This is a genomic window from Amycolatopsis sp. NPDC052450 (assembly GCF_044547565.1).
Classification (GTDB): domain Bacteria; phylum Actinomycetota; class Actinomycetes; order Mycobacteriales; family Pseudonocardiaceae; genus Amycolatopsis.
Genome location: NZ_JBIUAQ010000033.1, coordinates 57,672 through 98,051, shown reverse-complemented (window position 1 = coordinate 98,051; position 40,380 = coordinate 57,672). Strand labels below are relative to the sequence as shown.

At 68.8% G+C, this 40,380-nt stretch carries 36 protein-coding genes and 1 tRNA gene (1 of these 37 cut by a window edge); 17 read left to right on the top strand and 20 right to left on the bottom strand.

Annotation, left to right across the window (positions count from 1 at the left end):
- The first annotated feature begins 257 nt into the window (after positions 1–257).
- Positions 258–1,334 carry a serpin family protein gene (locus ACIHAO_RS36020; RefSeq protein ID WP_396565582.1) on the top strand — a complete coding sequence of 359 codons (1,077 nt, stop codon included), beginning with the start codon at positions 258–260 and terminating at the stop codon, positions 1,332–1,334.
- Positions 1,335–1,343: 9 nt separating this feature from the next.
- A complete protein-coding gene (locus ACIHAO_RS36015) occupies positions 1,344–3,146 on the top strand; it encodes a glycosyl transferase (RefSeq protein WP_396565580.1) in 1,803 nt (600 codons plus the stop codon).
- A 9-nt stretch (positions 3,147–3,155) separates the two neighbouring features.
- Here ACIHAO_RS36015 and ACIHAO_RS36010 read toward each other — a convergent pair whose 3' ends face one another.
- The gene (locus ACIHAO_RS36010) at positions 3,156–4,295 is read right to left on the bottom strand and encodes an aldehyde dehydrogenase family protein (protein ID WP_396565578.1); all 1,140 of its coding nucleotides are present in this window, start codon (positions 4,293–4,295) and stop codon (positions 3,156–3,158) included.
- 204 nt (positions 4,296–4,499) lie between these two features.
- Here ACIHAO_RS36010 and ACIHAO_RS36005 point away from each other — a divergent pair, with 204 nt between their 5' ends.
- Positions 4,500–5,066, top strand: a complete 567-nt coding sequence (locus ACIHAO_RS36005; RefSeq protein ID WP_396565576.1) for a carboxymuconolactone decarboxylase family protein — start codon at positions 4,500–4,502, stop codon at positions 5,064–5,066.
- Between the two features lie 74 nt (positions 5,067–5,140).
- Here ACIHAO_RS36005 and ACIHAO_RS36000 read toward each other — a convergent pair whose 3' ends face one another.
- On the bottom strand, positions 5,141–6,079 hold the full coding sequence (locus ACIHAO_RS36000) for a sigma-70 family RNA polymerase sigma factor (RefSeq protein ID WP_396565574.1): 939 nt from the start codon (positions 6,077–6,079) through the stop codon (positions 5,141–5,143).
- Positions 6,080–6,124: 45 nt separating this feature from the next.
- Here ACIHAO_RS36000 and dnaG point away from each other — a divergent pair, with 45 nt between their 5' ends.
- Genes dnaG through ACIHAO_RS35985 form a run of 3 tightly spaced genes read left to right on the top strand, consistent with a single transcriptional unit; the run spans position 6,125 to position 9,342 of the window.
- Positions 6,125–8,029: a DNA primase gene (dnaG, locus tag ACIHAO_RS35995; RefSeq protein ID WP_396565572.1), complete on the top strand. Its 1,905-nt coding sequence runs from the start codon at positions 6,125–6,127 to the stop codon at positions 8,027–8,029.
- A 2-nt stretch (positions 8,030–8,031) separates the two neighbouring features.
- Entirely contained in the window at positions 8,032–8,544 is a 513-nt protein-coding gene (locus ACIHAO_RS35990) for a hypothetical protein (protein ID WP_396565570.1), read from the top strand.
- Positions 8,545–8,577: 33 nt separating this feature from the next.
- Positions 8,578–9,342 carry a trans-aconitate 2-methyltransferase gene (locus ACIHAO_RS35985; RefSeq protein ID WP_396565568.1) on the top strand — a complete coding sequence of 255 codons (765 nt, stop codon included), beginning with the start codon at positions 8,578–8,580 and terminating at the stop codon, positions 9,340–9,342.
- A 74-nt stretch (positions 9,343–9,416) separates the two neighbouring features.
- Here the strand turns inward: ACIHAO_RS35985 and ACIHAO_RS35980 are convergent, their stop codons facing one another.
- Positions 9,417–9,596, bottom strand: a complete 180-nt coding sequence (locus ACIHAO_RS35980) for a hypothetical protein (protein WP_007031230.1) — start codon at positions 9,594–9,596, stop codon at positions 9,417–9,419.
- 162 nt (positions 9,597–9,758) lie between these two features.
- On the opposite strand from ACIHAO_RS35980, the gene ACIHAO_RS35975 reads away from it, so the two are divergent.
- From ACIHAO_RS35975 to ACIHAO_RS35960, 4 genes are all read left to right on the top strand, one after another.
- Positions 9,759–9,831: transfer RNA gene (locus ACIHAO_RS35975), tRNA-Asn, on the top strand.
- 366 nt (positions 9,832–10,197) lie between these two features.
- Positions 10,198–10,581, top strand: coding sequence for a VOC family protein (locus ACIHAO_RS35970; RefSeq protein ID WP_396565566.1), 384 nt, complete (start codon positions 10,198–10,200; stop codon positions 10,579–10,581).
- Positions 10,582–10,666: 85 nt separating this feature from the next.
- Positions 10,667–11,263, top strand: coding sequence for a hypothetical protein (locus ACIHAO_RS35965; RefSeq protein ID WP_396565564.1), 597 nt, complete (start codon positions 10,667–10,669; stop codon positions 11,261–11,263).
- A gap of 94 nt (positions 11,264–11,357) precedes the next feature.
- Positions 11,358–11,804, top strand: a complete 447-nt coding sequence (locus ACIHAO_RS35960; RefSeq protein ID WP_396565562.1) for an anthrone oxygenase family protein — start codon at positions 11,358–11,360, stop codon at positions 11,802–11,804.
- Here ACIHAO_RS35960 and ACIHAO_RS35955 read toward each other — a convergent pair.
- Positions 11,788–12,762, bottom strand: coding sequence for a VOC family protein (locus ACIHAO_RS35955; RefSeq protein WP_396565560.1), 975 nt, complete (start codon positions 12,760–12,762; stop codon positions 11,788–11,790). The genes ACIHAO_RS35960 and ACIHAO_RS35955 overlap by 17 nt on opposite strands.
- Before the next feature lie 66 nt (positions 12,763–12,828).
- Between ACIHAO_RS35955 and ACIHAO_RS35950 the strand changes: the two genes are divergently transcribed.
- The 3 genes from ACIHAO_RS35950 (at position 12,829) to ACIHAO_RS35940 (ending at position 15,681) form a co-directional block, all read left to right on the top strand.
- Complete coding sequence (locus ACIHAO_RS35950) at positions 12,829–13,431, top strand: TetR/AcrR family transcriptional regulator (RefSeq protein ID WP_396565558.1); 603 nt, start codon at positions 12,829–12,831, stop codon at positions 13,429–13,431.
- A gap of 78 nt (positions 13,432–13,509) precedes the next feature.
- Positions 13,510–14,574 (top strand): DUF4037 domain-containing protein, encoded by a 1,065-nt coding sequence (locus tag ACIHAO_RS35945; RefSeq protein ID WP_396565556.1) that lies wholly within the window; start codon positions 13,510–13,512, stop codon positions 14,572–14,574.
- A gap of 42 nt (positions 14,575–14,616) precedes the next feature.
- Positions 14,617–15,681 carry a DUF6348 family protein gene (locus tag ACIHAO_RS35940; protein ID WP_396565554.1) on the top strand — a complete coding sequence of 355 codons (1,065 nt, stop codon included), beginning with the start codon at positions 14,617–14,619 and terminating at the stop codon, positions 15,679–15,681.
- Positions 15,682–15,964: 283 nt separating this feature from the next.
- On the opposite strand, the gene ACIHAO_RS35935 is transcribed toward ACIHAO_RS35940, so the two are convergent.
- From ACIHAO_RS35935 to ACIHAO_RS35920, 4 genes are all read right to left on the bottom strand, one after another.
- Positions 15,965–16,438: a hypothetical protein gene (locus ACIHAO_RS35935; RefSeq protein ID WP_396565552.1), complete on the bottom strand. Its 474-nt coding sequence runs from the start codon at positions 16,436–16,438 to the stop codon at positions 15,965–15,967.
- An 86-nt stretch (positions 16,439–16,524) separates the two neighbouring features.
- Positions 16,525–17,268, bottom strand: a complete 744-nt coding sequence (locus ACIHAO_RS35930; RefSeq protein WP_396565550.1) for a DJ-1/PfpI family protein — start codon at positions 17,266–17,268, stop codon at positions 16,525–16,527.
- Positions 17,269–17,287: 19 nt separating this feature from the next.
- The gene (locus tag ACIHAO_RS35925) at positions 17,288–18,265 is read right to left on the bottom strand and encodes a GlxA family transcriptional regulator (RefSeq protein ID WP_396565548.1); all 978 of its coding nucleotides are present in this window, start codon (positions 18,263–18,265) and stop codon (positions 17,288–17,290) included.
- A 21-nt stretch (positions 18,266–18,286) separates the two neighbouring features.
- Positions 18,287–18,904 carry a helix-turn-helix domain-containing protein gene (locus ACIHAO_RS35920; protein ID WP_396565590.1) on the bottom strand — a complete coding sequence of 206 codons (618 nt, stop codon included), beginning with the start codon at positions 18,902–18,904 and terminating at the stop codon, positions 18,287–18,289.
- A gap of 151 nt (positions 18,905–19,055) precedes the next feature.
- Here ACIHAO_RS35920 and ACIHAO_RS35915 point away from each other — a divergent pair, with 151 nt between their 5' ends.
- Positions 19,056–19,937 (top strand): FG-GAP-like repeat-containing protein, encoded by an 882-nt coding sequence (locus tag ACIHAO_RS35915; protein ID WP_396565546.1) that lies wholly within the window; start codon positions 19,056–19,058, stop codon positions 19,935–19,937.
- Positions 19,938–20,123: 186 nt separating this feature from the next.
- Here ACIHAO_RS35915 and ACIHAO_RS35910 read toward each other — a convergent pair whose 3' ends face one another.
- From ACIHAO_RS35910 to ACIHAO_RS35875, 8 genes are all read right to left on the bottom strand, one after another.
- Entirely contained in the window at positions 20,124–20,543 is a 420-nt protein-coding gene (locus tag ACIHAO_RS35910; RefSeq protein ID WP_396565544.1) for a hypothetical protein, read from the bottom strand.
- A gap of 534 nt (positions 20,544–21,077) precedes the next feature.
- Positions 21,078–25,847, bottom strand: a complete 4,770-nt coding sequence (locus tag ACIHAO_RS35905; protein ID WP_396565542.1) for a CHAT domain-containing protein — start codon at positions 25,845–25,847, stop codon at positions 21,078–21,080.
- On the bottom strand, positions 25,844–26,920 hold the full coding sequence (locus tag ACIHAO_RS35900; RefSeq protein WP_396565540.1) for a hypothetical protein: 1,077 nt from the start codon (positions 26,918–26,920) through the stop codon (positions 25,844–25,846). Before ACIHAO_RS35900 ends, ACIHAO_RS35905 begins: the two co-directional genes overlap by 4 nt.
- A gap of 1 nt (position 26,921) precedes the next feature.
- Entirely contained in the window at positions 26,922–27,980 is a 1,059-nt protein-coding gene (locus tag ACIHAO_RS35895; RefSeq protein WP_396565538.1) for a trypsin-like peptidase domain-containing protein, read from the bottom strand.
- Positions 27,981–28,068: 88 nt separating this feature from the next.
- Positions 28,069–28,944, bottom strand: a complete 876-nt coding sequence (locus ACIHAO_RS35890) for an SAM-dependent methyltransferase (RefSeq protein WP_396565588.1) — start codon at positions 28,942–28,944, stop codon at positions 28,069–28,071.
- 85 nt (positions 28,945–29,029) lie between these two features.
- On the bottom strand, positions 29,030–29,902 hold the full coding sequence (locus ACIHAO_RS35885; RefSeq protein WP_396565536.1) for a helix-turn-helix domain-containing protein: 873 nt from the start codon (positions 29,900–29,902) through the stop codon (positions 29,030–29,032).
- Entirely contained in the window at positions 29,853–30,152 is a 300-nt protein-coding gene (locus ACIHAO_RS35880; protein ID WP_396565534.1) for a DUF397 domain-containing protein, read from the bottom strand. The genes ACIHAO_RS35885 and ACIHAO_RS35880 overlap by 50 nt, the downstream gene beginning before the upstream one ends.
- 272 nt (positions 30,153–30,424) lie before the next feature.
- Positions 30,425–33,115 carry an AAA family ATPase gene (locus tag ACIHAO_RS35875; RefSeq protein WP_396565532.1) on the bottom strand — a complete coding sequence of 897 codons (2,691 nt, stop codon included), beginning with the start codon at positions 33,113–33,115 and terminating at the stop codon, positions 30,425–30,427.
- Positions 33,116–33,414: 299 nt separating this feature from the next.
- On the opposite strand from ACIHAO_RS35875, the gene ACIHAO_RS35870 reads away from it, so the two are divergent.
- Positions 33,415–34,263 carry an NmrA family NAD(P)-binding protein gene (locus tag ACIHAO_RS35870; protein ID WP_396565530.1) on the top strand — a complete coding sequence of 283 codons (849 nt, stop codon included), beginning with the start codon at positions 33,415–33,417 and terminating at the stop codon, positions 34,261–34,263.
- Positions 34,264–34,460: 197 nt separating this feature from the next.
- Here the strand turns inward: ACIHAO_RS35870 and ACIHAO_RS35865 are convergent, their stop codons facing one another.
- Positions 34,461–35,435: a helix-turn-helix transcriptional regulator gene (locus ACIHAO_RS35865; RefSeq protein WP_396565528.1), complete on the bottom strand. Its 975-nt coding sequence runs from the start codon at positions 35,433–35,435 to the stop codon at positions 34,461–34,463.
- A 76-nt stretch (positions 35,436–35,511) separates the two neighbouring features.
- On the opposite strand from ACIHAO_RS35865, the gene ACIHAO_RS35860 reads away from it, so the two are divergent.
- Complete coding sequence (locus ACIHAO_RS35860; protein ID WP_125789601.1) at positions 35,512–35,850, top strand: nuclear transport factor 2 family protein; 339 nt, start codon at positions 35,512–35,514, stop codon at positions 35,848–35,850.
- Between the two features lie 407 nt (positions 35,851–36,257).
- On the opposite strand, the gene ACIHAO_RS35855 is transcribed toward ACIHAO_RS35860, so the two are convergent.
- Both ACIHAO_RS35855 and ACIHAO_RS35850 read right to left on the bottom strand, forming a co-directional pair.
- Positions 36,258–36,992: a hypothetical protein gene (locus ACIHAO_RS35855; protein ID WP_396565526.1), complete on the bottom strand. Its 735-nt coding sequence runs from the start codon at positions 36,990–36,992 to the stop codon at positions 36,258–36,260.
- Between the two features lie 294 nt (positions 36,993–37,286).
- On the bottom strand, positions 37,287–38,708 hold the full coding sequence (locus ACIHAO_RS35850) for an amino acid permease (RefSeq protein WP_396565524.1): 1,422 nt from the start codon (positions 38,706–38,708) through the stop codon (positions 37,287–37,289).
- 201 nt (positions 38,709–38,909) lie between these two features.
- Between ACIHAO_RS35850 and ACIHAO_RS35845 the strand changes: the two genes are divergently transcribed.
- Positions 38,910–39,485: a sigma-70 family RNA polymerase sigma factor gene (locus ACIHAO_RS35845; RefSeq protein ID WP_396565522.1), complete on the top strand. Its 576-nt coding sequence runs from the start codon at positions 38,910–38,912 to the stop codon at positions 39,483–39,485.
- Position 39,486: 1 nt separating this feature from the next.
- Here the strand turns inward: ACIHAO_RS35845 and ACIHAO_RS35840 are convergent, their stop codons facing one another.
- Positions 39,487–40,380, bottom strand: the end of a protein-coding gene (locus ACIHAO_RS35840) for an ATP-binding protein (RefSeq protein ID WP_396565520.1). Its footprint extends 1,509 nt past the window's final position; the window shows 894 of its 2,403 coding nt (coding positions 1,510–2,403); its start codon lies off the right edge, out of view; it ends in the stop codon at positions 39,487–39,489.

The window sequence follows — 40,380 nt, the reverse complement described above, 5'->3', positions numbered from 1 at the left end:
GATGAGACGACCGGCAACCCACCCTGCCCACCAACCAACCAGAAGATCAAAAACCCCCACCAAGATCACCTAACAAACACACCGGTGGATCCAGGATGAAGGTCTCAAAGGTGCCCTTCACGACACTCACGACCACCGGTACCGAACGGCGGTTTCGCTGAGCCGACCGCGACACGTCACCCTTGCCCTCACCTTTCCGGCAAGGCGGAACTTTCGGACAGGAGACGGACGGGCCCGTGCACGGTACGGTCTGCGGCATGGGCGCTGTCGAAAGCCACCTCCGGTTTGGTCTGGACCTCTATCGGGTGCTGGCGAGCCGCACGGAGAACGCGTGTTTCTCGCCGTACTCGATCGCGAGCGCGCTCGGCCTGGTGACGCAGGCCGCCAAGGGCAAGACCAGAGAAGAACTGATCGCGCTGCTCGGCGACCCGGACGAGCTCGCCGACCTGCTGGGCAAGGCCTCGTCGCTGCTCGACGACGGCCCCGAACTCGCGGTCGCGAACACGCTCTGGGCCTGGGACGGGCTGCCGATCGAAGAATCCTTCCGCGCGGAACTCGCCACCTGGCCGGGCGGGAAGGTCGAGAGCGCCCCGTTCGGCGACGATCCGGAGGCCGCGCGGCGGCTGATCAACGCCGATGTCGCCGAGGCCACCCGCGAGCTGATCCCCGAACTGCTGAAGCAGGGGACCGTCGCGCCGGACACCGTCGCCGCGATCGTCAACGCCCTGTATCTCAAAACCGCGTGGACCAATCCGTTCTCCGGTGACAACACCGCGCCCGCGGACTTCCACGCGCCGTCCGGCACCCGTACGGTTCCGACGATGTGGCTCGAAAAACAGCTCGACCACACCCACGAGGACGGCTGGCAGGTCGTCCGCCTCGGCGCCGAGGGCGGGGTGGAGGCGGTCGTCCTGCTGCCGGACGGCGATCTCGACGACGCCGAACTCGACGCGGGCAAGCTGGCGGTACTGCTGGAGAACACGCGGTCCAAGACGATCGCCCTGTCACTGCCGAAACTCGACCTCGACGTCGACAGCCCGCTGACGGCGAAACTCAAGGATCTCGGTGTGCGCACGATGTTCACCGCAGACGCCGACCTCACCGCGCTCGCCGACGACGACCGGCTCGAAGTGTCCGAGGTCGTCCACCAGTCCGTGCTCCGCATCGACGAACAAGGCCTCGAAGGCGCCGCCGCGACGGCGGTGCTGATGCGGCTGACGTCGCTCATCGTCGACGAACCCCTCGAAGTCGCCGTCGATCGCCCCTTCCTTCTGCTCGTCAGGCATGCCTCGACGGGTGTGATCTACTTTCTCGCCCGCGTTGTCGAGCCGTGAGGACGGTCAGTGAGTCTTTTCCAGGCTGAGGCGGCGGACGTGGAGGCCGAGAAGAGTCCCACGAGACCTCGCCGGTTCGCCGCCGCCGACGCCGCCATCATGGGCGGCTTCCTGCTGTTCGCCTTCCTGCTCTACAACGGGCTCTGGCTCGACCTCAAGGAGGGCTATCTCTGGAACAGCGCGTCGGACCAGAACCTGTGGGAGTGGTTCTTCTCCGTCACCGCGGACAACGTGCTGCACCTGAGGAATCCGCTCAGTTCGCACTTCCAGAACCATCCGCTCGGCGTGAACCTGATGGCCAACACGGCCATGCTCGGCATCGGCATCCCGCTGGCGCCGGTCACGCTCACCTTCGGCCCGACGGTCACCTGGGCCATCGCGCTCACCGGCGGTCTCGCCGGCACGGCGGCGGCCTGGTACTGGGTCTTCTCGCGGCATCTGGTGACCCACCGGGTCGGCGCGGCCATCGGTGGCGCGTTCGTCGGCTTCGCCCCGCCGATGATCTCGCACGGCAACGCGCATCCGAACTTCGTCGCGTGGTTCGTCCTGCCGTTCATCGCGTTGCTGGTCTTCAAGATCGCGCGCGGCGAGCGTCCGGTGCGCAACGGGATCTTCCTCGGCCTGCTGGCGGCGTACCAGATCTTCCTCGGTGAAGAACCGCTGCTGATCTTCGCGATGGCGTTCGCGATCTTCGCCATCGCCTACTTCGCGACGAACTACCGCGAGTTCCCGCCGATGGCGAAACCGCTGGGGATCGGCGTCGGCATCGGTGTCCTCGTGGCGCTCGTGCTGTGTGCTTTCCCGCTGTGGTGGCAGTTCTTCGGCCCGCAGAGCTACCAGGCGATCGAACACGGCCCCGTCGGGAACGACACCGCCGCGTTCACCCGGTTCGCGACCCAGTCGGTCGCCGGGCAGCCGCAGGCCGCCGCGGACGTGTCGATGAACCGCACCGAGGAGAACGCCTTCTTCGGCTGGCCGTTGATCGTGCTGATGGTGGTGATCACCGCCTGGCTGTGGCGTGAGGTGTTCGCGCGGGCGCTGGCGATCTCGATGTTCGTGATGGCCTGGCTTTCCCTTGGCGTGCAACTGATCGTGGTGCACGAGGAGACCGGGATCCCGGGGCCGTGGAAACTCTTCTCCGAACTGCCCCTGTTCGAATCGCTGCTGGAATCGCGGCTCGCGATGGGCTGCATCCCGCTCATCGGCGCGTTGCTGGCGCTGGCGACCGAGCGCGTCTACGCGGTCGCGTCGCAACTGCCGGAAGTGCCGGGGGAGCGGCGATTCCCGTTGCGGCTGGTGTGGATCGGCGTCGTGATCGCGGTTCTGCTGCCGATCGCGCCGACGCAACTGATCGTGAAGGACCGGCCGCCGACGCCGCGGTTCCTCGCCGACGGGACCTGGCGAAGCTACGTCGCGCCCGGCGGGACCGTGGTACCCGTGCCGCTGCCGAGTTCCGGCGAATCCGAACCACTGCACTGGCAGATCGACGCGGGACTCGGCTACGCGATGCCGGAGGGCTACTTCGTCGGGCCGAGCGGCCCGGACGACAAACGCGGGCGCTACGGCGCCATCCAGCGGCCGACGTCGATCATCTTCGACCAGATCAAGCAGACCGGCATCCCGGCGACGATCACCGAATCGCAGCGGGAGCAGGCGCTGGAGGATCTGCGGTACTGGAACGCCGACGTCCTCGTGCTGATCCCGCGCGAGCACCAGGACGCCTTCCGGACCACCGTCGACCTGCTGCTGCGGAAGCCCGCCGAGTTCGTCGACGGCGTCTGGGTGTGGGACGTGCGGACGATCACTCCCTGAGCGCGGGATTCAGGAGGCCATGTGCTCGTTGACCCACACCGTCCCGTATTCGAGCCGCGTCGCGACTTCCACGGCGTGCTCCTCGTCCGTGCCCCACACCGATGCGCGCAAGCCGGGTGCCGTGGCGTTGGCGAGGCCGAGCGCTTCGTCCATTGTGGAGCATCGGACGACCGGCAGCACCGGGCCGAACTGTTCCTCGGCCACCACGCGCATCCCGTCGTGCGCCTCGGCGACGATCGCCGGGGCGAAGAAGTAGCCGGGTCCGCCGAGCGGTCCGCCGGTGACGATCCGCGCGCCGTCCGACCTGGCCCCCTCGGTGAGGCCGGTGACGTGGTCGTGCCGCGGCCGGTTGTTCACCGGGCCGATCTGCGTGCCGGGCGTCCGCCCGTCGCCGACCACGACCTTCGCCGCCAAGGCCGCGAGCGCCTCGACCACGCCGTCGTACGCGGACTCGACGGCGTAGACCCGTTTGACCGCCGTGCACAGCTGCCCGCAATTGGTGAACGCGCTCCAGAACAGGCGTTCCGCGATGAGCGCCGGATCGGTGCCGGGCAGCACGATCGCGGGATCGTTGCCGCCCGGTTCCGGCGCCGGCCGTCGCAGTCCGGGCGCGGCGGCCAGCCGCTCGCCGAGCGGATCCCGTCCGGTGAGCACCGTCAGCACCCCCGGCGGCAGCACCTCCGCCAGCATCCGGCCCAGGTGCAGGGTGGTGAGCGGGGTGTGCGGCGACGGTGTGAGCACCACCGTGTCGCCCGCGGCGAACGACGACGCGAGTTCCGCGGCGGCCAGTCGCACCGGGAAGCTCCAGGGCATGATCGCGGCGACCGGGCCGTGGCCGACGAGAAGCGATCCGGCCCGCACACCGGCGAAGTACCGGAACCGCGCGGCGGCCTCGGCGAACTCGCCTTTGGCTTCCCGCAGCGGTTTCCCCTGCTCCTCGGTCAGCACGGGGGCCAGCACCGGCGCGACCTCCTCGACGACGACCGCGCACGACATCAGCGCGGCGTGCCGATCCGAGACTCGCCAGGCGGGCCAGGCCTCGACGGCGGCGCGTACCGCTTTGCCGACATCGGCCGGGCCGTCGTCCGGGACGGTCGTGATCGGCCGCCCGGTCGCGGGATTCTCGACGGCGAGCCTCGGACGGTCCATGTGTTTCCTCCGGTGGGAGAGTGCGGAGGGCTCGCCGGTTGTGTCGAAGGAATCGCAGAGCGTAAGCGTACCTTCATTGATCGAATGAGGGTTCCGGCGAAAAGGCTAAAAACTCGGCGTGGTCCACGTCACCGGGGAGCGCCTGTCACGTTCGCGCCGGCGGCCTCGTCCAGAGGGTGATCGCAACCGCACGAGGAGGACACCATGCCGCGCATTCCCGCCGTCAAGACCGCCGAAGCCGGCTTCCTGCTGAAGCTGATCTACAAGTTCGCCGGCAAGCGCTTCGGTGCCGTCCCCGAGCCGATGGCCGTCTACGCGCACCACCCGGCACTGCTCCGGGCCAACGGCATGCACGAAATGCTGGCGGAAAAGGCCAGCAAGACGCTGCCCGCCAACGTGCGCGAGCTGGCCGTGTACCGCGTCGCGACCCAGCTCGGCTGCACGTGGTGCATCGACTTCGGGACCATGCTGCAACTGCACGAGGGGCTCGACATCGAACGGCTGAAGAACATCGACGACTACGCGAAGTCGCCCGCCTTCACCGACCAGGAACGGCTCGCGCTCGCGTACGCCGACGCGATGACCGCGAGCCCGGTCACCGTCACCGACGAGCAGGTCGCCGAACTGGAACGCGAGTTCGGCCGCAAGGGCGTCATCGAGCTGACCTACCAGATCGGGCTCGAGAACATGCGTGCCCGGATGAACAGCGCACTCGACATCACCGCGCAGGGCTTCACCTCGGGTGACGCCTGCAAGATCCCGCTTCCCTGACCTTCCCACGCAATTCGTCACCTGCTTGCGATGGTTCGGCGCCCCGAACCATCGCAAGCAGGTGACGAATTGCGTCAGGGGCCGACGCGGGTCCGCGCGGTGGTGAGCTTGTCCGGGTTCGCCATGTCGTAGATCGCCACGATCTTCCCGTCGCGGATGACGAACGCGTCGACGTGCTCGTCGAGCGCCCGGTAGCCGTCGGAGGCCGCCTGCGGCGGGATGTACAGCCCGAGGTCGCCGTTGACGAGCGCGACTCTGGCCTGCTCGATTCCGGCCGGGTCGTACATCCGCATGAGCCCCTGGAACAGCCGGGTGACCTTGTCGAACCCGGCGACCGTGTGCACCGCCGTGCGCGCCTTGCCGCCACCGTCGCCGACGAGGACGACGTCGGGGTGCAGAACCTCCGCCACCGCCTGGATGTCGCCGGTGAGCATCGCGGTCATGAACTTCTCGATGATCTGCTGCTGCTCGGCGAGCGCCGTCCGGGGCGGCGGATCGGCGTCGGCGACCGCGCGGCGCCCGCGGGAACCGTGCTGACGCGCGGCCTCCGGCGTGCAGCCCAGGATCTCGGCGATCTCGCCGAACGGCACCGAAAACGCGTCGTGCAGGACGAACGCGACGCGCTGCTCCGGCGTGAGCCGGTCGAGGACCACCATCGCCGCCATCCGCATCCCGTCGTCGCGGACCGCGACGGTCAGCGGATCCTCCGACGACGGCGTGCCCAGCGGGCCGAGGACCGGTTCGGGCAGCCATTCGCCGACGTACCGTTCGCGGCGCACCACCGCGGACCGCAGCCGGTCGAGGCAGATCCGGCTGACGACGGTGGTCAGCCAGCCCTTGTGGTCTTCGATGGCCGAACGGCGGCGCTCGTCCAGGCCGCTCAGGCGCAGCCAGGACTCCTGGACCGCGTCCTCGGCGTCGGACAGCGCGCCGGTGAGCCGGTACGCGACCGACACCAGATGGGGGCGCAGCGTGGCGAAGTTCCCGGCGAGTTCGTCCAGGGCGGTGCTCATTCCCCGAGTGTGCCGCACAGTGCTCCGCGAGCGGGAACTAGAGTGATGAGCGTGGCAGGACGGATTCGGGACAGCGACATCGCGGAGGTGCGCGAGCGCAACCGGATCGACGAGGTCATCGCGGATTACGTGGCCCTCCGCAACGCCGGCGGCGGCAGCCTGAAAGGGCTTTGCCCGTTCCACAACGAGAAGACCCCGTCGTTCAACGTGCGCCCCACCCATGGCACCTTCCACTGCTTCGGCTGCGGCGAAGGCGGTGACGTGATCAAGTTCATCCAGAAGATGGACCTGATCTCGTTCGTCGAAGCCGTCGAGCGGCTCGCGGATCGCGCGGGGTTCCGGCTGACCTACGAGGGCGGCGGCGGAAGCGTCCAGCGGGATCGCGGCACCCGCGCCCGGCTGATCGAAGCGCACCGCGCGGCCCAGGAGTTCTACGCCGAGCAGCTGCTCACCCCGGACGCGCGCGCGGCGAGGGACTTCCTGTCCGAACGGGGTTTCGACGCCGCCGCCGCGCAGACGTTCGGCTGCGGATACGCGCCCGCCGGCTGGGACAAGCTCACCAAACATCTGCTCAACCGCGGGTTCGAGGTCAAGGAACTGCTCACCGCCGGGCTGGCCAAGGAAGGCCAGCGCGGGCCGATGGACCGGTTCAACCGGCGGCTGCTCTGGCCCATCCGCGACGTCGGCAACGAGGTGGTCGGGTTCGGCGCGCGGCGCCTGTACGACGACGACCGTGTCTCGGCGAAGTACCTGAACACCGCGGAATCGCCGATCTACAAGAAGTCGCAGGTCATGTTCGGCCTCGATCTGGCCAAACGCGAGATCGCGAAGCGGCACCAGGTCGTCGTCGTCGAGGGCTACACCGATGTGATGGCGATGCACGCCGCCGGGGTGCCGACGGCCGTGGCGTCGTCGGGCACGGCGTTCGGCGAGGATCACATGAAGGTTCTCCGGCGGCTGATGATGGACGACGACGCCTTCCGCGGCGAAGTGATCTTCACCTTCGACGGTGACGAAGCCGGCCAGAAGGCGGCGTTGAAGGCATTCGAGGGTGACCAGACCTTCGCCGGGCAGACCTACATCGCGGTCGCCCCCGACGGCATGGACCCCTGCGAACTGCGGCTCGCCAAGGGCGACACCGCCGTGCGCGACCTGGTCGCGCGGCGGATCCCGCTGTTCGAATTCGCGATCAAGAGCATGCTCAAGGGCTTCGACCTCGACTCCGTCGACGGACAGGTCGCGGCTCTGCAGAAGACCGTCCCGATGGTCGCGGGCATCAAGGACCGTGCCAGCCGCGACGGCTACGCGTCGAAACTCGCCTGGTGGGTCGGCTGGCAGGACGCGGCGCAGGTGGTGAACCGGGTCCGCGGCAGCGCGGGCGCCATGGCGAAACGCTCCACGACGATCGAGGTCCGGCGGCCCGCCGCCGGGACCACGGCCACCGTCGAGGAGGACCTGCCACGGCCCGCGCCCGGCGATCCGCGGTTCATCGCGCAGCGCGAGGCGCTCAAGGCGGCGCTGCAGCAGCCGATGCTCGCCGGGGCGGAGTACGACGCGCTCCCCGAGGACGCGTTCACCCATCCGGTTTACGTGGCCATCCACAAGGCGTTGCTGTCCGCCGGGGGAGCGGGTTCCGGGCTGACCGGGCCCGCCCTGCTCGACGCGGCCGTCCCGCACTGTCCGCAAGGGACGGTGCGGCGAGTGCTCAGCGAACTTTCGGTGGAACCGTTGCGCGCCAAGGGCGAGGTCGACTCGCGCTACATTTCCGCCCAGCTCGCGGCGGTGCAGGAAAGCCTGGTCGCCCGCCAGATCAACGAGATCAAGTCGAAGCTCCAGCGGCTTTCGCCGGTCGAGGCGCCCGACGACTACCGCGCGCTGTTCGGCGACCTCGTCGCGCTCGAGCAGTACCGGAAGGCGCTGAAGGAACAGGCCATCGGCGGATTGGACTGAGCATGGGCTGGCTGCGTCACCTGCTGGGTGACCGTGTCCCGGCGGATTTCGACGGCACGCTGGATGACGGCGAGCACGTCGTCGGGAGCGCGGCCGTCGAGGGCGGCGGATACCTGCTGGTGACGGCGCTGGGGCTGTGGGTCCCGGGGCCGCGCCGGGTCGGCTGGCATCTGGTCGGCAAGGCCGCGTGGTCGGACGGGGTGCTGACCCTGACCGAGTCCGAGGAGACCGGGACCGCGGGGAAGGCCGTGCTGCTGGCCGACAAGACACCGGTCCGGTTCAGGCTCGAACGGCCGGGCAAGGTCCCGCTCCTGGTACGGCAGCGGGTCGACGGATCGGTCCGCGGTCGGCACCGGAAGGACTTCGGCACCGGTGGAGCGTGGTTCGTCGAGCGCAAGGTCCCCGGCCAGGACGGCACGGTGTTGCAGGTGCGGCCCGATCCGGGCACGGACGCCGACGTGGTCAAGGCGATCGCCGAGGAAGCGGCCGAGAAACTGGCGAAGCCCCACGGCTAGCAGTACGCTCGTACTGTATCGCTGGGAGGCGCCATGTGGGATCCGGTCAAGTACCTCGACTACGCCGACCTCCGGGCCCGGCCGTTCCATGACCTCATCGGGCGGATCAGGGCGGTGAAACCCCGCCGGGTCGCCGACCTCGGCTGCGGACCCGGCAACCTGACCGCGGGCCTCGCGGAACGCTGGCCGGACGCGATCATCGAAGCGAGCGACAGCTCACCCGAAATGGTCGAAGCCGCACGCTCACGCGGCGTCGACGCGCGAGTGCTCGACGTCAACGACTGGGTGCCCGAACCGGACACCGACGTGGTGATCTCGAACGCCGTGCTCCAGTGGGTCCCGGAGCACCGTGATCTGCTCCGCCGCTGGGTGGGCCTCCTGCCGTCCGGGGCGACGCTCGCGTTCCAGGTCCCCGGCAACTTCGACGCCCCGTCACACGCCTTGGTTCGTGCCCTCGCGCGCACCGAGGAGTGGGCTCCACGCCTCGCCGACGTCGTCCTGCGGGAGAACGAGGCCGTCGACAGCCCGCTCGGCTACGGGAACCTGCTCGCCGACGCCGGCTGCGCCGTCGACGCCTGGGAGACGACGTATCTGCAGCGGCTGGCGGGGGAGGACGCCGTACTCGAATGGATCACCGGCACCTCGCTGCTACCGGTCAAAGAGGCCCTCGCCGGAGCCGAATGGGACCACTTCCGCGCGCAGATCGCCCGCGAACTGGACAAGGCCTACCCGCCGCGCCCCGACGGGACCACCTGGTTCGAGTTCCGGCGCGTCTTCGTGGTCGCCACGGTGGACTGACTTCCCTGTATGCGAAAGGGCCCTTGACCGCGTCTCATGCGGTGAAGGGCCCCTTCGGCACGTCTCGGGTGCGGTCAGCGCTGAGGCCGCCCGAACCGCTCACCGACCTTGGCGCGAGCGACCCCGGCGGCGCCCTGCACCATGGGGTGGTCAGCGATCTTGCGGTACGTCCGCACGATCTGCTCGTACCGTCCCCGGCCGGCCTTCGCGCCCAATACGTAGCCCGCGGCCGCACCCAGCAGGAACATCTTCATCCGAGTCCACGCCTCCTTCGATCTTGCTCCGGCTGCCATTGTCCCTCAAAACGCGAGCTTGACGAGGTGGCCGGAGAAAGTGGGGGTGGGTGCACGGCCGCCGGAGGGCATGGGCTAAAGTTCTCTCATCGGTCGGAGCGATCCGGCCGGTACGGAGCACGATCCCCTGTAGCTCAACTGGCAGAGCATTCGGCTGTTAACCGGAGGGTTCTTGGTTCGAGTCCAAGCGGGGGAGCACAAGCCCAGGCCAGGTGGCCTGGGCTTCTTCGTGTTCGGGGTACCAGGGGCGATTTGGTGTCTGGTTTGTGCCTGGCCTGCTTGAGCCCATCGGCGAAGCTCTGGCCAAACCGGTGGCGCCGGAAAGAACAGTTGTGCGCTGGAGGTGGACCTGCTTTCCAAGGACATGGGAGCGGGGTGGGCCCCTGCTGAGACGGATGGGTCGTATCCGAGCGCTGCCGACATTCGACGGCTCATCGAACACGCTTTGACGGCCGGCCGGGAACCGGACGTGCGTGGCGGAACCTTTTTGCTCACGGAAGAGCACGAGTGATCCAGGCGCAGGTGCCCGCCGGACAAGCCGGAGCATTGCTAGCGTGAGGGCATGCTCAGGCTCGGGTTGCCCGTGATCGGTGTGTCGGATCTGCCGCGGGCGGTGGAGTTCTGGACCGCGGCGCTGAACCTCGTTGCCGACGATGAGTGGGCGAGCGACGGCTGGCGGACTCTGGTCGGCGCCGATGGATCCGGTCGAGTGCTGGGGCTGATGTCGAGTACTTCGCCGATCGAGCCGTATCCGCGGATCCATCTCGACCTGTTCGTCGATACCGCCGCGGAGCAAGAAGCCGAAGTCGCACGGCTGAAGGAACTCGGGGCCGGCGACGTCGATTGGGACCGCTATCCGCCCGACCCGGACTTCGTCGTTCTCGCCGACCCGGATGGCAACCGCTTCTGCGTTGTCGACCTCAGCAGCGCACCCTCCGGCGGCTGACCGCCGAGGGTGACGACGGAAGACCTGGAGACCACGGCCGCCTATCTCGCTCCCTGAAACCGATCCGGTGAGTGATACTCGCGCCATGGGGTATGACGCCTACGGGGCCGTAGTCGAGTGGGAGCCCTTGCTCGCCCTCACTCGCGAGCCGCATTGGGATCATGTGTGGCTGTGGGATGACGCGGAAGAGCCGATGGCGCCGTTTCTGTCCGTGGACGACATGCCTGGCACCAAAGGGCACTGGAACAGCCTTTGGTACTACGGCGACTGTCTGCGCCCACGGCTCACCCCGGAGACCCGCGCACTCGCCGACACCGTGCTCGGCACGTTGACCACCGGCTACGTCTCCACCGAGGAGTGGGAGCCGGAGCGCCGTGATGACCTGGCGGCGGACGCCGGACCCCACGCTCAGCCGGCCCCGGAGGACTGGCGCCACCTGCTGAACTACACGCTGCGCCCGGCCGGTGTGCGCGAGTTGCTCGACGCGGCTCACCGGCTGCCCTGGGACCTCCTGACCCGTCTCGGTGAGGAATGCGACGCGATACCGCAGGAGCAACGCGATCCACCACACGGCGCGGTGCTGTGGTTCCACGACTTCCGCTACTTCACGTTCTCGCACATCGCACTGCTCGAGCAGGCCGCCGCCGGTGGCCACGGAGTCGTCACGATAGGCGGCTGGTGAACGAGACTTTTTCTAGCGCCGCTAGGCAAACTAGCAGTGCTAGTGCTAGCGTTGCCGCATCAGCTAGCAGCGCTAGATTTCAGAAGAGGTAGTCATGCTCAACGCACTTGAGATCGTCACGACCGTGCTCGTCGGGGTGATGGTGGGGGTGGAGTTCTCCGTCTCGTTCGTCATCAACCCGATCCTCAACGCCCTTCCCGAGGACAGCATGGTCAGCGGCCGTGCACACGGGGGCCGCATGCTCGGCGCGGTCATGCCGGTCTGGTACATCGGTTCGCTCGTCCTCGTCGCGATCCGGGCCATCGCGGGATGGCAGCTCCCCGGCGCCGGACTCGTGGTCACCGCCGGTGTGCTGCTGATCGTCAGCGTGGTCATGTCGATCCTGCTGCTCGTCCCGATCAACAATCGGAGCAAGAAGTGGACCGCCGAGAACCGGCCGGCGGACTGGAGGGAGCAAATGATCCGTTGGGACCGCTTTCACTACGTGCGCGTCGCCGTCATCATCGCGGCCTTCGCCCTGCTGGTCACCGCCCGCGCCTGAGATCGGCGCTCGCCTGCCGGAAGACGATGGTGGCGCCGAGGGCGGTGCCGGCCGGTACGAAGACATCGCCGAGCGGCGTCTGTCGCAACGGGACCTCGTTGTCCCGCAACAGTTTCTTCGTTGCGGTCAGGTCGGTGACGGCGACCGTGCACGCGATGAGAGCGGGCAACGCGGGGGGCCGCTCACCGGGGAACAGTGTGGCGAGTCCGGAGGCGGGCACAAGGCTGAGCGTCGCGCCGTCGAGGTCGAAGACCCGGGTGCATCCTTCCGGGCGAGGTGTCCGGCCGAGATAACGCTCGTAGCGCGCCTGGGTGGCGTCCAGTTCGTCGTCGGCGACGCAGAGCGTGGCATCGAGGAGGCCGACAGCGCCGTTGGGATGGCCGGCCGGCCGGGTGGCCTGGATCCGTGGGTCCAGATCCGCGACGACGCCGACTCTGCCTTCCTCCTCCACTCCTGGCCGCACTCCGTCGATCTCCAGGTATCGAACGGTCTCGACGTGGTCCCCGGCAGGTCGCCGCACGGTGTTCACCCCGCCGTGCCGCACCGCCGCGGTGGTCAACCGTGCGGCGGTGGCGTCGATGTCGGCCGAGGAGAACATCAGGATGTGCAGGCCCTCGAAACGGTCCAGGCATTCCGCCAGGTTCGCGCTGGTGGCGTGGATCCGCTCCAGCAGCGTCGGTAGCACGTCGGACGGGGCCTGCAGCGGGACGAGCCGCGCGTTCGACGGCACGCGGCCATCGGCCTGAACCACGGTGGCCAGTTCAAGGAAGTCGTGCGAGAAGTCCGCGTGGGTGTTGGCCGCGCCGAACGGCTCCGGCTCGGCGCCCTCGCGGGGTGACATCGCGGGATACCCGGGCGCCGGCACGGCAAAGCCCAGACGCCGGTAGAGGTCGAGTGCGGCGGACATATCCCGGACGACGTGGCCGACGTGGTGCAGGCGAGTGATCTCGGAGGCCATGCGGCCACTCTAAAAGTAGTTCGACCACTCGGTCAATCTATCTCGTGTTGCCGTATCGTCCGGCCGATGGAGGAGCGCATCGACGGCCGTAGCGTCCGCTACCGGCACCGGCGGCCCGAACTGCTCGAAGCGGTGACCGATTACGTCCTGACACACGGTCTGGCCGGTCTGGCGATGCGGCCGCTGGCCGCGGCGGTGAACGTCAGCCATGGGACGCTGCTGCACCACTTCGGCTCGAAGGAGAATCTGGTCACCGAGGTGATCGACCTGCTGCGCCGGCGACTGGCCGACGCGGCAGGCCTGGCCGACCCGCCGACCGAGCCGGCCGACCTTCCGGCCTGGTGGCGGACTTCGACGACCACGGAACGCCTGCCCGTCTACCGGTTGCTGTTCGAGGTCTTCGCTCAGGCCGCGCGAGAACCGGAACGCTACGAACGCTTTCTGCGGCAGGTCGTGCACGACTCGCTGAGCCTGATGCAACGCCTGGTCACCGCGGACGGCTGCCCTGAGGAACAGGCGCCGCTGGTGGCGTCGATGATCGTGGCCCAGGCCCGCGGCCTGCAACTCGATCTGCTCACCACCGACGATCGCGAACGCGTCGACAGCACCTTCGCCTTGTTCATCGACGTGATCGACGGCCTGAGGCGAACCTGGTCCACGGAGCGGTGACTTCACCAGCCGGGCAATGCGGGAACACCCGGTTTTATCCACTGGCCGTCGTCCGTCATTCCTGCCACGGTGGCGGACGTGACGCGATCTTTCCTGCCAGGGCTTGAACTGTCCCAGCTGTTTTACGCCGAGGTCGTCGCTCCGATCCTGGAGGACGCGCTGGACGGGGTGCCGTATTCGGCGGCGCTGATCGGCTGGGGCTCTGAGGTGCAAGGCTTCGACACGGTGCGTTCCACCGACCACGCCTGGGGCCCGCGGATGCAGGTTTTCCTTGGCAGCGAAGACTTTCACGCCCTCGCCGACGATCTGGACGCCCTGCTCGATCGCGAGTTGCCGGTCGAGTTCCGCGGCTATCCGGTCCGCTTCGCCTTCCCCGCGGGCACGCCGGCCCGGCATTGGGTGCACGTCACGGAACTGCGGACCTACTTCACCGAGCAGCTCGGCGCCGAGCCGGACGGCGGCCTGCCGATTTCGGCCTGGTTGACGGTTCCGACGCAAGTACTGCGTGAACTGACCGGTGGCATGGTCTTCCACGACGGGGTCGGCCTGCTGGAGCCGTACCGGGATCATCTCGCCTGGTTTCCCGACGACGTCTGGCGCTACGTCTTGGCTTGTCAGTGGATGCGCCTGTCCCAGGAGGAGCCTTTTGTCGGCCGCTGCGGTGAGGTCGGCGACGACCTGGGTTCGGCCGTGGTCGCCGCGCGCCAGGTCCGTGACGTGATGAAGCTGTGCCTGATGATGCATCGGGTGTATCCGCCGTACAGCAAATGGCTGGGCACCGCGTTCGCGGCGCTGCCCTGCGCCGAGGCGCTGACTCCCCACCTGTCGGGTGCGCTGGCCGCGCAAAGCTGGCAGGAACGGGAAGAACACCTTTCTCCCGCCTACGAGATCGCTGCGAGGATCCACAACGATCTCGGTCTCACGGAGCCGCTGGAGGTGTCGGTCCGGTACTTCCACGACCGGCCGTTCCGGGTCCTCGACGCTTACCGGTTCACCGACGCGCTTGTCGCGACGATCCGCGACCCGGCCGTCAGGGCTCTGCCCCCGGTCGGTGCGATCGACCAGTACGTCGACAACACCGACGTGACCGATCGCGGGAACGCCGATCTGCGCCGCCGCTATATCGCGGGCCCCGCACTCTGACCGCGACAACGTCCGCTTTGGCGGCACGCATAGACTTCCGTGGTGATCGCATCGTGGGGGCTGGATGCCGCGCTCGAGGTCGGGATCGCCGCGTTCCGCGCGGGCGAGGAACCGCCGAGTGACGACCAGGTTTGGGAAAGGTTGACGGGCGCGGGAGTCGAACCGTGGCTGGCCGAACGGCTGCTGGTCTTCCTGCCGATGGCGTACACGCGGCGCTTGCTGCCGGATGTCTCGTACCCGGACACGGTGGTGGGGCCCGGCGGGCGAGTGGTGCTGTCCGAGGAGCCTGTCTTCGTGGCGGCGTCGGAACGCGCGAGGCAGGCGGACCGCGGCGAGTTCGAGCGGATCGCGGTGCGCAGCAGCGCGTTCGCGGTGATCAACGAGGCGTTGAACGACGGCGCGCAGATGTCGGACCTCCAGCTGAACGAGCCCACCCTCGCCGCCGATCTGAAACCGGTGGCCGACGGTGACGGTGGTGTGCCTTCGCCGCAGCTGGTTTTCGAGGGTTTCTTGCGCGAGCACGGCATCTCACTCGACGAGGACACGGAAGTCGACACGAAGCTCATCGTGCATCCGGCCCCGGCGGGCATGGTGATGGCCCAAGTGGACTTCGCCGTGTCGCATCCCGCGCTGGCCAAACCGTGGCTGGTGGAGAGCTTCGCCGGGTTCGGCGCCACGTGGCGCGAGGCGATCGGCCGCGCGGTGCACATGTTCAGCCAAGGGGCCTTGCACCCGATCGTCGACGGTCTGTTCTCTCCGGGCGCCGCGCCGGATCAGGTCACGCGTGAACGATACGAACATCCGGATGGCGTGTTCGAGCTGGTGCTGGGTGCTCAGATCACCCTGTTCACTGACGCGACGTTGTCCGCCGAGCCGCTCCTGGACCGGTTGCTGGAGGCGTTGCGCGCGGAGAAGCTCGAGCGGAAAGTGCACGGGCTCCGGCTGTTCGTCGCGCATCACGACGGCGGGCTGCTGAACAACGAGGTCCTCTTGGACAGCGAGCCGTGGCCCGCCGGCGAGGTGGTGGTGGCGGAAGTCCCGGCACCGCTGCTTGAGGGACGGGTGGCGGTGCGGGTGTTCGGCTTGCTCGTGCCTGTCGACGCTTGAGTCTCGCGGGCGAAGGCGTCCTTCGTTGCATCGCACGCGGTGAAGGGAGCCTTCACCTCACCGCTCGCCCCGCGTCGCTCTAGCGGAAGTTCGCGCCGTAAATCCGTATCGATATCCGGCCGTTTCGCGCCTGGTCCGGGGGTCATGAGGTGACGATGAGGCTCTTGCCCGTCCACAAGGGACGCCGGGCAGGCACTAGTGTCCATTTTGGGTACATTGCGCGGGGGTCGTGAGTGGTAAGTGTCGTTCTAACGACACTTACCACTCACGAGGACTCGGGACTCTAGTTCGGCGGCTGCTGAGCCGGCGGGTTGGGCTGCGGGTACCCAGGCTGGGCGTTGTCGGGCTGCGGGTTCGGGAAACCCGGCTGTGCGGCCATCGGGTAGTTGACCGGCCCCGGGTACGGCGCGACGCCGGGTTGCCGTGCCGGACGGCCGGTCTTGAGGACCGCGATCGCGACCAGGAACCAGGAGAGCAGCGCGATGGCGTCGAGCGGGACGCTGACGCCCATGAAGATCAAGCGGACCTCGTCGCCGGTGAGCTGCTCGGACGCGACCCAGGACGACACGTTCAACACCACGAACTGCCAGATGATGCTCGCCGCCGTGGCGACGAGCATGACGACGAAAGCGGCCACCATCAGGCCGGAGACTCCCCTGGAGCGTCCTTTGATCGAGAAGATCAGGCCGAGGAGTCCCACCACGAGCAGCAACACCCGCGGAATGGCCTCGATGATCGTGTACATGAGGTCTGACATGCCTTGCCTTCCACCGCTCTCCGCCAGTGACCGAGACGTCCGGTCCACGCCGTGGCGATCCTATGCGGTGACGGCGTTCCCGCGTGCTACTCCTGCGAATCGGCGAGCAGTTTCAGCGCGAGCGCTTTGAGTTCCGGACTCGCCTTCGCGGCGTTGCCGGAGTCAAAGGGCGGTTGCGGGTCGTATTCGACGGCGAGCTGGATGCCGCGGGCGGTTTCCTCGCCTGCCAGCAGGGAAGCGAGATGGAACGCGAGGTCGATGCCGGCGGAAACGCCCGCGGCGGTGACGATCTTGCCGACCTGCACGTACCGCTCGGGCACGTAGCGCACGCCGAAGGTCTTTTCCAGATAGTCCGCCGAGGCCCAGTACGTGGTGGCGCGCTCGCGGAGCAACCCGGCCGCGCCGAGGATCAGCGACCCGGTGCACACCGACGTGGTCCATGTCGTGTGCCGGTGGACGCGGCGGATCCAGTCGAGCAGTACCTGGTTCTCCATGGCGGCGATCGTGCCGCGGTTGCCGGCTCCCGGAACCAGCAGCACGTCCAGCCGGTTCACCTCGGCCACCGAACGTTCCGCCAGCACCGCGACATCGCGGGTGTCCGTGCGCACCGGGCCGCGGTGCTCGGCGATCATCGTCACCGTCGCGCCGGGAAGCCGGGACAGTACTTCGGCCGGGCCGGTCGGATCCAGCAGGCTGAAGCCGTCGTAGAGCAGGATTCCGATCCGCGGGCCGTTGGACTCCGCTTGGGCCGTACCGGTGGCGAGTCCGAACGCCGCGGCCGCCGCGACGCCGGTCAGCACTGTTCTGCGCGTTGTTTTCGCACTGTTCATGCCGCGGATTCTGGGACGCTCAAGCTTCGATCGGGCGCGGCATGTCCGTCATCCTGCGAAGTGTGTCCCCGGTGAGCCCGTAGTGGTGGCGGAACGCGGTACGCAGGGTTTCCGCCGAGGCGAACCCGCACCGCCGCGCGACCGCGGACAGCGGCAACGCGGTGGACCGCACCAGGTGGGCGGCGGCTTCGGTCCGGGCCGCTCGCACCGTGCGGGCGGGGGTCTTGCCGAGATGCGCGCCGAACAGGCGGTTGAGGTGCCGGGTGGTGACGCCGGCCCGCGCGGCCAGCGCCGACGGGCTGAGGTCTTCGGCGAGATGCGCGGCGATGTACCCCAACAGGTCCCGCACGACCCGGTTGCCGGGCGGCGGAGCGGCCAAAAACGTGCTGATCTGCGCCTGATCGGCCGGGCGGTGCAGATACGTCACCAGCTCACGGGCGACCTCGCGGGCCAGCGTCGGCCCGTGGTCGTCCTCGATCAGCGCGAGCGTGAGATCCAGCGCGCTGATCACCCCCGCCGAGGTGAAGACGTTGCCGTCACGGATGTAGAGCGGGGCCGGATCCACTGTCACCGCGGGAAAAGCCGCGGCGAGCTGCTCGCCGTAGCCCCAATGCGTGGTGACCCGCCGGTCGTCGAGCAAGCCGGCGGCCGCCAGCACGAACGTGCCCGTGCACACCGAGGCGACCCGCCTGCTCCGTTCGGCCAGCCGCCGCACCTGCGTCAGCAGGCGCTCGTCCGCCGCGGCCGTCCCCGTTCCCGCGCCGCCGACCACGAGCATCGTGTCGATCCGCCCGGACACCTCGGCCAGCCGCCGGGCACCGGCGAGCATGATCCCCGACGAACTCCGTGTCGTCCGCCCGTCGACCGTGGCCAGTTCGACGACATAGGGCGGTGCGGCGCCGTGTGAGCTCGCGATCTCCAGCGCCCCGCTGGGACAGGCCACATCAAGGATCTGCGCGTCGTCGAACGCGACGATCACCACCCGGCGCGGCTTCATTCCTGATCCCACAAGGAGAAACTACGCGCGTGTCTCGACTCGGTGCACCAGTGCCGCGCCGATGGTGCGGGCGGCGCGGGCGACGGTGTCCGGCACCGCGCCGGGTGATGGTGCCGGCGCGGTCACGGCCGCGACCGAACCGACCGTTTCGCCGGTCGGCACCATGATGGGCGCTTCGACGGCGACGAGGTCGTGTTCGGCCTGCCAGACGGGGCAGAAGTGGCCGGCGCGTTGCGGCACCGTCGAACCCGGCCGGAGCAGAATGCCGTCTTCCGGCCGGATGAGGCTGGCGGCGGCGATGAGGATACGGCCGTCACAGGGCACGGCGAGTACCGAACTCGCCCGGGTGGCCGCGGCCAATCTGCGGAGTTCGCCGCGGGCGAGTTCCAGCAGTCGCGGATAAGGCTGCCACGATTGACCGAGCCGAAATGCCTGCGCGCCGACGCGATAGCGGTTTTCGCTGCGCTGGACAACCTCCAGCTCGGTCAATTGCTCGAGTAATCGGTGTGCGGTCGCTTTCGGTATCGAGCAGGAATTCGCCAGCTGGGTCAATCCTGCTTCACCTTGATGTCGTACCAAGGCATCCAATAGGGTGAAAGCGCCTTCGAGAACGCTTCTCGGTTTTCTCCCGGTCTCCATTGAAATCCCCTCGCGCGGTCCACTGGACGGAATCCTTGCTGACAAGGGCAGGCCGTCGGTGTCAGGCTGCAACTCCTCCCGGTGCGTATCTTCGGTCAAAAACCGCGAACTGGGAAGAGTGCGTCCATCGAACGGAAAGGGGTTGCGGGAAATGCGAAGATCCATTCGGGTTGGGACGGCGTTGGCCGGTTTGCTCGCGGGGCTGATCGTGATACCGCCGGCCGCGGGTGCGGCGGAGGACGGCGTCGGTATCACCGCCTCGCCTTCGTCGCAGAAGACGGCCGCGGATTTCGACGGGGACGGGTTCGCCGACAAAGCGGTGTGGCGTCCCGGAAACGGCATCTGGTACGTGATCCGCAGCAGCAACGGAAGTGTGGTGACACAACAGTGGGGCGTTTCGGGTGACGTTCCGGTCGCCGCGGACTACGACGGCGACCATCGGGCCGACTTCGCCGTGTGGCGGCCGAGCAACGGTACTTGGTACATCATCCAGAGCAGCACCGGCGCGGTGGTGACCCAGCAGTGGGGCGTGGCCGGTGACGTTCCGCTGACCGGCGATTTCAACGGTGACGGGCGTTCCGATTTCACTGTGTGGCGGCCCAGCAACGGTGTCTGGTACGTGCTGAACATCGCCACGGTGCAATGGGGCGTGGCCGGTGACGTCCCGGTGTCCGGCGATTTCAACGCGGACGGACGGGCCGACTTCACCGTCTGGCGCCCCAGCGACGGCGTCTGGTACGTGCGGGGAATCGCGACGCAGCAATGGGGTGTCGCGGGTGACATCCCGGTGGCCGGTGATTTCAACGCGGACGGGCGTGCCGATTTCGCGGTGTGGCGGCCGAGCAATGGTGTCTGGTATGTGCTCGGTATCGCGACGCAGCAATGGGGCGTCGCCGGCGATGTGCCCCTGGCAGGCAATTTCGGTGGCGACCCACGGGCGGACTTCGTGGTGTGGCGTCCCTCGAACGGGACTTGGTACGGCCTCGGCCTGTTCACCACGCAGTGGGGGACACCGGGCGACGTGCCGGTGTGAGCCGCCTTCCTGCCGCCAACCGGGTGAAGGAACGGCGGATTCGGCCGTATGACGTAAGAACGCCGTAGCTCGGACGTATCCCCGACGGTGAGGGTGGCCGGCCTGGCCGTCCACCCGAGCCGGGGATGCCGTGCCGCTGGCAGCAACAGCGGCACGGCATGGTCCCTTCCTCCTCAGGTGACCCGATTACGCTTGCTGAGCCTGGGCCGCGTTGCGTTTGCTCAGCCACACCCACGCCGACAGGCCGAGCGCCGAGAGCGCCGCTGCCCGCAGCACCACGGACCCGGCGAGCAGCACGCCGCACAGGACGGTGCCGAGCACGACGAGCAGGACGACGGCCTGCCACGTGTGCTTCCACTCGCCCGAGGTGACGCGGTTCGCCATGTCCCACCAGCCGCGGGCGGAAGACCGGCACGGCGGCTGGAACACCAACGCGGTTTCGGGGGGCTGAAGCGCCGGGATGGCCGTGGCGTCCAGCAACTCGTCGAGACTCACGTACTCCGCCGCCGCGGCGGGCGGCACCACGTCACTTCCGGAAACGGAAATGACCGGATCGAGCGATGGTTTCTCTGGCGGTTCACCGGTATCGAACGGTACGGTCTCCATGTTCTCGTGTCTCCTTGCTCTTGATCTGGGTCGGGCTTCACGACGAACACTCACGCGGCTCCCTGTGCCAGCAGGGGGCCGCGTCCATTTCTGGCTTGAGCGAGGGAAGGCGACGCACGCACTGGTCGCACGACGTTGCCTCCCCGACCGCCGTTGAAAGCCAGCTTGCAGAAACGCACGCGAGAAGGCGAGTCGCACGAGCAGGTAATCGGCGACCGGTCTCTCAACGAGGGTGAGCGGTCGAGGGGTAATAATCGCTCCGGCGCGAAGCGTGAATTCCCCTCCCGCCATTTACGAAAATGCACCCGAAAGTGTGAGTCGAGCTCACTTTCGGTGCGGCATGCCGCTTTCTACTTCACAGTAAAGCACAGTGGGGTGAGTTCTCCTGGGTGAGAAATGGCGCAGGCTCGAATATTCGCGAGCCGGTGCCGTCGAGGCCGTCCGCGCGGCCGCACGGACGGCGCCTGTCCGGCGCGTGCGGGTGACCATTGAGCGCAGACGCGATCGATTCCGGTATCTGACGAATTCGAAGGCTCAGCGCGACGGCACTTGATGGCCGCTGCCGAGGCAGATGAACGGGCGGCGCAGCGGATCCCGGCCCACCACCTCGGCCAGCGCCTCGGCCATGGACCGGCCACGCCGCAGCTCCTCGTGAAGTTCGACGGACACCGCCGCGGCCGCCTGATCACCCACTCGGTTGACCGCCGCGACGATCGTCGCCGAACCGGACGCGAGCAACGCGCCGGCGAACCCGAGTGCTTCGTCGCCCGGCCGGATGCGGGCGAGGGCGAGTTCGCTGGCGGCGAGCACGACCTGGCGGGGCGGGCGGCGCAGATTCGCGAACTCGTGGGCGTACAAGGGACCGTCGGCGAGTTCGATGCGGGAGAACAGCGCGTTGCCGGGTTCGTGCTGGCCATACGCTGCCACATGGGCGAGTTCGGCGCCGTCCAGGGCGTCCAGGACCCGCGAGACGGTCGCGTCCCGGCCGGTCAGCGTCCACGCCCCCGGATGGATGGCGCGGAGGCCGTCGACCTCGCCGACGGCCGACGGAAGATACGGCCCCGAGACCAGCACGACCGCTCCGGCACCCGGCCGTTGGGCGACGTCTTCCGCGGCCAGCCACGCCGTCGCCGACGGTGCGACCGTGACGGCGGTGCCCGCCAGCGAGGGGAGCGCTCCCCAGTGCACCGCGTGCAGGTTGCCGGTCGGCACGATGATCAGCGGCCGCTCGCCGGTCACGCGGATGATCGGCGACAGCAGATCCCGGTCGAGCCGCTCCGCCGAATGTGAAGCCGATCTGGCGACGACGTCGACGAGGGGGCGGGGGAGATCGTCCGGTGCCAGCGCGTCGAGATCGGCATGCAGCCTCCGGGCCTGTTCGTCCACTTCGGACGCGGAGCCCAGCTCGACGAGGTGCGCGTCGCCGTCGACCACGACCACGGCGGACCAGGTCTCGCCGGAGCGGGCGAAACCGACCAGCGCACGGCTTCCCAGTTGCGCGGAGATACTCGCGAGATCGGCGGTCGGCCGCGGGCTTCCCCACGGGCTCGAATGCCACGCGAGGCGCGTGATGTCCTGCTGCAACTCGGAAAGCCGCGCGGCCAGGCGCGTGGCGGGCTTCCCTTCCCGGCGCGCGGAGTGCAACGACCACGCCACCGACCGCATCTCGTCCACCCGCTCACGCATGATCGGGTCGCGGGACTCCGTCAGCGGGCGGTAGCGGTACACCTGCGCCTTGGTCTGCTCCAGGACACGGAGCAGGGTTTGCGGATCTCCCTGCCGCAGGGCCAGTTCGACGGCCAGCTCGCCCAGTTCCCTGCCGTGCGCCGCGGCACCGGACACCACGTCGATCCCGCCTTGGCGGTCCCTGGTGGCGTTGAGTTCCGTCAGTCCGCGCCGCGCTTGGGTCAGGGCACGACCGTGGCCAGAGGCGGCCGCGAGTTCGGTACGCGCCAGATGCCAGAGCACCCACTGCTCGATCGGGGCGTTCTTGCCGGGGCGGCGTACCTGCCGCAGCAGGGACAACGCGACATCCAGCTGTCCTTTGTGGACTGCCAGGCGGACGCCGAGCAGTTTCGCCGTCGCGGCTTCGCCGGAGAGGCCGAACTCGGTCAGGCGGTCGGCGAGCGCGGTGGCCCTGGCCACCGACGCGGATCGGGCGGGTGTCCCGGCGAGTGCCAGTGCCGTGTCCACCCGCAGCCGCGTCAGCTTGGCGATCTCCACCCAGTCGTCGTCGTGCCGCCGGGCGAAGCGTCGTTGCGCCGAAGCGGCGAGCTTGCGGGCTTCCTCGGGATCGTCCTGGAGGAGTTTCGCGGCGGCGGCGACGAGTTCCGCCTGTGCCAGTTCGTGCCCCGAACTCTGCCTGCGCAACGCGGGCAAGGCTTCGTCCAGCACGGTGTCGGCCTCGCCGGACAGCCCCGCGTCGAGCAGCGCCTTGGCCTGGTCCAGCTGCGCCGCCGGAAGCAGGTCCGGCGCCTCGACGGCATACAGGCGGAGGCAAATTTCGTAATGCCGCAGCGCGGTCGCGAAGTCGCCGGTATGCCTGGCGAGCGTGCCCAAGCTCCGGTGGCCGTGGGCGCGCAGCAGGCCCTGATCCTCTTCGCGCGCAAGACGCAGGCTGCCGGACAGGTCCCGCTCCGCGTCCCGCACGTTGTCGAGCGCCAGATGCGCGAGGCCGCGATCGAGCAGCAGCGGCGCGATCCGCCCGCCTTGCCCGATCGCGCGGTCGTAGTGCGGCAACGCTTCCGCCGCCCGGCCCGACCGGTGGAACCGCCTCGCCAGTTCCCCTTCGGCGCCGTCACCGAAAGGAAGCGTGCCGTGCGGTGAGACAGAGTCGCCGTGGTCCTGATAATCGCGGTACAGCGCGGATTCCGCGTCCGACTGGTACGACTCGGCGATGTCCCGCGCCGTCGGGTCGTCCTGATCGAGGGCGAGCTCGGATTCCGTGCCGGCGAGGCCGATCCGGCGCAGCGCGGCGTTCAGCAGCCGGGGAGACCGTTCCCCCAGTTCGGCCGCGAGGTCGCGCAGTAGGCCGGGGATCGCGGTGATCTCCTTGATCGACAGCCGATCGGCGACCGTGACGGCTTCCGTGCCCAGGTCGTCCGCCAGGCTTTCACCCAGCGGCAGGCCGTACCGGCGCAACCGGAGCAAGCACACGAGAAGACTCAACCGGCAGATCAGATGCGGGCCGGTCGGCGGCAGGCGGCGGGTTTGGCCGAGTGTTTCGAGCAGGTAGGGCTTCGCCCGGCCGGCCTGTCCGAGCCGTTCGTCCATTCTGGCCATGTGCAGGGTGAAGAGGACGAAGTCCTGCATCGCGCCGGTGCGGGCCAGGCGTTTGCGTTCGGCGACGGCGACGGACAGCGCCTCTTCGTACCGGCCGAGCTGCTCCAGCGCCTGCACCCGCAGCCCGCTCAGCACCGGGGACTCGTCGTCCGTCCGGCCGATGTGCTCGTCCAGTTCCCGCAGCGCGTCTTCGCCGTTGCCCGCGCTGACGAGTTCCGCGGCCCGGCGCGTCACCAGTCGTCTGCCGACCTCGGTGTCGGCTTGGCGAAGGTCCTCGTCGGAGACGGACAGCGTCGGGGACTTCGCGGCAAGGTACGCCTTGGACGCGGGAGGAAGGTCGTCGAGCGTCGGCAGCAGATGGGCCAGCACCCGGCCGTCCCAGCGCGTGTCGAGGGTTTCCCGCCGTTGGCCGAGCATCAGGCGGTGATAGATCTCCTCGGCGCGGGCGGCCACCCCGCTCTGTCCACTGTAGAACTTCACGGCCGTCCGGTGGATCCGTTTCGCCACGACGGATTCATCCGCGGCGAGGCGATGCAGCATGGTCTGCCGCACGTCGGCGCGGTGGACCACCGCCCGCCCGCCGGGCGCGCGGGTCACCAGCATCGCCTCGCGCGCCAAGCCGTCGAACAGGGCGAACGCCCGTTCGGCGTCGGGCACGTCCACACCGCACGGTTTGGCGAGGACGTCTTGGATCAGCTCGGGTGTCACCCGGCGCAAGGTCAGCCCAGGATGGGCGAGGCGACGGACATCCGGATCCTGGATGTGCCCGAGCAGGCGCCGGTACAGCTCACCCTCGATCGTCCCCCGGTGTACGGCGATGTCCCGCAGCGCCTCGTCGTCCGAGGCGTTGCGCAGCACCCCGGCGGCCAGGTGCAGCGCGAGCGGGCTGGTGCCGACCTGGTCGACGATCCGCCGCGCGTCCGGCGGCGGATGCGCGGGCAGGAGCTTCAGCAGCAGGTCGACGGCTTCGTCGTGGTCGAGCCCGTCCAGTCGGATCTCGTCGAAGTCCCGTCCGGGCGCGGGCGACCGGCCCGCGAGCACGATCGACGGCCGCTCCAGCCGCCGCGAGAGCCCGCCGAGGAAGTCCGAGAACCGGCGCTGGATGGGCCGGTCGCGCCGTTGCACCTCCTCGAAGGTGTCGAAGACGACCAGCAGGCGCTCGCCGCCGAGGGCACCGGCCAGCCGCTCGATCAGGTCCTCGTGAGGGAGCCTGCCGCTGCTGCCGGCGCTCGGGGACTCGACGACGCGTTTGCCCGAGCGCAGCCGGTCATGGCACCGGGTGGCCAGGCTCGCGACGGCGTCGTGCGCGGCCGGATCCGTGAGCTGCACGGTCACCTGCCGCGCGATCGCCGCGACCAGGCTCACCGGTTCCGCCGGATCGACCGCGCTGTGGTCGAAGTTCAGGTACGCGACCAAAGCACGGCGCCGATCGGCGAGGTTCAGCAGATGACGGACGGCCACCGCGGATTTGCCGATCCCGCCGAGACCGTGGACGAGCACCGGCGTGCCACCGTCGCGGAACCGGATTTCCAGTGCGCGCAACACCTCCGCGCGGCCGACGAAATGGTCGCCCGCGAGCACCCGGAACGGTTCCAGCAGTTCGCCGACGCCGAGTTCCCTCGCCAGTTCGTCCCCGGTCGGCACGTGTTCGGCGGCCCCGCCGAGCCAGCGTGCCAGCCAGGCCACCGCGCGGAGCCGGGGAAGGCTGAGCGAGTCCAGATCGACCGGCGCCCCCGCGCCGACGTACTGATCGATCGCCCATTGCCGGTCGTCGGACGGCCGGCGCGGGATCCTTTCCCAGGTGTCGCGCAGCGCGGCGAAGCCGACCTGCAGGACGAGTGACCGGCGCACGGAGTCGTTGAGCCGCCAATGCCGGTGGCCGTCGCCGGTGCGGACCCTCGTCGAATCCGGGAACAGCGCCGGCCCGGCCTTCTCGGCGAGTTCGGCGCCCACCCCCAGCCACGGCAGTTCGTAATGCGACAGCAGGGTGGCGCGCAGCCGTAGTTCGTGCGGAGAGGTCATGGCGCACCCGCCGGGGTGAAATGCAGGTGCGCGGCCCGGCACGCGGCGCTTCCGAGCACGCGGAGGTCGTCGAGGTCCGCCTCGCCGAGCACCTGATCGACCAGTGCCTCGAGTTCGTCGTCCGAGATCGCTTTGCCCACGTGGTCCGCGAGCCCGCGGAAGAAACCCTGGAGGTGCGAAGTGGTGACGCCGGTCAGCTTCTCGTGCCGGAGCACTTCCAGCACGGCGGGGGAGAAGTCACCGGGATGACCGGTGACGATGAGCCTGGCGCCGGGGAGCTGACCTGCCTCCACCTCCTTCGCCAGCTGGGCGACGACCATGTGCACCCCCGACGACACCTGCGGCCGGTCGAGGCCGTCGATGAAGATCCACCGCATTTTCTTCGGCAGGGCGGCGAAACGGCCGACGAAGACGTCGACGAGCTCCCGGACCGTGCGGGCCTGTTCGGTGTGCTGGTCGACGGGAAAATCGGTGGGCAGGCCCAGCCTGGCGGCCAGGGCGGTCATGAAGCCGGTCGCGTCGACGTGGTCGTAGAAGTCGTCCTCGACGTTGACGAGCCTGAATTCGCAGGCGAGCGCGGGATCACCGGCCATATGCTGGATGAGGTGGCGGCTGTAGGACTTCCCGCTGCCGGGTTCGCCCGTGATGCTGAGGACGGGGAACTGTTTCCTGGCCAGGTCCACCAGATGCGCGCGCAGGTCGCGCCGGTCGAGCAGCGCGCGCTGGCAGCCGGGCCCGAGCAGCAGCGACAAATGCCGTTCCCGTGGGGAATACCAGCTGCCGTCGGTGTTGTGCGCGGCGAGCACGGCGTCCAGATCCGGCCCGACGGCCGGACAGCGGGCCTTGACCAGCTCGATGAGGTGGGCCAGCCGTCCCGCGTCGGCGGCGTCACGGGTGATCGTCGGCCACAGCTGCGCGGCAGGCTGGCCCCAGTCGACCTCGTACGGCGCCAAGCCGACGCCGAGGTAGATGTCGATCAGGTCGTCACGCAGGTAGAACGCCTTGTTGAGGGTGTCGTGCAACAGGCGTGCGGTGCCGTCGCCCCAGTCGGGGAAGTGGATCCAACGGACCATGTCACTCCCGGCCAGGAGGGATGCCGAGTTCGGTGAGACGCTCCACCACGCGGCCGATGGCCCGTCCCTGATTGCGATAGGCGACGCCGTCGCCGGCCGTCGATCGCACCCACTGGTGGTGCAGCGCGACGACACGCCAATACCTGTCGAACACCGGGGAGCCCGACGAACCCGCTTCGGTGTCGGTCCAGTACTGCACCACGTCGTCATCGGCGTAACGCACGAGGTTGTGGTGCATGGCGAGCTTCTTCGGCAGGCCCCGCGGATGCTGGATGATGTAGACGCGGTCGTCGGCTTCGACGACGGCGGCCCGGTGGAGCGGCACGATCGGCACGTCGTCCGGCATCGGCCCGGCGGTGGTGACGACGGCGAAGTCGTGCGCCCGGTCGCCGTCGATCGACGCGGTATCGCACCGGATCACGACCGGTGTCCGCGGCGTGCCGGCGCTGTCCAGCTCGTAGTGGAATTCCGCCTGGACGGCCTTCGCCCGCCTGTCGCCGTACCGCCAGTCGTGGAGGACGTGGTGGTTCGTCAGCAGCGTCCGCGGGCCGATCCGGAACGCCGTGCCGTGACAGCCCGCCTTCTCGAACGACACCGTCAGCCGGCAGACCGACTTCGCCCTGTCCAAGCCCTGTTCCAGGAAGGACACGTCGAACAACGTCTCCTCGTCGTCGAAGATCTGCCGCTCGAGGCCACCGAAGTTGGTCCAGCGCCCGTCATCGGGCGTCAACGCGGGAGCCTGGCCCTCGGGGATCCGCGCGGTGAGGACCGGCGCCGTCTTCGACAACTCGTCGATGCGGACGGCCAAGGCAGGCCATTTGTCCCCGACGTCGGTCAGCAATTGTTTCACCCGAACGTGTGCCGCGGCCTCGTTGAGAACGTCGAACCACAGGCGTTCGGCGGGCTGATTCCAGGAGATCCGGGCCGGGGGCACCCCCGCCCCGACCGCGACGAGTTCGATGTCCCGGTCCCGGTAGATCGCCGTGCTCAACGCATTCCGCAGTTCCTGGAGCCGCTGATCGGTCCAATCGAGAGGGAAGGAATCCGGAATCGGTGCCATCCGTGGTTCCACCCCTTTCGGTTCAGGTCGCGACTCCTCGTCTCCGGGGGGAGTGCCCACCACCATAGCGAGTCGGGAACCGGTCGCTTCAGGGCTTCCGGCCGACACCGCCGAGGATGAGCGAGCCGTTCGGGGTCGCGAACGTGATCTCCGGTTCGGCCGGGCTCGCGTCTTCGGGATGCCACTGCGTGGTCCAGGTCAATCCTGGCGGGAGAAGGTCGAATTCACCGAACAATTCCCGGATCTCGCCGTGGTTTCGCCAGATCACCGGACTGCTGCCGCCGTCGTACAGTTCCTTGAGCTTCACCAGCGGCTTTTCGTATTCCGGCGGCACACCTTCGTCGGTGATATGGGAGATCGCCAGATAGGAACCGCTCGGCACGAGTTCCCGATAGCGTTCGACGGAGGCGGGGCCGACGTCGCCGGTGTCGCCACTGCGCGAGGAAGCCGGCTGCTGGACGTGCAGGACCGCGATGAGCAGCACGGCCACGGGTTCGTCGAGGTCGAGGATCTTCTGCTCGGCGACCTTGGCCCACAGCCGGTCGGGCGCGCGCAGGTCGGCGTGGACGGCGGCGTGGCGCCGGGGATCGCCGTGTTCTTCCAGCAGGGCTTGGGAATGGGTCACCGCGACGGGCTCGTAGTCGACGTACACCACGCGTGCCTTGCCCGGCGCCACGTCGTCGGCGACCTGGTGGGCGTGCCGCATGGTGGGCAGTCCGGCGCCGATGTCGATGAACTGGGTGATCCCCAGGCGCAGGAGATGGCGGACGACCCGGTGCAGGAAAACGCGGTTGGCCTTGGCGATCGGCCGCAGCATCGGGAATTCGCCGAGCACCCGGTCACCGAATTTCCGGTCGATGGCCCAGGAGGCCGTGCCTTCGAGGTAGTAGTCGTAAACCCGGGCGACGCTGGGTTTGCGCATGTCGATCCCCGGTGGCGGATACGCCTCTTCGGCCACGGCCATTCCCTTCCTCGTCTCCACCCTGAACCTCTCGACCGAACGTAGCGGCCGAGTGACCTGACGCAATAGACGGCACTCGAAGGAAGGCTCACTCGCGATCGGGGTCGACGGACCTTTGCCGCTGATACCGGCGGTGCAATTCCGAACGGGTCTCGTCCGCGGTGGCGGCGGTGTCCAGCAGTGCGTCCCAAGCCTTGGCGTAGGTCTTGATGGACCGCCGGGTCGACCAGTCGATACCGGCGCTGTTCTCGCTGTAGCCGATGTCTTTTCCGTGGTCCGCGCGACGGAAGATGATGAAATCCGGATCGACATACGCGGCCGCGCGGTAGGGGACGTAGCGAATGGTGACATTGGCACGCCGGGTCAGTGACAGCATATGACCGAGTTGGTCTTCGATGATGTCGTCCTTTTGCGCGCACAACCGGTCGAGCGCGGCTTCGCTGATCACGAACACGAAATCCTTGGCGGGATGGTTGAACAATTCCTGCCGCTTCACGCGCTGGGTGAACCTCGGCGAGACCTCCATGCTGAGCCCGGTGCCGCCGAACTGGTCGTACATGTAGGCCTCGCTCTGGATCAGGCCGGGGATCCGCTCGCCGGTCCAGGAGTGGACTTCCGCGGCTCGTGCCTCCGTCGCCAGTACCTTCACGAACCATTCCGGGGTGCCGATCCGTTCGCCGGACCAGACGCGCCGAGGCGCGTTCGCCCTGCTCCACAGCATCCACATCGTCTCGGAAAGCCGGCTTTCCACCGCGCAGTCGGTGATCCAGAGGCCCAGGTCCTCGTGGGAGATCGACGTGGTCCCGTGCTCGATCTTCGTCACCGTGCTCTGCGACTTCCCGATCAGCCGCTGGATGTCGACCTGCCGCTTGCCCGCGTTCTTCCGCGCGGCGGTCAGCAACTCGCCGAGATCACGGCGAACGGTCTGGTCCGTGGGTGGTTGCCGATCGTCCACGGTCACCGCCCGCACCGTCCCGGGGCGACGGCCGGTCGCGCCCCTTCAGGACCTCGAGCAGGGCCTGCCAACTGCGGGCGGGAAAGGCCAGTATCGGCGAACGCCGCCCGAGTTTGCTGTCGCGCACCCCGGTGACGGCGCGGTCGCCGAGATTCACCTCCACGCAGGTTCCCCCATTGGGCCCGCTGTAACTCGAACGAATCCAGTCCGCTTCCCGAAAGACGGCGGCCGGGTACTCGGTGTCGTAGAACCGCATCGCTCCCCCTCAGAGCCCGCGAGTCGAATAGCCGAACCCAGAGTGGGCGTCGAATATTCGGTTCGCAAGCCGTTGGCGAATCGATCCGGGACATGTTCACTCCAAAGATATCTTTCCTGTCCGGCGGGGTACGGGAAAGCGCGTCTTACCGGAACGCGATTCTGGCATACGCGGCCGAAGGGGACTTTCCCCGCGTCTCGTGTGGTGAAGGGAGCTTTCGTCGCATGGCATGCGGGGAAAGCGTCCTTCGGCGCCGGACCCTTTTCCTCGCGTTATTGATCCGCGTCGCGGAGGTCGGGCATGTCCCGCAACTGCCGGCGCGAGGTGATCCCGAGCTTGCGGAAGATGTTGCGGAGGTGGGCGTCCACCGTGCGAGGGCTGAGGAACAGGCGCGTGGCCACCTCTTTCGAAGTCGCGCCCGCCGCGACCTGGCGCGCGATGTGCGTCTCCTGCATGGTCAGGTGGTCGTAGGAGCGTTCGGAGCGGCTTCGGGCCACCTCCCCGGTCGCGCGCAGTTCGTCGGCGGCCCGCCGGCTGAACGCCTCCAGCCCGATCTCCGACAGCTTTTCGTGCGCGGCGCGCAGCTGTTCGCGTGCGTCGCGACGGCGCCCCGCGCGGCGCAGCCACTCCCCGTACCGCAGGTGCGCCCGCGCGAGATGCACCGCGAGCGGGCCATCAGCCAGGTGTTCGAGGGCTTCCCGGTGGTCGTCTTCGGAGTCGCTGACCAGCGCCCGCGCACCCGCCATGACACCGAGGGCGAACGTGGTGCCCGCGGGTTCCGTGCGGTCGGCCAGCGAGTCCAGCGCGGACCGGGCGACGTCGTCCTCACCGCACCGGACGGCGGCTTCCACCAGTTCGGGCAGCGCGATACCGGCGAGGAAAAGGTCGCCGCTCGCCACGGCCCGCTTCGCCGCGTCCAGCGCCGCCGGGTACTCGGTGAGCCCGTTGTACAACACGGCCGTGGCCCAGTGGGCGTTCGCGGTCAGCTGGCCGTTGCCCTGGCTCGTCGCCTCGGCGAACAGGTCGAGCATCTCCTGACGGCGGCCCCGCATCGCCGCCAGATGCACTCTCGGGTAGAGCTGCGGCGGATCGCCGACGGCGTCCGCGATCGCTTCCTCTTCGGCGATCGCGGCCATCGCCTGCCCGAACTTCCCGGTGAGCACCGCGTGCAGCGCCACCTGCGACAGGCCGAGCCGGATGGTCATCGGCGCTCCCGTGCCTCGCCCGGTCCGCACCAGCCAGCCGACGATCGTCGCGTGCAGCTCGATGTCCCACAGTTCACCCGCGAGCACGGTGGCCAAGGCCGGTGTCCTGGTCCAGCCGGCGTCGTCGCCGGTGAGGACCCGGCGAAGCGCCGGTACGCCGGCGTGGTGTCCCTCGGTGGTCAACCGCACGAGCGCGCCGAGAAGATCCGGCGGCCCGGACACCGGTGGTGCCGAGCGGGCCGCGTCGAGGACCCGGTCCAGGACGCCCGCGGCCCTTCCGACGACGAGCCCCATCTCCAGCGCCGTGACGAAACACTCCCGCGACCGCTCCGGGTCGACTCCGGCGAGCCGTTGCGCGGCCCGCAGGATGAGTTCCGGCCCGCGGACGAAACCCTCCGCGCCTTGCACGAAGGCGATCCGCCCGCGCAGCAAGTCCACCGACGCGTGCTGGGGGACAGCCAGGCTTTCGGTGTCGACGCTGGCCAGCAGATCCGCCGCCGCGTCCGTCCCGCCCGCCTCGAGCGTCGTCCGCGCCGCCGCGAGCGTGCGTTCGGTCTGCTTGGCGGAGTCGAGTGACAGCGCCGCCGCGCGTTCGAGGAAAGCGGCGGCGGCCGCGACACCCCCGCGTGCCTGCGCACGCGACGCCGACAGTTCCAGCTCCGCCGCGACCTGCTCGTCCGGTCCGGTGGTGGCCTGAGCACGGTGCCAGGCCCGCCGGTCTCGCGCGGCTTCCGGATCGGTGACCTCGGCCAGCGCCCGATGGGCCGCGCGGCGCCGCTCCGGCTCGGCCGCGCGGTACGCCGCCGAGCGCGCCAGCGGATGACAGAAGCGCGCCCGCGTGTCGAACACGATCAGCCCGGACGCTTCGGCGGCGGCGCTCGCGGCGGGCACGTCGAGGTCCCACCGCCGTGCGGCCGCCCACAGCAGGGCGGGGTCGCCGGTGGGGTCGGCGCTCGAGAGGATCAGCAGGTGCCGCGCGTCCGCGGGCAGTTCCGCCATCCTCGCCAGGAAACTCCGCTCGATCCGGCTCGCGATCGGCGACGGCGCCGGCAGCGCGAAGCCACCCGCTTTCGGCAGTTCGATCAGGGCCAGCGGATTGCCGCGTGCCTCGGCGAGCAGGCGATCACGCACCCGCTCGTCCAACGTCACGGTCTTCTCCTCGGCCAGCAAGGCACGCGCGTCCGCGTCGCTCAGGCCACCGACCGTCAACCCGGGCAGCTCGTCCAGCCCGCGGACCGGCTTCCGGTCGCGGGCCGCGAACACCATCGCGATCGGCTCGGCCGCGATCCGTCTCGCCAGGAACGTCAACGCCCTCGCCGAGGCGGTGTCCAGCCAATGCGCGTCGTCGACCACACACAGCATCGGCCGCGTCCCCGCGGCGGTGGCCAGCAGTTCGAGCGCGGCGAGACCGACGCGGAACGGGTCCGGCGCGCCGTCGGCCAGCCCGAACGCGACGAGGAGGGAGTCACGGTAAGGAGCGGACAGCGTGTCGAGACGCGCCAGCGCCGGGACGCACAGCTGATGCAGCGCGGCGAAGGGCAGTTCACCCTCGAACTCCGAACCGGACGCGCGGATGAGCTGGAACTTCTCCGCCGTCGCGTGGGCGACGTGGTCCAGCAGCGCGCTCTTGCCGATGCCGGGCTCACCGCGGAGGACGAGCACCCCGCCCTCGCCGCGGCCCGCCGCGTGGACAAGGGCGAGGAGGCGATCGATCTCGTCCCGCCTGCCGACGAGCGAGCGGGAGGACGTCGGGGCCATGGTCCGAACCCTAGCGAGGTGAACTAGGCGATTGTCACCGACGCGAGCGGAGTGGTTCCCGCGCGATCGTTTCGGCATGACAGTACGAGCGACGACACGGACAGGGCGCGGGGTCGCGATGATCGGCCTGGCGACCGCCATGTTCCTGGTCATTCTCGACGCCTGCGATGGTGAACCTCGCCGGGTCCACCATCCGTCAGGGGCTGGCGCTCACCGCCGCCGGTCATCGCCCTCGCGGTGTCGCTCGTTCCCGCGGCAAGGACACGACACTGATCTCCGCAACGAAAGGACACTCCACCATGGACACCGTGCTGGTGACCGGCGCGACCGGAACCGTCGGATCCGCCTTGATCCCCGCCCTTCAGGCCCGCGGGGTCACCGTCCGCGCCATGACCCGCGACCCGGGTCACCTCGTTCCCGGCGCCGAAACCGTGGTCGCCGACCTGCGTGATCCCGGATCGGTCACCGCGGCGCTGCGAGGCGTCGACGCGGCCTTCCTCAACAGCCCCTCCGCGCCGGACGCCGCCTCACTCCAGATGAGGTTCGCCGACCTCGCCCGGGACGCCGGCGTGAACCGGCTCGTGCTGCTCTCGCAGTACGCGGCAGAGGCGGACTCGCCGGTGCGATTCCTGCGGTGGCACGCCGAAGTCGAGGCACATGTCGGATCACTGGGGTTGGAGCACACCGTGCTGCGCCCCAACCTCTACCTGCAAGCGCTGCTCGCCTTCGCCGGCACCATCTCGCAGGGCTTCTTCGCCGCGCCCATCGGCGACGCCGCAGTCAGCGCCATCGACACCCGGGACATCGCAGAAGCCGCCGCGGCCGCGCTGACCGGTCCGGGACATGCCGGCCGCACCTACACGCTGACCGGACCCCGCGCGGTGACCCACGGCCAGATCGCCGACGCGCTCTCCACGGCCACCGGGCGGAGCGTCACCTTCCACGACACGACGGCCGATCAGTTCGCCGCCGCGCTGACCGGTCTGCTCCCACCCTGGCAGATCGAGGGCCTCGTCGAGGACTACGCCCACTACGCCAGAGGCGAAGCCGCCGAAGTCCACACGTCCGTCGCCGATCTCACCGGGAAACCCGCGCGGGACATCGTCGACTTCGCCCGCGACCACGCCGCCGCTTTCGCTTCCGTGTGAAAGGGAATCCGAAGATCTCCCACTGCATCGGGTTCACTCTCAAGCCCGATGTCACCGAGGACGAAAAGGCGGCAGGGCTCGCGCGGATACGGAGATCGGCGCGCGCCGAGGAGTGTCCCCAATGTGGCATTGGGGACACTCAGCGTCCCCAATGCCACATTGGGGGCACCGGCCGGGCGGCCGACAAGCCACCGGAGTCAGGACGGCGCGTCGTAGCGGCTGGTGATCGCGGCGGCGCGGTCGCGCAGGGAGGCGCGTAACCACGGCGGGGCGAGGGCTTCCGCGTCCGTGGAGAGCTGCCACAACGCCCATTCGGCGTGGCGCGCGTCCTGGAAGGTCACCTCCAGTCGCAGCCCGCCGTCCTCGTCGGTTTCCTCCGCGAGGACGGCCAGCGCGGTGCCCACCAGGTCTTCCCGCCGCCCCGGGGCCACGCGCACCCGCACGGCGACCTGGTCGCCGCCGGTCCGGAACCGCGTGCTGCGTTCCTGCCAGACCCGGTCCAGATCGACCCGGTCCGGTCGTTGCGCCGGTTCCGGAAGTTCCTCGGCGGCCCGCAGCCGGGACAGCCGGTAGGTGCGGTCCTCACCGGATCTCGTGGCCAGCAGGTAACCCCGGTCCCGGACGGTGACCAGCCCGATCGGGTCCACCGTGCGCCACTGCGCCGCCCGCCCCGTCGGCGCGTAATGGATGCGCAGCTTGTGCCCGGCGAACACCGCCCGCCGGACCTCGGCGACGATCGCGTCGGACACCTCCTCGGCGGCCTCGCGACGGGAGAGGAGGTCGATCTCCGGGTCGACGAGCAGCCGCCTGGCCGCACCCGCCGCGGTGTCCCGCTGGCTTTCCGGCAGCGCGTCGATCACCTTGAGCATGGCCGAGGCGAGCGCCGAGCCGAGGCCGAACGCCTGCGCGCCGCGCCGTGACCCGGTGATCAGCAGCGCGAGCGCCTCGTCGTGGTTCAACCCGGTGAGTTCGGTCTGGAAACCGGGCAGCAAAGCGAAACCGCCGTGCCTGCCGCGTTCGGCGTAGACCGGGACACCCGCCGCGGACAACGCCTCGATGTCGCGAAGCACGGTGCGGGTGGAGACCTCCAGCTCGCGGGCGAGTGTGGTCGCGGACAGCCGGCCGCGGTGCCGCAGCAGCAACACCAGCGAGACCAGCCGGTCGGCACGCATGGGAAAACTCTAGCGGAATACACGACACAGGATGTCGTGATTCGCTGCGAGGCTCATCCGCATGACAAGCAGGACTGTGGCCACCGAGCCGAACGATCTGGGCAAGTTCTTCATCGAGCGAGGCAACGCGGGCGATGTCGACGGACTGGTGGCGTTGTACGAACCGGACGCCGTACTGGCGTTCCCGCCGGGCAACATCGCGACCGGGCACGCGGAGATCCGCAAGGTGTACGAGGAGTTCGTCGCGGCCGCGCCGGAACTCCTGCCGGGCAGGCAGCATCCGGCGCTGGTGGGCGGCGACCTGGCGCTCACCGCGTCCACGCTGACCACCGGTGAGACGACCATCGAGGTCGCCCGCCGTCAGCCGGACGGCTCCTGGCTCTGGGCGCTGGACCAGCCGGTGTTCGTGCCGTAGGGGAGGCGGGGGTCGTGGGTGGCGATTCGGGTTCTGGCGAGCCTCTGCTCAGGTACCTACTGCGTGACCTGTGGTGCTTCTTGCGTGCTGCCTGAAGTACATGAAGGACCCCTTCCTGTACTTAGGCGCAAGGATGGGGTCCTTCATGTACTTGGCGCAAGGATGGGGTCCTTCACGCGCGGCTGCTGTGACTGCTGGTGTATGCGGGGCGAACGGTGGCGATGGCCGAGTCCGTGAAGGCCTCCTTGAGGGACTCTGGGTCCCTCAAGGAGGCCTTCACGGACCGAGGCCTGGCATCGACCAAAGCCTGAACCACATAGGTACCTAAGACACCCTTGGTTCTGACCCGAATCGCCACTCACGACCACCTGTACCGATGCGGTACCGGCACGACTGCCTGCCCGGCGTCAGATCGTGCAGTTCCTGGACGTACCCGTGTTCACCTTGGCGCCGGTGAACTCCTCGATGATCGCGACGTTCTCCGGGGCGTAGTTCTTGGCGACGATCTTGGCCACGTCCGCACTGCCGAGTTTCGCGGCGTGGGGTGCGGATTGATCCAGCCAGTAGGCCGTCCGGAGGAATTCGATGAGCACGAATTCGCGCAATTGGGGCTGGGCCTTGATCTTGGCCCAGTAATCGGGATGGTTCGCCTTGGCCACGCGCAGGTAGAGCTGGAGGTAGCGCATGTTCGTGGCCGCGATGTCCCGCGAATTGCTCGCGCCCACTCCCTGGATGTACTCGGCGACGACGGTCGCGGCGGGCAATCCCATGAGTCCGGCGTTGAGTTCCGCGATCACCCCTTGCATCCGGTACGACCCCTGCTGCTGGTCCCGCAGGTAGATGTCGTCCATCGAACGCGTGAGACCGTCCGTGATGAGCGGCAGTATTTCGCGGCGCGGGAAGCCGCCGTGGATCGGCACCTTCATCGCCTTGCGGGAAGCGTCGATCCACGCGGAGACGTACACGTCCCAGGAGGTTCTCGAAGGATCCAGATCCCACATGTGGGTCTCTTCGTGGATCGCCACCATCAGGGATTCGGCGAGCGCGTTGAAGCTGGTCTTGTTCACGAACTGGCTGAAGTACTTGTCCTTGGCCTGAGCGATCGCGAGGCCTTCGCCGCTGGGCCAGCGCCGCTTGTACACGGCTTGGATCGTCTGCAACCACTTCGTGGACTGGAAACCGGCCTTTATGTCACTTACGTCGGCTTTCGGTTGTACGGGTTCCTCGTAACAGAAGGGAGCGCGGGCGGTCGCCGTCTCTTGGGCGGAGACAGGAAATGGGGTGAGGGACAGGGCGAGGCACGCGGTCAGCACGGTAATGCCATATCGGCGCATAAGGACCTCGGTTCACGGTAGGGTTTTCCGTGGGTCGGTCGGAAGTGTCCCCTACCGATCACCGTTAATTCAATGATCCGGCTCGTACTACGGCTGTACAGGCTAGGAATTATGGCGGCGAACGGGCGAATCCGCGGCGAGCCGGGATCGGCGCATGCTGTAACCGAAGTAGATCAGCAGGCCTAGCGCCATCCAGCCGGCGAAGACGATCCAGGTCGCGCCGTCCAGGCTGAGCATCATGTAACCGCAGCACAGGACGCCGAGGATGGGCGTGACGGGGGAGAACGGCACGCGGAACGAGCGCGGGGCCTCCGGTTGCCGCTTTCGCAGCAGCAGGACGGCGACGTTCACCAGCCCGAAGGCGAACAGCGTGCCGATGCTGGTGGCGTCGGCCAGCTTCCCGAGCGGGATGAACGCGGCCAGCGTCGCGACGAAGCCCGAGACCACCAGGGTGTTGATCCGCGGAGTGCCGGTCTTGGGGTCCACTTTGGACAGCGAAGCGGGGACGAGGCCGTCACGGGACATCGAGTACAGGATGCGGGTCTGTCCGTAGAGGACGGTCAGCACGACGCTGGAGATCGCCACGATGGCGCCGACGGCCAGTAGCCCGGCCCACAGCGGGTTGTCGGAAACGGCGCCGAGCACGTGCGAGAGCGCGGCCTCCTTGCCGTCGAACTCCTGCCACGGCAGCGCGCCCACGGCCGCCACGGCGACCAGGCAGTACAGCACGGTGACGATCGCGAGCGAGAGCAAAATCGCCCTCGGCAGATCCCGCTGCGGGTTCTTCGCCTCTTCGCCCGCCGTGGAGGCCGCGTCGAAACCGATGTAGGAGAAGAACAGTTTCGCGGCGCCGGCGCTCAGCCCGGCCAGGCCGAGCGGCAGGAACGGGGCGAAGTTCGCCGCCCGGACCGCGGAGAACGCGATCGCGCAGAACAGCACCAGCGTGCCGACCTTGACCACGACCATGATCGCGTTGGCCCGCGCGCTCTCCTTCGCGCCGGACAGCAACAGGAACATGGCGAGCAGCACGACGACGATGGCCGGGACGTTGACGATCCCGCCCGAACCCGGCGGCTGGCTGAACGCGTCGGGGATGGCGAAACCGAACGCCAGCCGTAGCAGCTCGTTGAGGTACTGCCCCCAGCCGACGGCCACCGACGCCACCGAGACGCCGTATTCGAGCACCAGGCACCAGCCGCAGACCCAGGCGACCAGTTCGCCGAGTGTGGCGTAGGCGTAGGAGTAGGACGAACCGGACACCGGGATCATTCCGGCGAGTTCGGCGTAGGACAGCGCGGAGAACAGCGCGGTGATCCCGGCGAGCACGAACGACAGCACGACCGCCGGGCCCGCCACGGGCACCGCTTCGCCGAGCACGACGAAGATCCCGCTGCCCAGCGTCGCGCCGATGCTGAGCATGGTCAGCTGCCCGAGCCCGAGGGAGCGCTTCAGCGTGCCGTGCTCACTGTCGGCGATCAGATCGGCGACCGGTTTCCGCCGCACCGCCGCGGCTCGCAGAGTCATGCCGAGGACCGTATCCGCCGCCTCTGGCGCGCTGAACAGGAGCTCATCTCGTCGTTAGCTGAATTACAGCTGAGCAGAAGCCGGCCTCGCGCCCGGAAGAACGCCCCGGTCGTCACTTCTGCCGGTTCTTCCTCATGGTCGCCGAGCGGGTCCGAAGGTGGAATTGAGTCCATCGAAGCCGCCGATCACCGGGAGGTCAGCGTGGCGAGCAACCGTGTCACCGGGGTGACCGCACTGGCGGGCCGGGCGCCATCGCCGTCCGACGGCAACGCCTTCCTGGCGTCCTTGCACGCGGAGCACCGCGAGCACCTGCTGCGGTTCACCCGCCGCCTGCTGCCCACAGACCCGCATCGGGCCGAGGACGTCGTGCAGGAATGCCTGTTCCGTGCCTGGCGGAACAGTGAGACCCTCGCCGGGAAGGGGAGTTCGGTCCGAGGCTGGCTTTTCACGGTCGCCCGTAACCTCATCGTCGACTGGTCCCGCCGCGACAACGCCCGGCCGGTCGTGTTCGGCGACGACGACTTCGATCTGCTGCCGGGCGGTACCGACTTCGCCGACGAGGTCGTCGAACGGTGTGTTCTCGAAGAGGGGTTGGCCCAGCTGACGCCGACGCAGCGCGAAGCCCTCGAACAGATCTACCGGCACGACCGCACCCGGCAACGCGCGGCCGTGAGCATCGGGGTGCCGGTCGGCACGGTCAAATCGCGGGTGCACCACGCGCGGATCGCGATGACGGAGGTGCTCGCCTGCAACGGAGTCACCGCCGCCGGCTGGTGACTCAGACGGCGACGCCGAGCGTGCCCGCCAGTTTGCGGGCCATGCTCCTGGCGAGAGGGGTCTCGTACCTGGCGCATTCGGCGAGGGCACGCACCCGGTGCCGCCGGGCTTCCTCCGGGTCGGCGGCGGCGTCGGCGATTTCGGCCAGCTCGACCATGATCTCGATCTTCGTTTCGGACCGGCGTTCCTCGGCGAGGGCGGACCGAAGTTGTTCTTCGGCTTCCCTGAGCCGTCCGGCCCTGGACAGCACCCGCCCGCGCAGGTGCTGCGTCCGCGCCACCCCGAACATCGCGTCGTGCCTGCGGAACAACGCCTCGGCCTCCGCGAGCAGTTCCAGTGCGGCCGCGACGTCCCCGCTCGCCGCCAGGCTGTCGGCGAGCCTGGTCAGGACCATGGACAGCAGTTCGTCGTTGCCGGGCGCGGTGGCCGAACCCCGGTAGTAGGCCTCGCTTCGCCGTTGCACGGCCACGGCTTCGCCGAACTCGCCGAGAGTGTGCAGCATGCTGCCCAGAAGGGACAACGCGAGATGGTGACCGTTCGGATAGCCGGCCTGCTCGAACAGTTCCACCGCCCGCCTGCCGATCCGAGCGGCCTCACGGGGCGAACCGAGGCGCCGGGTGATGGCCGACCCGTAGTACAGCGACCACGCCTCCGTGATGACGTCTCCCGCGTCGCCCGCCGCCGCCACCGCGAGCTTGTGCGCGGCCAGTGCTTCACGCGGTTCCCCGCAAAGCGCGTAGAGCGCCCATGACACGTAGTTCAGCTGCTCGGCCGCGGACTTGACGTCACCCAGCGCCTGCGCCGCCGCCGCGCCTCCCCGGAAAACCTCGAGCCACAGATCGCCGGTACCGCGCAGATCCGAGTACCAGTGCATCGCCTCGGCCAGATCGAGGAC

Coding starts and splice junctions, on each gene's coding strand:
- ACIHAO_RS35875 (WP_396565532.1), bottom strand. CDS start 33,115: ATGGCCCCGACGTCCTCCCGCTCGCTCGTCGGCAGGCGGGACGAGATC.
- ACIHAO_RS35985 (WP_396565568.1), top strand. CDS start 8,578: ATGTGGGATCCGGTCAAGTACCTCGACTACGCCGACCTCCGGGCCCGG.
- ACIHAO_RS36000 (WP_396565574.1), bottom strand. CDS start 6,079: ATGAGCACCGCCCTGGACGAACTCGCCGGGAACTTCGCCACGCTGCGC.
- ACIHAO_RS35930 (WP_396565550.1), bottom strand. CDS start 17,268: ATGAACAGTGCGAAAACAACGCGCAGAACAGTGCTGACCGGCGTCGCG.
- ACIHAO_RS36005 (WP_396565576.1), top strand. CDS start 4,500: ATGCCGCGCATTCCCGCCGTCAAGACCGCCGAAGCCGGCTTCCTGCTG.
- ACIHAO_RS35925 (WP_396565548.1), bottom strand. CDS start 18,265: ATGAAGCCGCGCCGGGTGGTGATCGTCGCGTTCGACGACGCGCAGATC.
- ACIHAO_RS35880 (WP_396565534.1), bottom strand. CDS start 30,152: ATGCGGTTCTACGACACCGAGTACCCGGCCGCCGTCTTTCGGGAAGCG.
- ACIHAO_RS35980 (WP_007031230.1), bottom strand. CDS start 9,596: ATGAAGATGTTCCTGCTGGGTGCGGCCGCGGGCTACGTATTGGGCGCG.
- ACIHAO_RS35895 (WP_396565538.1), bottom strand. CDS start 27,980: ATGGCACCGATTCCGGATTCCTTCCCTCTCGATTGGACCGATCAGCGG.
- ACIHAO_RS35850 (WP_396565524.1), bottom strand. CDS start 38,708: ATGACTCTGCGAGCCGCGGCGGTGCGGCGGAAACCGGTCGCCGATCTG.
- dnaG (WP_396565572.1), top strand. CDS start 6,125: ATGAGCGTGGCAGGACGGATTCGGGACAGCGACATCGCGGAGGTGCGC.
- ACIHAO_RS35960 (WP_396565562.1), top strand. CDS start 11,358: ATGCTCAACGCACTTGAGATCGTCACGACCGTGCTCGTCGGGGTGATG.
- ACIHAO_RS35900 (WP_396565540.1), bottom strand. CDS start 26,920: ATGGTCCGTTGGATCCACTTCCCCGACTGGGGCGACGGCACCGCACGC.
- ACIHAO_RS35965 (WP_396565564.1), top strand. CDS start 10,667: ATGGGGTATGACGCCTACGGGGCCGTAGTCGAGTGGGAGCCCTTGCTC.
- ACIHAO_RS35990 (WP_396565570.1), top strand. CDS start 8,032: ATGGGCTGGCTGCGTCACCTGCTGGGTGACCGTGTCCCGGCGGATTTC.
- ACIHAO_RS35910 (WP_396565544.1), bottom strand. CDS start 20,543: ATGGAGACCGTACCGTTCGATACCGGTGAACCGCCAGAGAAACCATCG.
- ACIHAO_RS35970 (WP_396565566.1), top strand. CDS start 10,198: ATGCTCAGGCTCGGGTTGCCCGTGATCGGTGTGTCGGATCTGCCGCGG.
- ACIHAO_RS35890 (WP_396565588.1), bottom strand. CDS start 28,944: ATGGCCGTGGCCGAAGAGGCGTATCCGCCACCGGGGATCGACATGCGC.
- ACIHAO_RS35915 (WP_396565546.1), top strand. CDS start 19,056: ATGCGAAGATCCATTCGGGTTGGGACGGCGTTGGCCGGTTTGCTCGCG.
- ACIHAO_RS35935 (WP_396565552.1), bottom strand. CDS start 16,438: ATGTCAGACCTCATGTACACGATCATCGAGGCCATTCCGCGGGTGTTG.
- ACIHAO_RS35870 (WP_396565530.1), top strand. CDS start 33,415: ATGGACACCGTGCTGGTGACCGGCGCGACCGGAACCGTCGGATCCGCC.
- ACIHAO_RS35950 (WP_396565558.1), top strand. CDS start 12,829: ATGGAGGAGCGCATCGACGGCCGTAGCGTCCGCTACCGGCACCGGCGG.
- ACIHAO_RS35920 (WP_396565590.1), bottom strand. CDS start 18,904: ATGGAGACCGGGAGAAAACCGAGAAGCGTTCTCGAAGGCGCTTTCACC.
- ACIHAO_RS35955 (WP_396565560.1), bottom strand. CDS start 12,762: ATGGCCTCCGAGATCACTCGCCTGCACCACGTCGGCCACGTCGTCCGG.
- ACIHAO_RS36020 (WP_396565582.1), top strand. CDS start 258: ATGGGCGCTGTCGAAAGCCACCTCCGGTTTGGTCTGGACCTCTATCGG.
- ACIHAO_RS35905 (WP_396565542.1), bottom strand. CDS start 25,847: ATGACCTCTCCGCACGAACTACGGCTGCGCGCCACCCTGCTGTCGCAT.
- ACIHAO_RS36010 (WP_396565578.1), bottom strand. CDS start 4,295: ATGGACCGTCCGAGGCTCGCCGTCGAGAATCCCGCGACCGGGCGGCCG.
- ACIHAO_RS35865 (WP_396565528.1), bottom strand. CDS start 35,435: ATGCGTGCCGACCGGCTGGTCTCGCTGGTGTTGCTGCTGCGGCACCGC.